This window comes from Candidatus Delongbacteria bacterium, assembly GCA_041675285.1.
In the GTDB taxonomy this organism is placed as follows: Bacteria; CAIWAD01; CAIWAD01; order CAIWAD01; family CAIWAD01; genus CAIWAD01.
The window spans coordinates 171,436-229,106 of the sequence record JBAYTZ010000005.1 but is presented as its reverse complement, the minus strand read 5'-3'; the positions used below and the strand labels follow the sequence as shown (position 1 = coordinate 229,106).

Genomic DNA, 57,671 nt, shown 5'->3' with positions numbered 1-57,671 from the left:
AGAAAGTGACTCTGGGCGGCCTGGCAGGCCGGTACCAGGGACAGCAGGGTGCCCAGCCAGACGCGGCCTTTCCAATCGCTCATAACCCCTCCTAGCGTCCCACGACCTCCGGGCCGCCGCCCTGGGCCAGGATGCCCTGGGCCAGCTGACGCAGCGCGGGAGACGGATCTTCCACCAACATTTTGATATAGGACTGCCGCACCATGGTGTTCTGTTGATCGTCCTTGAGCGCCAGGGCCGCCTCGCGGCGCACGTCGGCGACGGGATCCTGAGTCATGGCGTACACCAGGACCTGACAGACGTCCTCGCCCTGGCAGTGCGTCTCCAAGAGCTGGATGGCGGTCTGGCGCCGCTTGGGATCCCGGTCGTTGCGCACGATGTAGCTCAAGGTGTTTTGCACTTCGAGGTCCGTGGTGCGACCGTTGATCTCGTAGGAGTTGGTCTCCTTCAGGCGGATCCGCACGCTTTGGTTGCGGTCCACATCCAGATCCTGGATGTCCAACTGGCGCTGGAGGGGGGAGCCCCCATCGGTCACCGGCGCGCCGTCCACGGTGCGCAACTCGTCGTTGCGGCCGTCGATCAGGGCCGAACTGAGCGGCTCGCCCGGTGCCTGGAGCGGACCGCGCCCCAACACCACGCCGATGACCAGGGCCGCCGCCGCCGCGGGCAGCCAGGCCAGCCGGCTCAGGCGCACCAACAGGCTGGGCGCCGGGGCCACCACCGCAGCCGGGGCACGGCCCGGCAGGGCCGCCAGCACGCGCGCCCGGGCCTGATCGAGTTCGGCCTCCGAGAGCTCGGGCAGCGGTATGAGAACCAGGTCGGCATCCAGCGAGCGCAGGTCTTCCAGCTCCCGAGCGTCTTCCGGATGTTCTGCCAGCCAGGCCTCGAACGCCAGTCGCCGCGGCCCTTCCAGCCTGCCGTCGAGGTGGTCGATCCAGTCCTGCTCCGCCGGAGGCGTGGTGCGGTTCATTCCAACTGGTCCTTGAGCTTGGCTCGGATCTGGCGGATGGCCCGGAACGCGAGAATTTTCACCGTTCCATCCGGCATATCGAAGACTTCTGAAATCTCCTTCACCTGCAACCCGTGCTGGTAGCGAAGGCAGAAGATCAGTCGCTGTTTTGGGTTCAAGGTTTCAACGGCGTGCCAGATTTTTCGCAACAGCTCGGCCTTGCCCAGGGGCCAGTCTGATTCCTCGCGCACGCCCTGGAGATGGATGGTGCGCTCCAGCCAGTCCTCGTCGTCGTCCATGCTTTCCAGGGGAGTGGCGTGCAGGTTTTCCCGGCGACCGCGCTGGTCGTGCCAGGTCAGGCAGCGGTTGACCGTGATACGGTACAACCAAGTGTAGAAGCTGGATTCCAGCCGGAAGCGGGCCAGTCCCAGCCAGACCCGCAAGAACACGTCCTGGAACACGTCCTGGGCGTCATCCGCGTTGCGCACGAAGGAGCGGATCAGGCCCATGACCCGCCGCTGGTACAGGCGCATCAAACCTTCGAACGCCTGCTGGTCTCCCGCCTGGGCCCGTCGGATCAGTTCCTGTTCATCCACGCCGGCTGGTTCTCCTTCCGTTGGCCCAAGATGAGGAAATCGGGGGCCGGGGCCAACTGGGCCGGGCGGCGATGGGGGCTGGCCTTGGATTTCGCCTTGGCAGAGACCGACGCCGGTGGTTCAAGGTCGGTGGAGGGCCAGCGCGTGCAGCTGCTCGCGCCCGCCGCCGGACAGACGGACCAGGTAGAGTCCGGTTTCCAGCACCCGGCCAGCTTCGTCGCGGCCATCCCAGACCAGCCGGGTCGCCCGGACCGGGAAGCGGGCCCGCAGCCGGCCCTCCAAGGTCCAGATCTCGCAGGTCCAGGCAGCGGGAATCCGCGGGCCGGCTTCGACCACCCAACAGCCCTCCGGCCCGTCCCCCGGGCAGAGCCGGGCGCTCGAGACCCACCAGTCCGCCGGTGCCTGGGGCGGCGCGGGCCAGTCCGCCGGTGTGCAGCCGGGCTGCAGGCCCGGGGCGGCGCGCCAGTTGCCCGGGTCGTCGCCGGCGCGGGCGGGATCCAGCCGGCGCCAGGGCCAGGCCTCCGCCCCGGGTGGCGGCCAAGCCGCGCCGTCCAGCGGCTGTCCCGCCGGTCCCGTCAACTCCACTCCCGCCGCCAGCCCCAAACTGAGGGAGCGTCCGTCCACCGGCGGATCCGGACAGACGGGCGGCTGCGCGCCCAGCAACAGGCGTCCGCCGGCGGGCAGTTCGCCGCTCAGGGTCAGGGCGAAGGAGCGTCCCGTCAGGCGCAGCCCGTCCAGTCGACAAGGACACCCGCCGGAGCGCAACTGCAGCCAGTCCGTCCCGCCGGGCTGCAGGGCTTCGATGAACAGCTCGCCCGGCGCGGGCGTGCGCCAACCCAGCGTGTCCAGCAGCAGCTGGACCTCGTCCGTCCCGGGCCGGGCCTCCAGCCGCAGCGGGTTCTGTCCGGGCAGCGGCAGGTTCGGCCACGGAATGCGCCGGACGGCGCCCGCTTCCAGCTCCAGCGGCAGCTCCAGGCTGTCGAGACAGGGCGCCACCCCGGCCCGGATGTCCAGCCGGCCGTGGAAGCCCAACCGGCCGCTGGCCTCCAGGTCCAGGCCGGCGGCGTCCAGAGCGCGGATCTGCAGTTCGTCGTCGCGCCGGCGCACGCTGTTGGGCCGGCCGGGCGTGCCCCCGTCCATGCGGGATTCGTGCCAGCAGTCCGGGCAGTCCCGGCCGGACTCCCGCCGCTCCAGGCTGCGGCCCTCGGGCAGTTCGGGCCGGGTCCAGACCCGGTCCACGAGGGAGCCCGCCGCGTCCAGCAGCTGGAGTTCCTCCGGGCTGGAATTGGAGAGGCCCCCCGAGCCCAGCGCGCCGTCCGGCACGCCCAGCAGCAGCGTGCCCGGTGGCAACTCGCCCAGATAGGCGCCCTGGTGGCCGGAATCGAGGATCAAGGCCAGCGCGCCCGGCGCCAGCAGCAGGGAGCCGCCCGCCCAGGGCCGCAACTCGTCGCTGGCCGTGCCGTCCCCGACGCGCCAGCCCGTCAGGTCCACGGCCAGGCTGTCGTCCTGCCACAGCTCGATGAACTCGTCCTCGTACTCCGAACCGGCCGGATTGGCCAGCACTTCGTTCAGGCAGAGCGCCCGGGCCGGAGCGGCGGCCAGGAGCCCCAGCAGCCAAGCCAGATGTCGCATGGTTCCTCCCCGTCATGGAAGGCGCCAAACGAGCCGGGAGGCTATTGGGATGCGGGAAAGGGCGGGATTCGGCCGATTTCGTTGGCACCTGTCCGGCGTGCGGGACAACGGGCCGGCCCCGATCTTTCAGGAGGGCAAGGTGTCCAGCGGCAGACGCTCGTCAGCGGGCTGGACGGCTTCCAGGTCCAGCATGCTCAGGCCGCCGGGATACTCCGTGGTGGCGTGGCGGCGCACCGTGGCCAGCAGGCTGAGGACGCGTCCCAGCCGCCGCACCTGCTGCAGGATGATCGCCAGCTTGGCCGAGACCTGGGGATCCTGGTCCCCCAGCTGGAGGGCCAGCAACTCGGCCTGGCCCGAGATGATCGTCAGGGGGTTGTTGATCTCGTGGTTCATGGCGGCCACCAGATCCGCCACGGCCTTGATGCGCTCGCTCTCCACCAGCCGGGCTTGCATCTCGCGCAACCGGGCGTTGCGCTCGCTCAGTTCCTGGTTGCTGGCCTGCTGGCGGGCCACCAGGTCCAGGTTGTGCAGCAGGAGGGCGATCTGGTTGCCCAGGATCTGCAGCAGGTCCGCCTCCACGTCCAGGAAGGCGTCCGGTCGCGAATGGCCGAAATTCAGCACGCCCACCAACCGCTCGCCCACCACCAGCGGCAGGCCGATGAAGGAGCGCAGGTCGTGCTGCTCGTGGCCCGTGCGCCGGCGCAGGTTGGGGATCACCACGGGCTTGCGCTGTTTGGCGATCCAGGCGGAGAGGCCGAAGCCCATGTCGAAGCGCACCACGTCGATCAGGTCGATGGCGTTCTCGCCCACGCGGTCGCGGCAGACCAGCCGTCCGCCCGGCGCGTCCACCTGGTAGAGCGTGGCGCTCTCGTAGGGAACCACCCGGCGCAGCAACTGGAACAGGGGGGCCAGCGAATCGGTGCCTGAGAGCGAGTCCTGCAGCAGCGATGACATCTCGAGCAGCACCTCGAGACCCTCCCCGGCCGGGCCGGGACCGCGCCGCTCCAGGGGTTCAGGCATTGCTGATCCGTCCAGCCTGCTCGCGCAGCTCCAGGTGCAGACGCACTTCGTCCACCCCCAGGTTCAGCTCCTCGGCGATCTCCACGATGGATTTCTTCTGATCCGCCAAGTCATAGACCTGCTCCTCCAGCGAGACCCGGCCCGAAGTGCGGCCGCCCGACTCGCCGCTGGCCGGGAAGGCGAAGGGCTCCTCCTCCGGCGACTCGCCGTGGTCCTTGTGCAGCACCTGGTCCAGCTCCTCGCGGACCCGCCGGGCCACCTCGCTGTAATCGCGCTCCTCCTGAATGGCGAACCCACCACCGGCTCGGCGGGGCGAGTCCTCGCTCAGGATCCGCACGCGGTCCAGTTCCTGCTGCCGGCGCCGGCGGCGCCACTCCAGCACCAGGAAAGCCAACAGGCCGGCGCAGAGCCCCAGCGAGCCGGCCACGGCCAGCGAGAAGGCCGACCGGCCGCCCGTGCCCGGGGCGGCTTCGGCCTTGGCGTAAAGATCCTTCGTGCTGAGACCGGCCCCGTGCCGGAGCACGCCGATGAAGTAGGCCAGGTCCTCTTCGGAGATGTCGCCGCCGGGCACCACGCCCTTGGCGTCCGGCGGGTGCAGGCGCGCCTGGACGGACTCCAGCAGGGATTTCCACTCCGGCTGGCCGGCCAGCGGCTCCAACAGGCGCTCGGCCCGGTATTGGTCGCCCTTGCTCAAGTAGGCCTGGGCCAACAGGAAGCGTGTCCAGGCGTGGGACGGGGCCTGGCTGGCCACCTGCTCCAGATAGGCCATGGCGCCCGCGCTGTCCCCCAGCTGGAGCAGCAGTTCGCCCACCAGGACCCGGCGCCGCTCGTCGGCCTTCAGGCCCTCGAGCCGGCTCTCGCCCGTCCCGCCCGCCAGCGCGCCCGGCTTGACCTCCGCCGGCTTGGGCGGAGCGGCGGTCTTGCCGTGGGCGGCCGCGGGCGGCGCGGCCGGTTTCGCCGCGGGCTTGACCGCGGGCTTGGCTGCGGACTTGGCCGCCGCCTTCCCAACAGCCGGCGGGGCGGAGACGTGTTCAGCCTTGGCCGCCGGTGGCGCGGCCGGCTTGCCCACGGCGGCCTTGGGCTTGGCCGCGGCGCCCGCCGGGTAGAAGTCGAGCGCCACCTTGTAGGGCTGCTCGTCCACGGACATGTGCTTCACGCGGGCCATGTTCTGGACCTGGATGCGCCAGGTCAGCGAGGTGGAGGTCTTGCGCAGCTGGCGCGCGCTCAGCACGCCGCCTTCGTCGATGGCGATCTCCTCGGCCATGCGCCGGGTCAGGTCGCCCTGGAGGATCACATCTACGTAGCCCTCGGAGAGCCGCTCGGAGACGCGGTACTCGGCGGGCGCGGAGAGGTCGAAGACCACGCGCACGAAGGCGTCGTGGCGGAACCAGCGGATGCCCTCGAGCCAGGCCGCGTGGGCGGGCAGCAGCAGCAGGGCCACCAGCGGGATCAGGAGCTTGGTCATGCGCGCTCTTCCTCTTCTTCGGCGGCCGCTCCGGCCTCCTCCCCCTGCGCTCCGGCGCTCAGGTCCAGCATGTCCGTCTCGCCCAGGTAGCGCACGCGGCGGACTTCGCTGACCTGCTCCAGGCGGTGGGCCACCTCCTCGATCTGGCGCGCGCTGCGCTCGGCCAGGTCGATGCGCTGCAGCAGCTGGGGGTTGGCCGACTCGCCCAACTCCCGGCGCAGGAGGAACAGGTTGCCCACGATGGCCGTGAGGGGATTGTTGATCTCGTGGTTGACGGTGACCGCGGCCAGCATCACGGCCTTCAGGGTCTCCGCCTCCCGGGCCTTCTCCTCCAGGCGCCGCCGCTCGGTCAGGTCGCGCAGGATGATCAGGCAGGTGGCCTCGCTGGGGTGGGTGGGCGCCAGCGGGCTCAGCGAGAGCTGCGCCGCCGCCGGCTCCATCTCCAGCGCCGGGTTGAGCAGATCCAGCTCCAGCAGGCCGCGCTCGCGGCGCCGGATCGCTTCTTCCAGCCGTCCGCGCTGCTCGTCGTCCAGCACGAACTCCGGCAGGCAGCGGCCCACCAGGCGTTCGCGGGATTCCCCCAGCCAGTGGGTCTGGGCGTTGGCGTAGGTGATGCGGCCCTCGTCGTCCACCAGCAGGATCAGGTCCCCCGCGCTGTCGATCATGTCCTGCAGCTGGCGCCGGCTGTCCTCCAGGTGGGCCACCAGCCGCGCGTTCTCCAGCGCCATGGCCGCCTGGCCGGCGGCGAAGGAGACCAGGTCGAGCTGCTGGTTGGTCAGCTCCTCCTCCAGCTGCAGCGAGCGGATCAGCAGCACGCCGATGCCCTGGCTCATCACGATCAGGGGCACCAGCAGGTCACTCTGCTCCGTGGTGGCGTCGTCCAGGCGCGGCACGGAGATCGGGCGCTGCTCCTGCAGCACCCAGGCGGTCACGCCGTCCTCCTGCAGGGCGTAGAGCGTGTCGCGCACGCCCAAGCTGGGATCGCCCACGGGCAGCAGGTCCTCGCCCTCCAGCAGAAAGAGCCCCAGCTCCGGCCCGGGCAGCACGTGGCCCAGGATGCTCTCCAGCCCCTGGAGGATCTCCTCGGGCGCGCTGGTGCTGCGGATGATCCGCGCCAGGGCCTGGATCTCGCGCAGTTCGTCCAGGCTGGCGCGCAGCTGGCGCGCCTTCTCCTCCATCCGGCGGAAGTCCTCCGCCAGATCGCCGGCGGGCAGGCTGTCGGGAGCGGGCGTCATGGGGTGGACTCCTGCGGCTGGCGGCCCAGGACCAGGTCGCGAAAGGCCTCGGCCCGCTGCAACTCGGCCTGGAAGCGTTCCAGGTACCAGACCAGATCCGGCTCGCCGCGCGCGTTGCGGCGCAGGCCCAGCACGTCGGACACCCCGCCCTCGATGGGGCGCAGGCGGCCCTCCATGTGCGGGTTGCGGCTGCTGCGCAGGGCCATGTACTCGGCCACGTGCAGGATGCAGGTCAGCGGATCGCGCTCTTCCTGGAAGAGCGGGGCGTGGTGCCAGGTGATCGCCTCGCAGAGCGCCTCGGGCAAGTTCCAGTGCCGGCAGAGCAGGCCGCCGATCTCGGCGTGGCCCATCCCCAGCACCTCGTGCTCGATCTGCCAGATGCCCTGCTCGCCCTGCTCCACCAGCCCCTGCACCTTGATGAACTCGTCGGGCAGGTAGCGCGCCACCACCAGCCGGCCGATGTCGTGCAGCAGGCCGGCCACGAAGGCCTCGCCGGCGGAGCGGCTCGGGCTCAGGCGCTGGAGCATGCGCGCGGCCACGGCCGTGGAGACGCTGTGCTCCCAGAAGTCGCCCAGCAGGTCGTTGCCTTCGTAGTTCAGGCTGACGCGCTCCACCAGGCTGGCGGAGACGGCCAGGTCGCGGACGGTGTTGAAGCCCAGCACGACGATGGCCAGGTTGATGGTGCCGATGCGCTTGGGGAAGCCGTAGTAGGCGCTGTTGGCCATCTTGAGCATGCGGGCGGTCAGGCCGGGGTCGGAGGAGATCAAGCGGGCCAGGGTGGCGGCGTTGGTGCGCGGGTTGTCCACCAGTTCGATGATCTTGGCCACCACCGTGGGCAGAGTGGGCAGGTCGTGGATCCCCTGGGCGATCCGCCGGATGCGGGTGCTGTTGGCGTGAACCGACATCAGACTTTCACATCCAGCCTGTGCCCCGCGGGGGGCGCCTCGTCCGGCGGGGCCTGCGCCGCCAGACCATGAATCTCCACCCGGTCCTCCGGCAGCCGGGCCGGGGCCTCGTCCTCCTGCGCGTGCGGCCCGGACGCGGCCGGACCTTCCTCCACCTGGCGGGCCAGCTCGCGCGGGAAGTCCTCCCCGCCCTCGTGCTCGCCGGACTCCTCCAGCCAATCCCGGGGCTGATCCCGCCGCAGACCGGCCCGGACGCGGGTGCGGGGCCCGCTGTCGATGGGTGAGACGCGCCGCTCCGGCTCGGGTCCGCGGATCAGGTTCATCTTACATGCTGATCAGTCGTTTGATGTGCGTCTTCATGCTGAGGATGATCTTGGTGTGGATCTGCGAGACCCGGCTCTCCGAGATGTCCAGCACCTTGCCGATCTCCTTGAGCGTCAGTTCCTCGTAGTAGTAGAGCGCGATGACCAGCTTGTCCTGCTCGGGCAGGCGGTTGATCAGCTCCACCAGCAGGTTGCGGATCTCCTTGCGCTCCATCATGTCCAGCGGGTTGTCGTTGCCCGCGTCCGCCACCAGGTCGTAGAGGCTGCTGCTGGAGTCGCCGTCGTTGCCCAGCGGCCGGTCGAAGGAGAGCAGCGTGGTGGCGTTCACGTCGTCCACCAGCTTGTGATACTCGCTGAGCGTCAAGTCCAGCCGGCCGGAGATCTCCTCGTCGGTGGGGATCCGGCCCAGCTCGTTCTCCAGCGCCGTGATGGTGCTCTCCAGCAGCTTCTCCTTGGAGCGGATGGAGCGCGGCACCCAGTCGAAGTCGCGCAATCCGTCCAGGATGGCGCCGCGGATGCGCGGGATGGCGTAGGTCTCGAATTTGAAGCCCAGCTCGGGGTTGAAATTCTCCACCGAGTTGATGAGCCCCATGATCCCCGAACCCACCAGGTCGTCCAGGTGGACGGAGTGGGGCAGGGACATCTTCATGCGGCTGGCCACCTGCTTCACCACCGGCAGGTAGGCCACCAGCAGGGCCTCCTTGGCCTTGGGGCTCGGGTCCTGGCGAAACGCGTCCCACAGCTGATCGGCCTGCACGCCCATCCTGGTATTCCTTCGCAATCGGATCCGGCGGGGATCCGGCCTTCACGGGGTGAGCCCGCGCTACTTGGTCGTCTCCGAATCGCCGCGGACGCGATGATCGCCGTCCACCACTTCCAGCAGATCGTTCATCTGCTCGGCCGCCTGCTCGCGCTTGATCCGGCGCTCCTGCAGCAGGCGTTCCTCCTGCTCCTTGGCCCGGTTGAGGTTGGCGTGCAGGTCGTGCTCGCGCTGCTGATAAAGGTGGTACTTCCAGCCCACCCGGACGGCGCCGCCCAGCAGGCTGACCACCAGCCAGACGAAGAAGGCGCGGTAGACAGCCGTCCAAAGCGGCAGCTCGGCGCCCAGTCCCATCAGGAACACACCCAGGAAGACCAGCACGCTCACCTTGGTGAAGATCTGGTCTCCCGCCGTGCCTTTGGCCGACTTGCCCTGGCTCATGGGCGGACCTCCACGCGCTGCAATCCCACCTCGCGCGGCGTGTTTGGATCACGTTGCCAGTCCGGTTCGCGGACGGGAGACCGCGGCAGGCCCAGATCGGCCAGGCGCAGCAACTGGCGGGCCGTCTGGCGCAGCTGACGGGAGCCCGGGTGGTTGGGATACATCCGCGTGAAGGGCCGGCCCTCCTCGTGGGAGCGCTGGATCTCTGCGGCCTCGGGCAGGCAGCCCAGATCCCGCGCGGGCAGGCCGTGGTGGCGCTCCAGCCGGCGCAGGAAGCGCTGGGCCTGGGTCTGCCAGTTGAAGGGTCCGCCCATCCGGGTGTGCAGAACGTGCAGGGGCCGCCCGGGCCAGTGCCGCAGGACGTGGCCCGCCAGCAGCAGGCTGCGTGTGTCCAGGCCCGGCCGGCCGTCCACCAGCAGCACCACTTCGTCCGCCGCGCGGTACCAGGGATTGCCCTTGACGTGCAGGCCCGTGAAGCGGTCCACCAGGATGAAGTCCGCCTCGCGCGCCAGCAGGGGCAGCAGGCCGGGCAACTCGCGCTCGTCGCAGAGCTCCAGGGGCAGGAAGTCCGGCCCGCTCTCCTGGGGCAGCAGCCAGGCCGACCCCAGCGCCTGGGCGGGCAGCGGACTCAGGGGCGGATTGCCCAGCCCCGCCAGGCTGGCCACCAGCACGACGCTGCGCTCCAGCCCGCAGAGGGCGTCCGCCAGGGCCAGGGCCACGGTGCTGGCCCCCAGGCCCGCCGGCAGTCCCGCCAGCAACAGAATGCGCCCCATGCCCATGCCGGCTCCGCTCCTGGTTGTCCTGTCCTACGCCAGTTCCCGCGCGCCGGCGACCAGCGCCTGCAGGCGCCGCAGGCCCGCGGCCTTCTCGTCGTCCACCCGCCCCAGAGTGTCGGGTTTCAGCAGCCAACCTGCCAGCAGCCGGCCGGTGGGGCGGACCAGATCGTCGGGGATCCGCGGCCCCGTGCCCACCCAGGACAGGGGCAGGCCGGCCTGCTCGGCCAAGTCCACCACGCCGCCCAGGCCCGTGGCCTCGTCCAGCTTGGTCACCAGCAGGCGGTCGGCCCCGGCGCTCTTCCAGGGCTGGACCGAGGCCAGCTGGTCCTCCAGCCGCATGGATGCCGGCACCACCACGTGGATGTGGCGCGGCTTGAGCTCCTTCAGGAAGGCCCGCAGCCGTTCCAGGCCCAGCCGCTCGCGCGGACCCGTGCCTGGCGTGTCCACCAGGATCAGGTCGCAGCCCGCCAGGCGCTCCAGGGCCGCGCCCAGCTCGGAGGGCCGGTAGACGCTCTCCAGCGGCGCGTGCAGGATGGCCGCCAGCCGGCGGATCTGCTCCACGGCCGTGACGCGCTTGGTGTCCAGGTTGAGGATCCCGGCCCGCTGCTGGCCCATCCCGCGGTTGAGCAGAAGCTTGGCCAGCGCCGTGGTCTTGCCCACGCCCGTGGGACCCACCAGCACCTCAACCCGCCGGGGGCCGGCGCTGTCGCCCGCGGCGCAGGGCAGGCGCCGGGCCAGGGCCGCCAGCAGTGAATTCTCCAGCTCTGCGCCGTCCACGTCGGCCACCTCGTCCAGCAGCGCGCAGGCGCTGGGGCGCGAGAGTCCGCGGCCGCAGAGCGTGCGCAGGGCCTGCTCGTGCCCGGCGCTCCAGGCGCGGTGCTGGCCGTAGCGGTTGGACAGGCTGTGGTCCTTCAGGCTGCGGCGCAGCTCCAGCAGCTCCTGGCGCAGCTCGCCCAGTTCCTCGGCCTGGACCGCCCGCCCTGCCGGCGGGGCGCTCTCCGGCCGCGGCGGCGCGGCGGCGGGGGCGGCCGCCACGGGGGCCGGCAGCGCAGGCGCGCCGGCCGGTTCCAGCGGCTGGCCGTCCCGCCCGATGCGGGGCGGATTCCAGGCGCGGGGCTGGCCCGTGCGGGCGGCGGGACGGCCGCGGGTCAGGGGCGGATGGGGCAGGGCGGCCACGACTTCCACCGTGTGCCCGGCGGGCAGGCGGGAGGGATCCTCGGCCCGGCGGCTGGTGAGGATGATCGCCTCCTCCCCCAGCTCCTGTTTGACCTGGCTCAACGCTTCCACCAGGTTCGCTCCGGTGAAGGTCTGGATCTGCATCCCGCCTCCCGTCTACCCGGCCCGCTGCGCGGCCAGGGGTTCGTAGTTGATGTCGTCCATGGTGATGATGCCGCGCTGCCAGCAGTCCAGGAAGAGCTCCACCAGCGCGGGATCGAACAGTTCGCCGGAGCTTTCCTTCAGGTAGTCCAGAATGCGCTCGATGCCCATGCCCTTGCGGTAGATGCGGTCGCTGGCCATGGCGTGGAAGGTGTCGGCGATGGTGAGGATCCGCACCTTGAGTGGGATCTCGTCGCCCCGCAGGCCGTCGGGGTAGCCGCCGCCGTTCCACTGCTCGTGGTGGTGGCGCACGTAGGGCACCAACGGCTGGAGGTGCGGCGCGCGGCGCAGGATCTCCGCCCCCACCAGCGGGTGCGTCTTGATGTGGTCGTACTCTTCGGGGGTCAAGCGGCCGGGCTTGTTCAGCACGGCGTCGCGGATCCCGATCTTGCCCAGGTCGTGCATCAGCCCGCCCAGGCGGATCTCCTCGAGCTCCTCGCCCAGATGGATCCCGGCCCGCCGCCCCAGCTTGACGGCGATGCCGCCCACCTGGGCCGAGTGGCCGTGCGTGTAGTGGTCCTTCTCGTCGATGGCCTTGGAGAGCACCTGGATGGTCTCGATGTGCATGCGGCGCATGCTGGTGAACAGCAGCGAGTTCTGCAGGGCCGAGGCCACGCTGCTGGAGAGCAGCATCACGTTCTGGACCTCGCGCTCCAAGAGATCCCGCCCCGCCAGCCGGATCACGCCCAAGAGGCCCATCGCCCCCTGGTTGTCGGTCATGGGCACCCAGATCCGGTGCGCCAGCTCGCCCTCGGGCATCACGCCGGCCTCCAGCGCCCGCAGGTTGGGCGTCTCGGTCTGGTAGTGGAAGGCCGGGTCCTGGATCCGCCGCACCCGGGCGCGGATCACCTCCAGCAGGCGGGCCAGCAGTTCGGGGGAGGGCGCGCGCTGGCCGCAGATGTCCAGGTGCAACCGATCCAGGCTGCGCTCCAGCATTACGACGATGGTGTAGTCGCAGGGCAAGAGGCCCGCCACGCCGGCGTGGATCTCCTGCAGCGTGTCCTCCATGTCCAGGCTGGCGTTGAGCCGGCGGCCGATCTCCGCCAGCTTCTGGGTGGAGCGCATCTGGCGCGTGGCCACCTGGAACAGGTGGGCGTTCTCCAGCGCGATGGTCACGTGGCTGGCCATGATCCGCAGCAGTTCGAGCTGCTGCTCGTCGAAGCCCGGCTCCGTGGGCGCGCGGCCCAGCAGGATCGAGCCCCGGGACTGGGCGTCCACCAGCAGCGGCAGGCAGACCACCCAGCGGCCGTCCAGCCGGCGCTGCACGCAATCCCCGCGGGTGGCCGCCTCCAGGGCCAGCACGGCCTCCGAGTCGTCGAGCTCGTCGGGCTGGGCGCGGTTGAAACTGCGCCAGAGCAGGTCCTCGTCCTCGTCGCCGGCAGCCCGGTACTGGACCGTGATCTCCTCCACGCCGAACACGCGCGTGATCAGGTCGGCGATGCGCGAGGGCAGGTCGCTCATGTGCAGGTTGGAGGTGATGACCTGGCTCAGGTCGCGCAGGGCCACCTCGGCCCGCAGGCGGTCGCGCTCCTGGCGCAGGCGGCGGTGCTCCTCCACGCGCTGGAAGACGCCCAGCGCCGTCTGGAGGTCCAGGGGCTTCTCGATGTAGTCCGCCGCCCCCAGCCGCATGGCCTCCACGGCCGTCTTCACCGAGGACATGCCGGTCATCATCACCACGTCGATCTGCGGCCAGCGCTGACGAATCTCCCCCAGCAGGACGTGCCCGTCCAGGCAGGGCATGTTGCGGTCCGTCAGCACCACGTCCACGGTCTGCCGCCGCAGGAATTCCAGCGCCTCGGCCCCGCCGCCGGCCGTGTCGGCCCGCGCGCCCTGGTCGTGCAGGAAGGCGTCCAGCAGCCGCAGCATGGCCGGGTCGTCGTCCACCACCAGCCAGTGCGCACGCAGTGTTCCATTCCGGTCCATGGAGGAGTCCCCTTCATTCCATGGACGCTGCCCCGGCCGCTGCGCTCTCATGCCATCTGCTCCCGCAAGCCCGGCTCCGGCCCGCGCAGACGCTTGGCCAGACCCACCTGGGCCGTGGATTCCAGTTCCACGTCCATGCTGAGCTCGCTGTAGGCCACCACCAGCAGGTCCGGCAGCGGACCCTCGAGCAGGCGGCGCAGATAGGAGCGGATTTCCGGCCGGGTCACCACCACGGGCGTGCGCCCCTCGCCCTGCAGGCGGTCGCGGGCCTGGCGCAGCTGAGTGATGACCTGGGCGAATTCCTCTGGAGACAGACTGCCGGCGCGCGTCCCGTCCCGTTCCCGCGCCAAAGCTGTCTCTAAATCGGGTTCCAGAGTGACCGCCTTTATCCGGCTGTACTCTCCTTTGAGAATGGTGCTGATGGTCGAAGAGAGCGCGAAGCGGGCGTATTCCGCCAGAATCTCGGGATCCTTGCTTTGCTCCGCCGTGTCGCTCAGGCTCTCCAGGATGGTGGCCAGGTCGCGGATGGGCACGCTCTCGCGCAACAATTTCTGCAGGACCTTGTGGATCTGGCCCAGGTTGAGCTGGGCGGGGACCAGCTCCTCCACCAGCGCGGCGTGCTCGGGCTTCAGGTTCTCCAGCAGCTTCTTCACGTCCTGGCGGCTGAGGATCCGCCCGGCGTGGCGCTTGACCAGCACGTCCAGGTGGGTGGCCAGCACGGCGGCGGGTTCCACCAGGGCGCAGCCCAGCCGCTCGGCCTCGCGCAGGTTGGATTCCCGCACCCAGAGCGCGGGCATGCCGAAGGTGGGATCCGTGGTGGGCACGCCGGGCAGCGCCTGGGTGGCGTCCTTGACCTGGGCCCCGATGGCCAGGCGCCAGCCGGGCCGCAGCTCGGACTGCCCCACCACGATGCCGCGAATCCGGATGCGGTACTGCTCGGGCAGCAGGCTGATGTCGTCGCGGATGCGCACCGGGGGCAGGACCAGGCCCAGGTCGGCGGCCACCTGCTTGCGCAGGCGCTTGATCCGGGCCAGCAGGTCGCCGCCGGCGGTGGTGTCCACCAGCGGGATCAGTCCGTAGCCCAGCTCGATCTCCAGCGTGTCCAGGGCCAGGTAGTCCTCGATGCGCTCCTCCACCGGGCGGGCCAGCTCCACCTCCTTGACCTCCACCTCGGCCAGCCGGGTCTTTTTCAGTTTCCAGGCCAGACCCGCGCTGCCCGCGGCGAGCAGCAGGAAGGGCACGGCGGGCAGGCCGGGCACGATGGCGAACACCGCCAGCAGCACGGAGGCCACCTTGAGTGGGCGCTCCTGCAGCACCAGCTGGGTGGCCACGTCCTGGCTGAACTGGGTGCGCGCTCCGGCCCGGGTGACGATGATGCCCGCCGAGGCCGAGACGATCAGCGCCGGGATCTGGTTGACCAGGCCGTCGCCGATGGTCAGCAGGCTGAAGGTCGTGGCGCTCTCGGCCAGCCCCATCTTCAATTGCAGGGTGCCCACGGCGATCCCGCCCACGAGGTTGATGGCCGTGATCAGCAGGCCGGCCACGGCGTCCCCGCGCACGAACTTGCTGGCGCCGTCCATGGCCCCGTAGAAGTCCGCCTCGCGGCTGATGGTCTCCCGGCGGCGGCGGGCCTCCTTCTCGTCGATCAGCCCGTTGTTGAGTTCGGCGTCGATGGCCATCTGCTTGCCCGGCATGGCGTCCAGCGTGAAGCGGGCCGCCACCTCGGCCACGCGGCCGGCGCCCTTGGTGATGACGATGAAGTTGATCAGCACCAGGATCAGGAAGACGATGAAGCCCACCACCAGGTTGTTGCCGGTGACGAAGTGCCCAAAGGCCTCGATCACACGGCCGCCGTAGCCCTGGCCCAGGATCAGGCGCGTGGAGGCCACGTTCATGGAGAGGCGGAACAGGGTGAGGATCAGCAGCAGGCCGGGGAAAATGCTGAACTCCAGCGGCTCCATCGTGTAGAGCGAGACCAGCAGGATCATCAGCGAGAGCATGATGTTCAAGGCCAGCAAAAGGTCCAGGAACATGGCCGGCAGCGGCAGGACCATCATCACCACGATGCCCACCACGCCGAAAGCCAGCAGCAGGTCGCTGCGCCGCATGAGCAGGCTCTGGCCGCCCGGGGTCGCGCTCATGCGCTCCTCCGCTTCAGCCGGTAGACGAAGGCCAGCAGCTCGGCCACGGCGCGGTAGAGCTCACCCGGCACTTCGGCGCCCACGGCGCAGGCCTTGAAGAGCGAGCGCGCCAGCGGCTTGTCCTCGATCACCGGGATGCCGTGCTCGCGGGCGATGTCCTTGATGCGCTGGGCCACCAACCGGCGGCCCTTGGCGATCACGCGCGGGGCGCGCATCTGCGCCGGGTCGTACTGCAGGGCCACGGCCAGGTGGATCGGGTTGGCCACCACCACGTCCGCCCGGGGCAGGTCGCGGATCATCCGGTTGTAGGCCGATTCCAGCTGGATGCCGCGCTGGCGGCGCTTGAGCAGCGGATCGCCCTCGGACTGCTTCATCTCTTCGCGCACGTCCTGGACGCTCATCTTCAGCCGGCGGGAGAGGTCCCAGCGCTGAAAGGTCACGTCGGCGGCGGCCAGCACCAGCAGCAGGGCCAGCACCCAGCCGGTCATGCGCACCACGGCGCCCCCCAGCGCGGGCAGGAACTCGCTGGGATCGGCGAACACCAGGCCCCGCAGGGCGGGCAGTTCGCGCTGGATCACCAGCCAGGCCACGAAACCCACCAGGCCCACCTTGAGCAGGCTCTTGATCAGCTCGGTCAGGCTGCGCAGGGCGAACATCTGCTTGAGGCCGCTTAGCGGGCTGATCCGGCTCCAGTCCGGCGCCAGCGGCTTGCCCGTGAACACCAGCCCCACCTGGCCCACGTGCGCCAAGAGGGCCGCGCCGGCCAGGACCAGCAGCAGCGGCGCCAGCACCAGGATTGCCTGGCCGCCGGCCTCCTGCAGCAGGGCCGGCGTGTTCTCGAGGTTCAGGTCCAGCCGGGCGGGCAGGGTCAGGCGCGCGCCCAGGTACTGGCCCAGCTGCTCGCGCATCCAGCCCCCGAACAGCAGGAAGGAGCCCAGGGCGGCGCCCAGCACGGCGCTGGAAGCCAGCTCCAGTGAGCGGGCCACCTGGCCCTCACGCCGGGCGTCGTCCCGCCGTTTCGGCGTGGCGTCCTGGGTTTTTTCCTGGAGGGACTGCTCGTCGGCCATGACTGCCCTTCTCTCGCCATCCTTGCCCAGCCCACGCGCCGCAAAGGCAGAAAATGCCCGCGGAAAACGGCGTGGAACGGCTTGGCAGGGAGTGGGGCAAATCCTGGGCCGGAACTTGGAAGTCCGGGACTTCCGGAGCGCCCGGTGCGGGAGTCCGGCCCCGGCTCAGAGGGCGAGGACCAGCTCCACCGGGCAATGGTCGCTGCCCGTGACCTGGTCCAGGATCTCGGCCCGGCGCAGGGCCGGCAGGAGATCGGGCGTAAGGAAGAAGTAGTCCAGGCGCCAGCCCACGTTGCGCGCACGGGCGCCGCCGCGCTGGCTCCACCAGGAATAGCGCCCGGCGGCCGCGGGCTGCAGCTGGCGGAAACTGTCCACCAGCCCGGGCTGGCGGCGGCCGCCGGTGAAGGCGTCCAGCCAGGCGCACTCCACGGGCAGAAAGCCGCTGGTGCCGCGGTTTTCTTTGGGCCGGGCCAGGTCGATCTCGCGGTGCGCCGTGTTGACGTCGCCGCAGACCACCAGCCGCTCGCCCAGGGCCTGGCGCGCCTCGCACAGCCCCTGGAACATCTCGTAGAAGGCCAGCTTGTACTCCAGCCGCTCCGGGCCCGCGGTGCCGTTGGGAAAGTAGACGCCCAAGAGCAGCAGGTCGTCCCGGCGCCAGCCGCAGACCCGGCCCTCGCCGTCCCACTCCGCCAGGGCGGGATCCAGCGTCGCCAGGCCGGCGAAGAGCTCGCCCTCCACGCGGCTGAACAGCGCCGTGCCCGAATAGCCCGGCCGCTGGGCCGGATGCCAGACCTGGCGATAGCCCAGCTCCTCCAGCGCTTGGGGCAGGTGGCCGGGCAGCTGCTCCGGGCGGGCCCGGACTTCCTGCAGGGCCAGCAGGTCCGGGCGCTCGGCGCCCAGCCAGTCCAGGAAACCCTTGCCCAGGGCCGCGCGCAGCCCGTTGACGTTCCACGAGATCAGCCGCAGGGGGGCGGGATGGGCCATGTTCAAATCCTTTCCGGTGTAGGAATGCCCAGCAGGTCCAGGCCGCGGCGCAAGGCCGCGCCCACGGCGGCCACCAGCGCGATGCGCTGGGCGGCCAGGCGCGGGTCGTCCACCCGGTCGAAGACGCTGTGTGCGTTGAAGAAGCGCGAGAAGCAGCGCGCCAGCTCGTAGGTGCGCTGGGCCACCCGGGCCGGGTTGAGCTGGGCGGCGGCCAGCCGGACTTCCCGCGGCCAGAGGGCCAGGGTCTTGAGCAGCTCGATCTCTTCGGGCTCCACCAGCAGCTCGAAACTCTGCTGCGGGTCCGGCTCCAGGCCGCTCTTGCGCACCAGGCTGCGGATGCGGGCGTGGGCGTACTGCAGATAGGGACCGGTGTTGCCCGCCAGGTCGATGCTCTCCTCCGGGTCGTAGAGCATGTCCAAGCGGGGATTCACTTTGAGTACGAAGTATTTGACCGCGGCCAGGGCCAGCTGGCGCACGATTTCGTCCTTCTCCGCCTCCGGCAGGTCCGAGCGCTTCTGGCTCTCCTCCAGCACCCGGCGGCAGGCCAGCTCCAGTTCGTCCAGCAGGTCGTCGGCGTCCACCACCGTGCCTTCACGGCTCTTCATCTTGCCGCTGGGCAGGTTGACCATCCCGTAGCTGAAGTGGGTCAGGCGCTCGGCCCAATCGTAGCCCAGCTTGCCCAGGATGTGGAACAACACGCGGAAGTGATGCTCCTGCTCGCTGCCCACCACGTAGATCATCGCGTCGAAGCCCAACTGGCGGTGGCGCATCACGGCGTTGCCCAGGTCCTGGGTCATGTAGATCGCCGTGCCGTCGGAGCGCAGCAGGACCTTGGGCTCCAGGCCCAGCTCCTCCAGCGGGCAGACCACGGCACCGCCGGGCTCGCGCCGGAAGACGCCCCGGGCCAGGCCCTCCTCCACCTCGGAGCGGCCCAGCTTCCAGATCTCGCTTTCGTAAAACACGCGGTCGAAGTCGATGCCCTGCCGCGCGTAGGTTTCGCGGTAGCCGGCCAGCACCCAGTCGTTCATCCGCCGCCAGAGCGCGTGGACATCGGCGTCGCCGGCCTCCCAGGCCTGCAGCAGGACGCGCGCGGCCCCCAGCAGCTCGGACTGGGCCTCGAACTCCGCGTGCTCGGCCTCCGTCGCCGGACCCGTCAGACCCCGTCCCTGGCGCCAGGCGGCCTCCTCCGCCGCCAGCCGGCTGGCGAACTCCACGTAGGAATCGCCCACCAGGTGGTCGCCCTTGCGGCCCGTGTTCTCCGGCGTGCGACCCTCGCCCCAGCGCTGCCAGGCCAGCATGCTCTTGCAGATGTGAATGCCGCGGTCGTTGATCAGGTTGACGCGCGTGACCTCGTGGCCCACCGCCCCCAGCAAGCGCGAGAGCGCGTCGCCCAGGAAGTTGTTGCGCACGTGGCCCAGGTGCTGGGGCTTGTTGGTGTTGGGGCAGCTGAACTCCACCAGGTAGCGCCGGCATTGCTCCGGCGGCAGGGCCAGTTCCGGGCCTGCGGCCAGCCAGCCGCCCAGCACCTCGGCGAACCAGGCGGACTTCTCCAGGCTGAGGTTGAGGTAGGGCCCGTCGGCGCGCACGGCGCAGAGCCCCGGGTGGCCCTCCAGCCGGCGGGCCAGTTCCAGCGCGATCTGCTGGGGCGCGCGTCGGCAGGCCTTGGCCAGCGGAAAACAGCCGAAGGCCAGGTCGCCCAGGGCGGCGTCCGGCGGCAGGTCCAGCTGGATCTCCTCCGGCGGCAGGGTCACGGAAAAACCGGCCTCGACGGCCGAGGAAATCCACTGGGCCAACTGGTCAAGCACGCTCATGCGACTCCCGTCGGGTTGGGGCCGGGCCAGGACTCCAGCTGGCGCAGGCCTTCGTACAAGGCGATGGACACACTGTTGCCCAGGTTCAGGCTGCGTGTGCGGCCCGGCATGGGAATGGTCAGGGTCTGCTCCGGGAACTCGGCCAAGAGGCGCTCGTCCAACCCGCGGGACTCGCGCCCGAAGACCAGGAAGTCCCCGGCCTGGTAAGGGTGGGACGTGTAGCAACGCGCGGCCTTGGTGCTGAAAAAGAAGAAGCGGCGGGAATCGAAGCGCTCCAGCAGCTCGTCCAGGCTGGGCACCACGCGGAAGACCGCGCGTTCCCAGTAGTCCAGGCCCGCGCGCTTCAGCCGGGCGTCGTCCAGGCTGTAGCCCAGCGGCTCCACCAGGAAGAGCCGGCTGTTGGTGCAGGCGCAGAGCCGGACCACGTTGCCCGAGTTCTGCGGGATCTCCGGTTCCACCAGTACGATGTTGAACATGCAGCCTTTCTGTCGCCGTCCGCGCGCGCCCGTTCGCGTCCGCCGAAGGTGCCAAACCCGGCGGCCGGGTACAATTCCCGCGGGCGCGGGCAGCTCCCGAATGGGTCGCTGGGCCAGAGAATTCCCTTGCGGGGGGAAACCCATCGTACATTCCACAGTTGAAGGGCCTGCGCAACGGGCCGCCTGCCGCGGCCGATTTCCCGCCTGCCCGACGCAGGCCTTCGCATCGACCTCAGAAAGGAGGCGCACATGTCCCAACTCTGGAACCGCCCCAGCGCGCGCGCGCTGGTCCTCTTGCTCCTCGTGCTCATCAGCCTGCCCGCCGCCGCCAGCCGGCGCGGCTCCGAGCCGCGACTCTCCCTGGAACTGGAACGCAGCGAAGCCTTCACGGGCGAACCCTACGGGGCCCGCATCGCCGTGCGGTCGGACGGCTTCGTCTATTTCTACTCGCTGGATTCCCAGGGCTACGTCAGCCTGCTCTACCCGGTCCTGGCCGAGGATGGCCGCGGCCAGGTCCGCGCCGGCGACACTCTCTGGCTGCATCCCCTTTACGCGGGCAGCCAGGCCGGGCTGGAACAGCTGGTGGCCGTGCACACGCGCGAGTACCGCCCCATCCGCGCCTCGCGTCAACACTTCCTTGCCCCGGATCCCCAGGATCTGCCCGACGTCAACGCCCGCCTGACCCGGGTGGAGAAGGAACTGGACAACTACGCCACCGGCCTGCTCTCGGTGATGGAGACGGGGGTGACCCAGCTGGCCCAGGTGGACGAGGAAGTGGAAGAGGACGAGGACGTCTCCGTGGGGATCGTCATGCACCACCACGTCTACGACTACTGGTGCCCCTACTGCGACTGCTGGCATCCGGCCTGCACGCACGACCACTGCTGGTGCAGCTGGGAGGTCGTGCACCACTACCATGGCTACTACCGCTACCACCACTGCTTTTTGTGGGACGGCTGGCACCCCTGGTGGCGTCCGCCCGTGGTCTACATCTACCTGCAGGGCGGCAGTCCCTGGGACTACGACACGCGGCCCTGGCGCAGCCGCCGGGTCTGGGCCGAGCGCCGGCACTACTCGGACCGCTGGCGCAGCCTGGAGACCCCGCGCATCCAGGACCGGGACGCCTGGCGCGAGCCGCCCCGGCGCCAGTCCACGGACAAGCCCGAGTTCATCAACCTGAAGAAGCGCCTGGACGTGGACACGCCCAGCCTGGCACCGCGCGCCCCGAGCGTGATCAGCACCGAACCCGACCTGCCGGGCCTGCCGGACAAGCCGCGCGACGGTTCGCGACCCTCCACGCTGAGCACGGGACCGGGCTCGGTCCAGCGGCCCACGCCCCAGGTGGACGCGCCGCCGGCCTCCAAACCCAAGCCCAAGCCCGCGACCACCAGCGGGAAGGGCAAGAAGAAAAAGGCCCCCGCGGTGACACCGGACAGCCGCAAGGACAAGGACGACTCCAAACCGGAGAGCAAGCCCGAGGCGAAGCCCGAGCCCAGGCCGGAACCGGCCAAGCCGAGCAAGCCCTCCAAACCGCGTCCCGGTCACACATCCTGAGCGATTGAAACAGAAAAACGCGCAAGGGGCTTCCGAGGAAGCCCCTTTCTCTGACCGCCGGTTCGAGTCGGCCGCCTCACAAGTAGGCCACCCAGGGGACTTGAACCCCCAACCTGCGGTTTACAAAACCGCTGCTCTACCAATTGAGCTAGAGTGGCGTGCGCGGAGCGCAAGATAGAAAACCCGGCAACCCGCGTGTGACACCGGGCCTCGCCCCGGTTTTCTACCTTGGAGCCATGAAAGGACTGATCGGCATCGCCGGCAACATCGGAGCCGGCAAAACCACCCTGACCGACTGGCTGGCCCGCCGCCTGAGCTGGGATCCGCACTACGAGAGCGTGGCGGACAACCCCTTCCTGCAGGACTTCTACGGCGACATGGGCCGCTGGGCCTTCCACCTGCAGATCTACTTCCTGCAGTCGCGCTACGCGGATCACCTGCGGTTGTGCGAGGGGGAGCGCGGGGCCGTCCAGGACCGCACCATCTGGGAAGACGTGGAGATCTTCGCGCGTAATCTCTACCAGATGGGACACATCAGCGAGCGCGAGTGGCTCACCTATTACCGGCTCTTCCACAACATGTGCCAGTTCCTGCGCAAGCCCGACCTGCTGATCTACTTGCGCGCCTCGGTGGACACGCTGCAGGCCCGGATCCGCACCCGCGGCCGCAGCTACGAGCAGAACATCAGCCCCGAGTACCTGCAGCGCCTCAACCTGCTCTACGAGGACTGGATCGGCCGGATCCGCGACATCCCGGTGATCATGGTGGACGCCGACCACCTGGACATCTACTCCGACCGGGCCAAGATGCGCCAACTGCTGGATTCCGTCGAGGCCGAACTGGCCCGCCGCCAGCTGAGCCTGGCTCTGGGTCACCTGGCGCCGCCCCAGGACGCCTTGCGCTGACGGCAGCCCGCCCCCTTCCCGACCCCGAGCATCCCGCTGTATTCGTCCCGCGTTACGGCAGTTCGGCGCGCACCCGGTACAGGCCCGCACTCTGGGGCAGGTGCGGCGGGCTGAGCCAGCTGGGCTCCGTCACCGTCACCAGCCGCAGCCAGGCGGCCTGCTCCGCATCCCACTGCTCCAACTGGTAGGCCAGGGCGGCGGGCAGCTCGTCCCAGCTGAAGAGCAGGCGCTGGTCGGACTGATGCACGATGGTCAGCCGGATGAGCGGCGGCGGCGGCCAGGCCGCAGCAACGGCCGCCGCGCGTCCCAGGTTGAGCCGCCCGCCCGTGACCGTCAGGCCCGCCAGCGTGGGCAGGGGATCCACCGCCTCCAGCAGCAGCTCCTTGAGCGCCAGCGCGCCGGCCGGCGGATCGTCCCGCAGCACGTGGGCCAGGCTGTCCGAGGCCACCGCGTGCAGGAGGGCCACGGCCCCGCTGACGTGGGGGGCCGACATGGACGTGCCGCTCAAGTAGGTCGTCGCGCTGTTGAGGTAGGTGGAGAGCACCTGGGTGCCCGGCGCCCCCAGGTCGATGGAGAGCGCGCCGTACGCGCTGCTGGGGTTGCGCAGGTCCTGGTTGGTCGTGTTGGTGCAGGTGATCAGGAAGTCCGACGGGCAGCTGGTGGGCACGTCGCCCTGCAGGTCCACGTTGGCGTTGATGTTCATCGTGGCTGCCACGGAGAGCACGCCCACCGCGCCCAGTGCGTCGTACATGTCGTTCCAGGCGGGGTACTCGCCCGCCGCGCAGTTGGCGTAGTTGACCCCGAAACTGGAGTTGGCCGCCACCACGTTAGCCCCCTGCAGACCCGCGCTCTCCAGCCAGCGGCTCTTCTGCTCCAGCACGTAGTTGTAGGCCGCGACGGCCACGCTGGTGGTCGTGCTGCTGCCGCAGACGGTCATCAACTCCACGTCCCAGTTGACGCCGCAGACCATGTTGAGGTTGTTGCCGCGCGCGCCCACGATCCCCGAGACGTGCGTGCCGTGGCCGTTGAACACCAGGCTGCCGCTGCCGCTGTAGGCGTTCCAACCGTGCAGGTCGTCCACGTAGCCGTTGCCGTCGTCGTCCAGTCCGTTCTGCGATTCGCCCGGATTGGTCCAGACGTTGGGGGCCAGGTCGGGGTGCGCCAGATCCATCCCACCGTCCACCACGGCCACGACGATCCGTCGTCCCAGGGGGTCCGTGCCCCCCGTGGCGAGATCCCAAGCCTCCGGCGCGTCGATGTCCGCGTCGCTGGCCTGCTGCAGGGCCCACTGCTGGGCGAAGGCCGAATCGTCGGGCAGCAGGCGTTCTTCCACGAAGTGGTCGGCCTGGGCCCAGCGCAGGGCGGGATGCTCGCGCAGGGCGGCCAGCCCCTCCGCCAGCGGCAGGCCGTCCAGGCGCACCAGGGCGATGCCCAGCCGCGGGCTGAGCAGGCGCTCCACGTGCCAGCCCGGCGCGTCGAGCCGCGTGCCGGCCTCGGCCAGGCTCAGCGGGGACTGGAAGCGCACGAGGGCCTGGTCCGCGACGACGCCGGGGGCCGCGGCTGCGGGCCGCGGGCCGAGAGCCCACACACAGGCTGGAATCAACAGACCGATTCTCACGGGAACTCCTTTGCTTCCATCCGCCGCCAGCGACTTGCCGAACTCAAGCTAGCCTTGCCCGGCGCTGCCGCGCAAGCCCGAAAAGCCGCGGGCAAGGTTGGCAAGCCCTTGCGGGCTTTCCTACGTTTCCACTGTCAAGGTTTTGACGACTTCGCTCGCCATTCCCAAGAGAGTCCCTCGCATAACAAGGAGCAGCGTATGTCCACGTTGAAAGACCGGCTCGCGGCCGCCATTCCTCCCATGCAGGCGGAAATCAAGCAGTTGCGCGCCGAGCACGGCAACAAGGTTCTGGGTGAGTGCACCATCGACCAGGCTTACGGCGGCGTCCGGGACGTGACCTGCATGGTCACCGAGACCTCCCTCTTGGACAAGTTCGAGGGCATCCGCTTCCGCGGGCTCTCCATTCCCGAGTGCCAACAGCAGCTGCCGCACCATCCCGAGGGCGAGGAGCCCCAGCCCGAAGGCATCTTCTGGCTGATGCTCACCGGCCAGGTGCCCACCAAGGCCGAAGTGGACGGCCTCACCCAGGAGTGGCGCGAGCGCTCCACGGTCCCCGCCCACGTCTTCAAGACCCTGGACGCCCTGCCCGTGGACGCCCATCCCATGACCCAGTTCTCCGCGGCCATCCTGGCCCTGCAGACCGAGAGCCAGTACGCGGCGGCCTACCGGCGCGGCATGAACAAGAAGGACTACTGGTCCTGGGCCTATGAAGACACCATGGACCTGCTGGCCCGCCTGCCCCAGGTGGCGGCCTACATCTATCGCCGCACCTACAAGAACGGCGTGCACATCGCCCCGGACCCCACCCAGGACTGGAGCGGCAACCTGGCGCACATGCTGGGCTACGACAGCCGCGAGTTCCGCGAGCTCATGCGCCTCTACCTGACCATCCACTGCGACCACGAGGGCGGCAACGTCAGCGCGCACACCACGCACCTGGTGGGCAGCGCCCTGAGCGATCCCTACCTGTCGCTCTCCGCCGGCATGAACGGCCTGGCCGGCCCTCTGCACGGCCTGGCCAACCAGGAAGTACTGCGCTGGGTCTTCGAGTTCCGCGAGAAGCTGGGCGTGGACGTCCCCTCCAAGGAGCAGCTCGAGGCGGCGCTCTGGGACACGCTGAACAGCGGCCAGGTCATCCCGGGCTACGGCCACGCCGTGCTGCGCAAGACCGACCCGCGCTACATGGCCCAGCGCGAGTTCGCCCAGAAGCACCTGCCCAACGACCCGCTCTTCAAGTTGGTGGGCATGATCTTCGAGTCCGCGCCGGACATCCTGCTCAAGCACGGCAAGGCCAAGAATCCTTGGCCGAACGTGGACGCCCACTCGGGCTGCCTGCTGGTGCACTACGGCATGGACGAGTACGACTACTACACCGTGCTCTTCGGCGTCAGCCGCGCCCTGGGCGTGCTGGCCAGCCTGATCTGGGACCGCGCCCTGGGTCTGCCCATCGAGCGGCCCAAGACGGTCACCACGGAGTGGATCAAGGAATTCGTCAAGAAGGCCTGATCGACCCGCGTCTTCACCCAGGGGCGGCCCTTCCGCGGAGGGGCCGCCCCTTTTTGTGGCGCGTTCCCGACCTTGTGTCCGGCGACGCCCCGCAGCGGCGCGCCGCCCTCACTCTTGCGGTACCGGCGCGCACGCGGCCGGAGCGCCGCGCTCACCGGCTGGAAGGACAGGCTTTCGATGCACATCATCTCCGCCTCGCGGCGCATGGACCTGCCCGCCTTTCAGCTGCCGGCCTTTCTGGCGGCCCTGCGGCGGGGCTGGCTGGACGTGCCCCACCCCTTCATGGGCCAGCGCCAGCGCGTGGACCTGCAGGGGCCGGAGGTGGCGGGCATCGTCTTCTGGACCCGACGCCCGGCGGCCCTGCTGCCCCACCTGGACGAACTCCGCGCCGTCTATCAGGACCGCCTGCGAATCCAGGTGACTCTGACGGGCCTGCCCCCGGAGCTGGAGCCGCGCGCGCCGCGGGAAGAAGAGGTGGTGGAGGCCTTGCGCCGGCTCTCGCTGGTGCTGGGGCCCGAGCACCTCACGTGGCGCTTCGATCCCCTGCTGCTGAGCACGCTCACGCCGCCCGACTGGTGGGTGGAGACCTTCGCCCGGCTCTCCGCCCGGCTGGAGGGCCGGGTGCGCGAGGTCACGCTCTCGTGGCTGGACCTGTACTCCCGGGCCCGGCGCAACCTGCTGGTGCTGGAACGCTCGGGCGTGCGGCTGCAGAATCCCGACGCGGCCACGCGCCGCGAGCTGCTGGACCGGCTGGCCGGACTGGCCCAGCGCCACGGCCTGCCGCTCACCGCCTGCTGCGAACCCGAGATGCTCGAGCACGGCGCGCTGCGGCCGGGCGCCTGTCTGGACGCCGCCTGGTTCGAACAGCGCAACGGCCTCTTGCCCGGCGCCCTGGGCAGCCAACCCAGCCGGCCCGGTTGCGGCTGCGGGCAGTCGCGGGACGTGGGCATCTACAATTCCTGCGCCTTCGGCTGCCGCTACTGCTACGCCAACGCCAAGCCCTGGGAGCAGGCGCCGGCGGATCCCTGGCAGCCCGCGGCCGACAGCGTCTGATGTAGAATGAATCCCCTGCCGGGGTGGTGAAATGGCAGACACGGCAGACTTAAAATCTGCTGCCCGCAAGGGCGTACGGGTTCAAGTCCCGTTCCCGGCATCTCGAACTCACCGTAAAACTCACCACAGAGACACAGAGGCACAGAGGCACAGAGGCACAGCCAAGGTATAGAGCAAGACTCCACTAGAGTCCACTCCCCACTTTTCTATTGACTGGGACTCTGTGTCTCTGTGACTCTGTGTTGAAGATTCTCTGGCGGTGAGCTACTTGGAGAGGACCAGCTTGTGCGTGGAGACGCGGCTCTCGCTCTCCAGGCAGGCGAAGTAGACGCCCGAGGCCTGCCGGCCGCCGTCGAAGGCCACGCTCTGGGTCTGGCCGCCCGTCACGCCCTCGAAGAGCAGGGCCACTTCCTGGCCGGTCAGGTTGTAGACGCGCAGGCTGACCGACTCGCCGGCGGGCGCCTGGAAACTGAGCAGCGTGTTGGGGTTGAAGGGATTGGGCTGGGCGCCCAGAATGGCGAAGTCATCGGGCCGCGCCGCCACCGGCACTTCCGGCGCCAGGACCTCGCCCGCGACCCAGAACAGCAGTTCGTGACCCTGCGGCCCACGCGAGAAGTCCAAATCGCTGCTCTCCTCCCGGCGCAGCGCGTAGTGGCCGGGCTTCCAGAGCAGCGGCGCGCCCAGTACGTGGGGATAGTCGTCCCGGCGCTCGGCCCAGACCCAGAAGGCGCCGGAGAGCCTGAGTTCCTCCTCCACCTCGAACTCCCAGAGGAATTCCCCGCCCGGACTGAGCAGGCGGTAGTCGGCGCTCCACAGCTCGCGACCCGGCCGGCCGCCCTCGTCTTCCAGGATGTGCAGGCGGATGGTCTTGCCGTCGGCGCGGTTCTCCGGATCGCAGAAGCCAATGCTCACGCGGCGCGGGGCGAAGTCGCCCAGCTCCAGCCCGGGCAGGTCGTCCACGAACAGCAACGGATCGCCACCCGTGAAGTAGGCCTCCGCTTCCTGGAAGCTGTAGCCGAACTCCAGCTGACCCGCGGGCAGAACCTCCACGGGACCCAGCCAGAGGGAGTCGTTGCCCGGGCGGTCGTCGCGCGCGTCCTCCAGCCAGGCCAGCAGGTCGTGGGGACCGGCGCTCGGGGGCACCCAGCAGGTGCCTGCCGCGTGGGTCTCGCCGGCGGCCAGCGGCCGGGCGCTGGGCACGGTCAGGGCCGTCTCGCCGTCCAGACTGAGACGCAGCTGCAGCGGCGGACAGGCGTCCCGGCCCTGGTTGCGCACCTGCAGCAGCACGTCGCAGGGCAGGCCGGCCGTGCGCGGGTAGGCCGGCACCAGATTGCGCAGATTGACATCGCGGCCGGGCAGCGGCCGCCCGCTGATCCGCACCTGCTCCAGCCAGACCAGGCCCAGCGGATCGTCCTCCACTCGGCGCGGCGCGCTCAGGGCAAGGCTCCAGCGCAGCCGCACGGCCTGGCCGGCCCAGTCGCTGAGTGAGACACGCGGGGCATCGGCCCCGGCTTCCAAGCGGCCGTGCCAGAGCGGCTGCCAGTCCGGCGTGCCGTCCACGGCCAACTCGAGCTTCCACTCGCCTCGCAGCTCGCCCCCGCAGGAATCTGCCAGACCCGGCCGGAACTCCAGCCAAAGCTCGTGCTCCGGGGGAAGTTCCCAGCGCGGCGAGGTCAAACTCGAGCCCGGCCCCGGCCGGGGCACCCACGTCAGGGCGGGCTCGCCGCTCAGCGGGGAGCGCCCTATCTGCCAGGGCGCGCGCGTCCGGCCTGACAGCGCCTTGAGGGTGGCGGGCTGGGAGGGATTGTCGGCGTCGCTCTTCAACTGGACCGTCGAGCCCGCCTGCACCAGGATGTCGTCCACCTGCATGCCGCTTAAGCGCGCGCCGTCCGGCGTGCGGGCGTCGCTGCAGAAGGCGAAGCGGAAGGCCAGCTTGTGACCCGCCCAGGCGCCCAGGTCGCGCTGGACCCGGCGCCAGTCGGAGCGCCCGCTCCAGCCCGGCACCTCGTCCCCCAGCCCGAACTCGTGGCTGAAGGCGTAGAGGTTGTCGCACGTGTAGTCGTGGGAGAGGCCGGTCAGCACGCGCCAGGGGCCGCCGTCCACGGAGATCCAGAGGTTGCCGCCGTCCCAGCCGTCCGAGCCGGGCGGGGTGTCCTGCGGGGCCTCGGTCTGGTAGCGCAGGCGGAAACTCAGGCGGGAATTGCGCTTGATGGAGATGGCGGGAGTCTCCAGCCAGTCCAGGCTCAGGTCGGCGTAGCCGCCCTCGTCGCGGCCCAGCCGCCAGCTGCGCCCGCGGTGGGCCTTTTGGCTTGAAGGCCGCCACTGCTCCACGGCCGGCTCCGGCAGGCCCAGGTCCCAGCCGGCGCCGTCGCCGATCCGCGCGGCGCCGCCTATCAACACACCCGTCCCCGCCTCCACCGCCCGGGGCAGCGGCACGCGGCCCCACTCGTCCGTGGACGGGGCGGGCAGCGCCGGCAGCAGGCGTGCGGCCAGCAAAAACAGGCCAAGCAGCCACCATCCCGGTCGGGCCGGTGAGCTGTTGATTCTGGAACATGTGGTGCGCCGCGAGCGATTCACAGCGCGATCAGGCTTGTGATCATGGTTTTCCAAGGTAGGGTTTGCCACACTGCGGAGCAACGGGACGCCCCGGACGCCCCGATCACCCCCAACGCGAGCCGTGCATGAGCCCCTCTTCCGCCTGTCGCACCGCCCTGGCCCTCTGGCTCGGCCTGGGTCTGCCGTCCCTGCTGCCGGCGGGCGACGAGCTGCTGCTGGACAGTCCGCGCGGCCCGGCCTTTGCCGCGGCCAGCCGCGCCTGGCTGCTGGAGCGCGACTCGAGCGCGCCGCCCGCCGCCTGGCCCCTGCCGCGTCGGGACTGGCGCGCGGCCCCGGCCACGCCCGTCCTCCACTGGCTGGACCAGACCCGCCCGCTGGGCACGGAGCCGGGTCCCTGGCTGGGCGTTCAGTTGGACAGCCTGCGCGTGGCGCTGGGACTGCGGCTGGAGAGCCGGGGCTGGAGCCTGCGTCAGGACAGCACGGGCCGGCTGGCGGAGAGCGCCAACGGGCTGGACCTGGAGCTGAGCTGGGGCACGGGTGGCGGGGCCTGGCTGCACGTGCGGGACGCTGGGGTGAGCGGCGCCACGGACTGGACGACCCATCCCCTGTTCCAGGACCGCGAGATCTGGCGCTGGAGCGAGATCCAGACGGACGGCAGCCTGACCCACGACGAGCAGCGGGCGGGGGCCGTGCTGGAATGGCCGCTGGGTTCGGGCCGCGCCCGGCTGGCCCTGCTGCGCGACCACCTGCGCTGGGGCTCGGGCCTGCTGCGCACGACGATCCTTCAGGGGGACCGCGCGCCCGCTTGGTCCCAGTTCCTCTTCCAGGCGGATTGGGGACCCCTGCGCTACACCCAGACCGTGGGCGAGCTGTTCAGCGGCGAAGCGGACAGCTTGCTGGCCCGGCGGGACGCCTCGGGTCTTGTCAAGCTGCCCTGGCGGGAGAAGTGGCTGGCCGCCCACCGGTTGGACTGGACGGGCCGCTGGGGCGGGCTGGGGATCAGCGAGCTACTGGTGCTGGGCGACCGCCGGCCGGGCCCCGGGGCCTTGCTGCCCACGGGCCTGTTCTGGAGCGAACAGCACGCCGCGGGCGACCGCGACAACGTTCTGCTGGCCCTGGACGGCCGGTTGCGACTGCCGCGGCAACTGCCCGGCGCCTGGGACCTGCACGGCGAACTCTGCGTCGACGACTATTCGTTGTCAGACCTGGGTGGCGCGGCCGAGGGCCAGCGCACGGCCTGGCTGGCGGGCCTGAGTGGCTGTCCCCTGCCCGTGACGGAGGGCCGGGCCATGCGGCTGGGTCCGCTGACCCTGCCGGGCATCAGCTGGCTCACCGCGGAATGGACCCAGGTGCGTCCCTATACGTACGGGCATTTCTATTCCGTCAACCGCTTCGACCACGGCGGCCAGTCCCTGGGCGCCACGGCCCAGCCCAACTCGCGCGTACTGGACTGGGAATGGCGCCACGAAGCGCCGGGACCGCGCCTGCGGGCAGGCCGGCTGGAACTGGCGGGGGTTTGGATTCTGGCTCTGCGCGGCAGCCGGCTGGAACACGGCGCCAATCCGCTGGGCGAGAACGTGGGCGGCGACCGGCTGCTACCGCACCGCGAGGGTCTGGATGCGCCGGAAGCCCCCTTCCTGGCCGGGCTGCGCGAGGAGGACAGCTGGCTGCGGCTGGGGCTGGAGGGCGCCTGGCGCGTGGAGTGGCGCCGGCGGACTCTGGGCAGTCTGGTGCTGGGGATGGGAGTCGCGACGCTGGAACAACGCCGGGCGGGCGTGTCCGAGCCGAAAGCGCGGGCGCTGGACTGGAGCCTGGCCTGGCGCAGCCCCTTATGACGCGCGGCCCCTGCTGGAGCGGGCGCGTTGCACGGGGAGGCCCGGTTTGCCACCTTGCGGCCAGTACCCCGTGGTGTAATGGTAACACCTCAGTTTTTGGTACTGATGTTCCTGGTTCGAATCCGGGCGGGGTAGTAGGGACACGGCATGCCGTGTCCCTACGCGTTTCCAGACTGTCCGGCCGGTCTCACTCGCAGCGGGCCCGCACCTGATAGAAGCCAAGCCCCGGGCCCTCCACCGGCAGCTCCCACTGCGTTGAAACCGTGCTGCCCACCGGTGTCGCCACACCCCAGGCCCCGTCCAGTTGCAGGATTTCGTAGTCCCAGGCCCCCGGCACCTCTCCCCAGGCCAGCCTCACCCGCGGCGCCTCCGGCGTCCCCGCCGTCTCGGCCAAGACCAGCGGCACGTCCACAGGCTGGCAGGCCGGCCGCAGCCGTACCTCGTCCAGGCCCGTCGTCTCCTGCACGGCCGCGCCGTACTCGGCCATGATGAACAGGGCCTCCACTTGACCCAGCACGGACTGGAAGGTCGCGGCATCGGGCTGGGCGCCGTTCATCAGGATGAAGTTCTGGGGTTCCAGCGCCAGGTCGTAGCTGGACCAAGCCGGGCTGGGCAACGGGATAGGCGCTCGTAGAACCGTGCCGTTGCCCCCCACCACGATCACGAAGGACTCGCTGGTCCAGTTGCTGTGCGTGCTGCGCAGGCAGAAGGTCAGCCGACCGCCGCTCCAGTCCTGATTCTCCGGCAATTGCTCCACCGGCAGGCTGAAAGCGTAGCTGTTGCTGCTGGGGTCCGCCCGCTGCACGTGGCCGCCCACGCAGCCGCCCGCCGTGCTGTGGCTCAGGCTGTACTGGGCCAGGGGCGGATAATAGGGTCCGGCCGTGTCCAGGTCCGCCACCACCCAACCCTGGGGATCCGTATCGAAGCTCCAGTGCCAGGCCGCGCGCGGGGCGGAAACCAGTAGCAGGCCAAGGCCCAGGCCCGCCAGCCCGCTCCGGCCCCAGCCGGCGATGCTGTGTCGAGTGTTCATGCCTTCTCCCAGATGCTTGGTGGATCCGCAAGCCAGGGAGGGAAGCAACTCGCACGCCAATGAAGAAAAGCTCATGCCCAAAGCGGGCAAATGCTCTTTGTTCCGCATTTGATCAAAGAGCACCGGCTCATGCCGTCGGAAATTGAACAGTCCGGTGCCACGTGGCCCGCGCCTAGCGGCCCGCGCGTAGCAGTCCGCGCTCAGCAGTCCGCGGGTTTGATGATCACGCCCGCCCGGCTGCGCGCGTTCATCAGCACCGAGATGGGCTGCTCCAGCCGCAGGTGGCGCACGAAGTCCCCGCGCTGAAAGGCCGGCTGGCCCAGCAACCAGCTCCAATCCAGTTCGCCCTGACCCTGCTCCGGGTTCACGGTGAAATAGCCGATGCCCAACGCAGTCAAATTCTGGAAAAAGTGCGAGCCCTGGGAGGGCGTGACGATCAGGTCGCGGAACCCCGCCTCCACGATGACGCGCACGGCGCTGATCTGGTCCCAGCTGACGGGGATGCCCAGCCAGGGGTCCGAACTGCCCCAGCGCCCCACGCCCACCAGCAGGTAGCCGCGCTCCTCCTGCACCAGTTGGCGATTGAAGGCGCCCACTTCCGCGGCCACCTGGCGCGTGTGGCGGCGCTCGAAGCTCTCCACGTCCACCACCAGGATGTCGCGCAGATCGTCCAGCCGGCCGGCGCCCAGGACGGACTCGCTGCGGCAGATCACCTGCTCCGGCTCCGCCTCCAGGCTCAGCTCGTCCAGTTCCATCGAGAGCACCATCGGCCGCATCTGCAGGATGGAAAACTCGCGCCGTTCGCCGCTGGCGGGAAAGAGGTTCACCGCGAACTCCAGCTCCACCGGGCGGCTCATGCCCCGGGCGCCAACCCGCAGCAGGCGCGAGAGAATTTCAGCCAGGGGAAAGAGCTCGTGCTTGAGCACCGGGGCGAAGGAGACGAAGCGCTGGCCCGCCCGGGAGAGGCCGTCGAAGACGGCGTCGTTCTCGTGCGAGTAGACCGAGCCCACCCAGGCCAGGCTGCCGTCCTGCTCCGCCTGTTCCAGCCCCAGCAGCTCGAGTTCGGCGCCTTCGGCCGCGCCCACGTGGCTGTCCTGGCTGACCCGCAACGCGTAGAACTGCTTCTGCGAGTACTGCAGGGCCTCGCCCGCGTTCATGTAGAGGCCCAGGTGACGCGGATACTTGGGGCAGAAGCGGATGGTCTCGCTGCCCTCGGAGACCAGGTGCCCCAGGCCCAGCGCCACGGAGGCCACGCCGTCCTTGTCCTCTGCCGGCGCCGTGGGATAGAAGTTCGTCGAACGCGCCGTGCCGCTGATCGCCGGATAGTAGACGTCCCCGTGCAGCGCGCCCTGCAGCTTCTGCACGATCACGGCCATCTTCTCCTCCTCCATCCGGTAGGGCGTGGAGCGCATGTAACTCTTGGCCGCGCGCGAATAGGTGGAGGCGTAGACCAGCTTGATGGCGTCGAGCAGCTCGTGCAGGCGCCGGTCCAGCTCCGGCGCGTGGTTGGGCAGCATGATGGTGCGGTAGATGCCGGCGAAGGGCTGGTACTGGCTGTCCTCCAAGAGCGAGGACGAGCGCACGGCCAGCGGATGGTCCATCAGCTCCACCAGGTGGCGCAAATCCAGCTGGAAGAGCGGCGGGAAGATCGCCTGGCGGAAGCGCTGGCGGATCAGCGCGTCGTCGTCGCACTCCAGCGCGAACTCCTGCAGGTCGTTGAGCTCCATGAACTGGTCGAAGACCTCGGTGCAAAGCACCACGGCGGGCGGGATGGAGACGCGCACGCCGGGCCAGCGGTGGCCCAGGTCGCCCAGCGCCAGCAGGTGGCGCACGAAGGACAGACCGCGGGCCTTGCCGCCCATGGAGCCCTTGCCGATCTGCGCCAGGCTGTTGCGCGGATCGAAGGTCTCGGGGTTGAATTCGCTCACCATGCCCCGGGTGCGGGCCTGGCGGTAGGCGCCCAGCAGGTCGATCAGGTAGTGGCGCATGGCCTCCATGCTGGCAAACTCGCTGACCCGGCGCGGCTCCAGCAGGCTGGAGAGCGCGAACTCGGTGCGCGCCTTGAGCCACTTGGAAAAGTGGCCGCGCTCGGCGTGGAAGCGCAGGCTGATCTCGGGGATGCCGGCCAGCTGCTTCTCCAGGCCCTGCAGGTCGCGGGCCCGCGCGATGGGCGTGCCGTCGGGCAGGCGGAAGGTGAAATCGCCGAAGCCGAAGTTGTCGCGCATGAAGTGCCGCACTTCCTTCAAGAGGTTGCGGCTGTTCTTGTGCACAGCGCCCACGCCCAGCCGGTCGCCCAGCTCGTGGACGTGGGGCTGGTTGGACTGCAGCAGGATGGGCAGCTCGGGGCTGACGGCGCGCACGGCCTGGATCAGGTGCATGCCCGCGTCGGGGTCCACCCGGCCCGCGCGGGGAAACTCCAGATCCGTGATGATCCCCAGCAGGTGGTCCTTCTGGGCCTCGAAGGCCTCCCAGGCTTCTTCATAGGTGCGGGCCAGCAGGATCTTGGGCCGCGCGCGCATGCGGATCATCTTGTGGGCGAGGTTCAGGCCCTCGTCCATCAGCCGGTGGGCCTGCTGGACGATCTCGGTGTAGATGCTGGGCAGGTAGGAGCTGTAGAAGCGGACGTTGTCCTCGACGAGGATGATGGACTGCACGCCCATCACGCGGCTGTCGTGCTCAACGTTGAGCTTGTCCTCCACCAGCTTGACGATGGCCAGGAGGATGCGGAAGTCCCCCTGCCAGACGAAGACGTGGTCGATCAGCCCTTCGTCCTGGCTGTTCAGCAGCGGCGCCAGGTGCCGGCTGTCATAGGCCAGCAGGATCACCGGGGCCGTCACGCCCGAGGCGCGCAGCTGGCGCACCAGTTGCAGCACGTGCATGTCGCCCACGTTGGCCGTGAGCAAGATCAGGTCGAAGTGAGCGCCTTGCTGCAGCACGTCCAGGGCCTTGCCCGCCCGGCTGACCCGTGTGATCTTGGGCGCGTGAACGAGGTTGAGGTTGGCGAACTCGCTGGTGATCAGGTCCTGCAGCTGCCCGTCCTGGGCCAGCAGGAAGGCGTCGTACATGCTGGCCACCAGCAGGATGTCGTTCACGCGGTTCTGGATCAGCTCCTGGAAGCCGGCGATGTGGTCGAAGCGGTAGCGGCTCATCAATTTCCTCGCGGGGCGGTGTTGCTGCGCTGGCTCGGGTCTCCTCGGCAAGGTAACACGGCAAGGCCCTCCTTCCCCCTGCAAGGGAGAAGGCACGGCCGGTTAGGCTGGGATGGGGGTTCTCCGCGTCCCTTTCATCTGCCGGAACCCTTGTTTTCCACCTTTCTGCTGGCGCCAGAAAGGTGGAGCCAAAGAGGCGCTTTTTCTCAACGGCTAGAGTCAGGCCACCTCACGGTGGCCTTCCGCTAGCCGCAGTTTGTCCTTCCTGAAGCCGTGTAGTTGGTTCGCGCTTCGCGCTTCACCCAGGTTCTGGTTCAGCCCTGACGGGCTTCACCTCGCGTATCTAACTCATCTTTGAGACTTCGAGCCCTCGTGTTCAAGCGGACTCTCGGATGTGTCACGCCCAACTCAAGCAAAGACCAATCGCCTCTGTGAGCTCTGTGCCCCTGTGTCTCCGTGGTGAAATACCGGACCAGCCTCAGCGCAGCAGCGTCACGGTCCTCGACTGGACCGTGTCCAGGTTGATCCCGAGCGAAATCACGTAGACGCCCGAGGCCAGGCCCGCCGCATCCCAGGTGAAGGCGTAATCGCCTGCCGGCAAGACACCGTTCTGCAGCACGGCCACTTCCTGGCCCAGCATGTTGTGCACGCTGAGCTTCACAAGAGAATGCCGGATCAGGTTGAGCGGAATCCGCGTCACGGGGTTGAAGGGGTTCGGATACGGCTGGCCCAAGCTGGCGCGCTGGGGCCGCGTGGCCGGGTACTCCGGCAAATGCGAGACATCCACCCAATCCAGCAGGGCCGGTACTCCGGGTCCGCCCAGCCAGCCCACGTCCGCCCGCACAGTGCCTTGTGCCGGCCAGGCTGCCCAACCGGGATTTTGGGGATCTTCCGGATCATTCCAACTGGGATCGGGATCCCCGGCGTCCACGCAGGGGGAATCCTCCGCCAGGAGGTACGGGATCTGCGCCCCCTGGGCGAAGCCGGGCTCCGCCACGAAGTTGCCGGTGCCCGCCCAGGGCTCCTGCAGACAGGAATATTCCAGACGCGTCTGCGGCTGCCAACGCGTGGACATGAGCTGAGTGTAAGTATTGTTGGCGCAGAGGATGTTGAGGAAACGAGTGGCAGGAATGTCGAGATATCCAAAACCTTCGATTAAAGAAGGCACGTCGCAGTTAACGATGGTCGCATTACTGACAAGGCCATCGCCATTCGAACCTGCCCATAACGCGTGGGTATAGGAAAAATCTGGGTCCGGCCACGACAACTGCTGGCGTACACTGTCGATCAGCACATTGTGAATGCGCAATTGCGGACCTGCGGCCACCAAGCCTGAACGTCCACCATGGATGATCACATTCCGGATCTCTACCTGCTGGAAGACCCCATTGATGCCGACGTGTAGGTTGCCATCGTCATTGTCTTCCAGTAGGCAGTCCTCCAGCACTAGGGAAGGCATCGGGCCGCTGTAGTACCCCACGGCCACTGTGGACCCCACCTCCGGGTCAAACCAGTCCGTCTTCCATTCCGGGGCGATGTTCGGCTGCTTGTTGTTTCGAAACACGCAACGGCGAAGTGTCAAGGTTCCCATAAATCCAGGGATGTAGGAAAAGACCCGGCCCCGATTCGGCGCAGGCCAAACATCCTCACCAGGAAGTGCCAAAATTGCCGGATAGTCATCCCCATCCAGCACCCAATTGTCCTGGAAGAGGCAGTCCTCGATCACTTGGTTGGGAGAATCCACCGGGTTATACGGCGGCGAAAAACGGAAGATGTCATGGCATGACATGCCATTATCACTCAGTAAACCGGCCCAAGCGCTGGTGTTCCGCTCAAAGCGACAATTGCGCATAGTCACGGCTCCGATACCTAATTGAGCGTACGATTGATCAGAATCGACGGAAAGTGTATCTCCAACAAAATTGTCGGTGTATGTCAGATTCTCCAATTGGCCCAAATGGTAATACTCGACCACAGGATCTATATATGACCCCAGACCAAGGATAGGACCATATGCGGCGATATTCTCCGTCACCAACAGATTCCGCGCATCAAACCAGGTGCCATACGCGGAGAACACGTCATTGCTATTTTCTGTGGGCAGAAGGCGGTTCCCGCGAACGGTCACATCGTCCAGGATCATCGAGTCGACGCATGTGAAGGAGAACATGGAGTTCCCACGAATGGTACAATTCTCTAACCGAAAATGCCTCGCTTCCGTATGGCTGTATCCACCCAGGGCAAGAATATTGGGCGCAACCCCATGCTGATCCACCATGGTGTTTCGAAGCCCTGAGACTTTCACTCGACTCGCGTAGGTATAAGAATTGGCTGTCATGACAAATGAATTTCCGCCATCCACTGCATTGTTTAGAAATGTCAAATCCTCAAGATACACGCTGTCCGCACCGGCCATCACATTAATTCCACCAAATACTGGAGCAGTCGCATTGATGTTTTGGGAAAAACAACAGTGATCCAATCTTACACTTTGTGGTAAAACAAACTGACCCGCTTCTTCAACCATTCGGGACCAAATACAGTATCCGTTGACATTGTATTCTCCATTGTTGCCCGTGAAGAGGCAATCCTTCAGTTCCACACGAGCGCGGGGTTCCAAGTGTACGGCCCCGCCCGTCCACTCACTCTCAATACCGCTACCATTGCGGCTAGCCCAGCCTCCGGTCAAGGTGAACCCATGGACCACTAGCCGGTTGTGACCATGCGAATGGACCTTGATCAGCGTGCCGGTATTGGTGCCGTCAAGGATGGTCTCTAGAATGTCTTGACTGTCCGCGGTTTGAGCGAAGCGCGAGAGGAGGGTCAGGTTGCGGTCCGGGATGTCCAGGTGCTCTTCGTAGCGCCCTGGATCCACCCAAATGGTGTCACAAGGGGGGAGCGCGGCCAGCGCGCCAAGAATTGTAGGCACATCGCCGGGAACGCGCAGCGACGTGGCCTGGGCGGGAACCCAGCAACCCAAAATCAGCATGAGCAGGACGCCGCGCATGGCGCTCTCCTAATGGGTTCGATCCCTCGCCTCGGACACACCGAACACAGGTCTGTGACTCCGTGGTGAAAGCCGTGCCGGGACAGCCGGCGGGCTTTACTTCACATAACCAGCCCGTCTTCGAGTCTTCAAGACTTCGTGTTCAAGCGGACTCTCGGATGCGTCACGCCCAACCCAAGCCAAGACCTATCCAGCCACTGTGCCCCTGTGGTGAAAAGAGCGACAGCCGCAGCCGCGTCATGGTTCTTGCCGGGGACCCTCGCCCAGGCGGCGGAACAGGCGCGACGGGGCCGTCTCGCGGCGGGCGGGGTCCGGGTCCTCCAGCTCGAGCACCAACTGTCTCACGTCGGCGGCAAAGCGGGTTCGATCTTCCGATTGACCGTCTGCCGGGCCTGACTCCACCACCGTCAGGGGAAGCCAGTCTTGGAAGGTCTCCAGTTCCGCCAGTGGGCCGGGCATTGGTCGCAGGTCGCCGGCGGGCCACGCCCAGCCGTCGGATAGGCAGTGCATGGCGGGATCCACCCAGCGCGGAACCTGTCCCACTGGACGACAGCCTAGCCCCGGCCCCACGCAGTGGGACCAATAGTTGCCGCTCCAATCCACCTGGCCGGACGGACGTAGACCGCGGGACTGGACGTAAGGCGCGTACGGGAACTGAACAAATTGGTTGCCGCCTTCGCAGAGGGCCAGGCGGGAATCCTGGAGCTGGATCAGGCCCCGGGAGCACAGGCCGTCCTGGCGCAGCAGATTGCCGGCGTCCGATTCCAGGTGCAGGTCCGAAGCCAGGGCCAGGATCTGGGTAGGAAAATCCGACAGACGCGAGCGCGTCAGCCGAACCTGGCTGTCCAGGGTCAGCAAGCCCAGGCCGGCCCCGCCGGTCGTGGCACGCCAATCGCAGCTGTCCAATCCAGGCTGCAGGGCCCGAACCCCCGCCAGGATCACCGGCGCAAAACTGCGCGTCTGGCTGCCATCAAAGCGGCAATTCCGCAGGGCCAGCTCGCCGCCCTGGACCAGCAGGGCACCCATCCGGGCCGGCATCTTGTCGCCGGCCCGGCTCAAGAACTCGTAATCGGCCAGGCGCGCACGACACTCCAACAGACAGAGCGGTCCCTGCAAGGCGGGGGACAGCCGCGTCGAATCCGCCTGCAGGCTGAGGCTCAGATGGCGGAAGCCCACGCCCTCCGCAAAGCCCTCGTGAATCAGCAACCCGTGGGCCTGCAGCGGAATGGCGCGCCGCGCCGCCGCTGGGCCGATCCAGCAGTCCCGCGCCGCGCCCAGCTCCGGTTGCTGGCTGCCCACCAGGGCCAGCCGGGCGCCGCCGGGCCGACCCAGCCGCAGGCTCCCGTGGGCGACCCGGGAGCCCAAGAACAACCGGGCCTCGGGCGCCAGGCGCAGCACCACGCCGTCGTCCACACGCAGCCGGGGCGAGCGGAAGTCCACCTCCCCCTGCCCTTCATACCAGCCGCGGGCCAGGCGCCGCCGATTCTGCGGGCCGCTCAGCTGCTGGACGGGATAGCGCGGCGTCCAGCCCACGTCCGCCTGGGTCAAGTCGAAATCCAGCGGCGCGCCGGGCGCGCCTGAATCCAGACAAGGAGAATCCCAGCGAAGTCGAAGGTCGCCGTGCGCAGGGTCCACCAGCCGGGCCGCGGGAATGGCGCGCAGGCCGCGCAACTGCGGTAGGCCGCCCAGTTGCGGCAGTTTGTAGGTGGAATCCGCCCCGCACGCGTCGCTCAAACACCACGCAGCCTCGAGTTGTGAGCGGGGAGCCAGCTGGAACCAGGTGACATCGCCGGGGGTCGCGGCGCTGAACAGGCAGGAATTCAACCGGGCCTGCGCGCCGGACTCCAGGCTCAGGAACGAACGGGCCGTGCGGGTCCAGAGCGTGCTGAACTGCAGAGTCAGTTCACCGCCGCTGAGCTCGATCAAGGCCCGCTCGTCGGCCCGTCCAGCGGAGCGCGCATCCTCCAGGCGGCAGTTCTTCAGCCACAAGCGGCCACCCGCCTCCACGCGCACCAGCGGCTCCTGCGAGCCCCGGCGCGCGCGCAGCCGGGCGTTCTCCAGCACCAGGCTGCCGCGGCAGACCAGGGCGGGTGCGGCGCCCGCCCACAGCTCCAGCCCGTCAAGGCACAAGCTGTCGCCGGCGGCCACCACCAGCGAGCGGCGCGCCTCCGCCGAGTGGGTCAGGATTGTCAGCAGGATGAGCAGGAAGGGAGTGGCTTTCACACAACCAAAAACGCAAGCTTTATCCATGCAGACAAGCCGTGATTGCCACCTTTCTGCTGGCGCCAGAAAGGTGGAGCCAAAGAGGCGCTTTTTCTCACCCGCCAGAGTCAGCCCGCCTCCCGGCGGGCTTCCGCTGGCGGCAGTTCGTCCTTCCTGCCACCGAGTAGTTGGTTCGCCTGACGGCTTCACCCAGGTTCTGGTTCAGCCCTGACGGGCTTCACCTCGCGTGACACAAATCGTCTTCGAGCCTTTGTGCCTTCGTGGGTAATGGGTCATAAGGGTGGTGCTGCCACAACCGAGGTCAAGTCCAAGACCTATTCAACCGCTGTGCCTCTGTGCCTCTGTGGTGAGGATCTGCTCCCCTCAGCCCCGGCTCAGGGCCGCCCGGCGAACTCGATCCGGTTGCCGTCGGGATCGGCCACGGCGAACATGGCGAAGACCGGACTGTACTCGGTGTAGGGCAGCAGGATGGTCAGGCCCGCGGCGGCCAGTGAATCGAAACTGGCCCGGATGCTCTCCGTGCCGAAGCAGGGCGCGATCTCGGCGACGGGTTCGTCCATCGGTCGGCTCAGCCGCCCCTCCTCCAGGTAGAGCGTCGCCCCGCCGCCCTGCAGCAGCAGGCCGGGCGGCATTTCTCCCGCCTCCTCGAAACCGAACTGCGTCTTGTAGAACTCGCGTGCGCCCTCCAAGTCGCTGACATAGACGGCCAGCACGTGGAGTTGGCGGACCTGGGTGGTGGGCATGGGCTCTCCTGTCGGCTGGGGCCAAGGGTTCAGCGGATCGGCTCCGGCGGCCCATCCAGCGCCTGGCGCACGCGCAGCGCCAAGTCGCGGATGGAAAAGGGCTTCTGCAGAAAGACCACGTGCGGATCCAGCACGCCGTGGTGGGCGATGACGTTGGCCGTGTAGCCGCTCATGTAGACGCAGCGCAGGCCCGGGGCCAGCTCCGCCAGGGCGGCGGCCAGATCGCGCCCGTTCATCTCGGGCATGATCACGTCCGTCAGCAGCAAGTCCACGCCCGCGGACTGGCGGGCCAACTCCAGAGCGGCGCGCGGATTGCCGCAGGCCAGCACCTGGTAGCCCAGCCCCTCCAACATGCTGCGGCAGAGGTTCAGGATGGCCGCCTCGTCCTCCACCAGCAGCACCGTCTCACCCCGTCCGCGCGGCGCTTCGCCGGCATCGCCGGCCGTCGGTTCCGCTTCGCCGCCCAGGGCCGGCAGATAGATCCGGAACGTCGTGCCCTGGCCGGGTTCGCTGTAGACATTGACGAAGCCCTGGTTCTGCCGCACGATGCCGTACACGGTGGCCAGGCCCAGGCCCGTGCCCTGGCCCAGCGCTTTGGTGGTGAAGAAAGGCTCGAAGAGGTGAGACAGCACCTCCTTGTCCATCCCGCAGCCGTCGTCGCTGACGGCCAGCAGAACGTAGTTGCCCGGCTGGCTGTCGGCGTGCTGATCGCAATAGGCCTGGTCGAAGTGGGCGGAGCGGGTCTCGATGGTGACCTTGCCCACGCCCCGAATGGCGTCCCGGGCGTTGACGCAGAGGTTGGCCAGGAGCTGGTCGAGCTGCGAGGGATCCATGTGCACGGTCAGGGGCGGCGCGCCGGGCCGCCAGCTCAAATCGATATCCTCGCCGATCAGGCGTTTGAGCATCTTCAACATGCCGGCGACGGTCTCGCTTAAGTCCAGTTTGCGCGGCGCCACGGCCTGCTTGCGCGCGAAGGCCAGCAGCTGGCGCGTCAAGTCCGCCGAGCGGCGGGCCGCCTTGTGGATTTCTTCCAGGTCCGCACGCACGGACTGCTCCGCCGGGACCTCCGCCAGCGCCAGCTCGGCGTGCCCGAGGATCACGCCCAGCATGTTGTTGAAGTCGTGGGCCACGCCCCCCGCCAGCCGGCCGATGGACTCCATCTTCTGCGCCTGCTGCAGTTGGTCGCGCAGCCGCGCCTGCTCCTGTTCGGCCTTGAGCCGCTCGCTGATGTCGATTCCGATGCCCGTGAAGTAGCTGCGCCCGCCGATGGTCACCGGCACGCCCGTCAGGTAGAAGGGGGCGCGACTGCCGTCCTTGCGGGTCAGCTCGGCCTCCACCTCGCCGTGGCCCTGGGTGCCCATCCGTTCCAGGGCGGCCACCACGCGCGTCCGGGTCTCCTCGTCGGGATACCAGTCCAGCACGCTGCGGCCCAGCAGCTCCTCGTCCGAAAAGCCGGTCCACTCGGAGTGCTTGCGGTTCCAGCGCACCAGCCGGCCGGATTCGTCGTAGAGGTAGATCATGCCCGGCACGCTGTCCAGCAGGGCCTGGGTGAACTCGCGCTCGCGTTGCAGGTCCTCCTCGGCGCGTTTCTGCTCCGTCACGTCCCGGGCGATCAGCAGCAGCAGCTCCTCGTCGCCCACCCGCAGGGTTTCGGCGGACAGGCGCATGTCGATCAAGGTCCCGTCCCGCCGCCGCACCCGGGCCTCCACGTCGCGCAAGTGGCCCTCGGCGCGCAGGCGGACCAGGAAGCGGTCGCGTTCCGCCGGGTCGGCCCAGAGCTTCAACTCCCGCGAGGGGCGCCCCACGGCCTCGGCCCGCGTCCAGCCCAGCTGGCGCGTGAAGCCTTCGTTGACCTCCACCAGCCGGCCCGTGGCCGGATCCGACAGGCTGATGGCGTCCGGCGAGGCACGGAAAGCACCGGCGAATTTCTCCTCCGATAGGCGCAGGGCGGCCTCCGCGGCCTTGCGCTCGCTGATGTCCACGTCCATGCAGACGAAGCCCGGCTCGCCCTCGCCCATGGGGATGGCGAAGGTGGTGGAGAGCAGCCAGCCCGCGTGCCCGTCCCGGTGGTGAAAGGGCGATTCAAAGGGCCCACAGGGCTGGCCCGTGGCCTCGATTCGGGCCAGCATCTCCCGGAAGGCCGCGCCCTCCGCGGGCGAGTAGAGCAGGTCCTCCAGGGTGCGCCCCAGGGCCTCGCCGGCACTCCAGCCGAACAGGGTCTCGGAGGCCCGGTTCCAGAAGCGCACGCGGCCCTGGCGATCGAACCACTGGGTGGCCACGTGGGGCGTGTTCTCCAGCGTGGCCAGGAGCTGGGCCTGGCTGAGCCGCAGGGCGTCCTCCGCCCGGCGGCGCGGGGTCAGGTCGCTCAGCGTGAGGTGCAGCAGGCGACGCTTCCCGGCGCATAGGGGCATCAGCTGGACCTCGGCCATCCAGCGGCCGCCGTCCGGCCGCTGGTGGAGCCACTCGAAAACGGCCAGTCCCCCGGCTTCGGCCTCCTGGACGCGCCGCGCCAGTGCCGTTCGCGAGTCCTCGCCGCCGGGCTGGTCGGGCGCCAGCAGCTCCAGCAGCGGGCGGCCCCGCAGCGCCGCCCCGTCAGGCCAGCCGTAGAGGCGGGCCGCCGCCGGATTGGCCGCCAGCAATTCCAGGTTGAGCGGATCGAGGATCACCAGCGGCAGGGCGGATTGCGTGAACAGGTCGTCCAGCAGTCCGGCGGGCAGGGCGGGGGCAGGCTGGGCAGCGGACATGCGCGGGTTCCTTCCCTGTCACGGTCTCGGGAGTGCTGGTCTTGTTATCGGTCGCCGAAGCGTTGATGGTTCCATTCTTGTTATCGGTCGCCGGAGGCCGGGACAACAGGAGCAAAAAGCGGCGCCCCCAACCGGGAGCGCCGCCGCACAATCAGGATCGACCCGGGCTTAGACGATGCCCTGGTCCAGCATGGCGCCGGCGACCTTGAGGAAGCCCGCGATATTGGCACCCACCACGTAGTTGCCCGGGTGGCCGTAGGTCTCGGCGGCCGTGTAGCAAGCTTCGTGGATGCTCTTCATGATGCGATGCAGGTGGGCGTCCACCTCTTCGCGACTCCAGGACATGCGCAGGCTGTTCTGGCTCATTTCCAGGCCGCTGGTGGCCACGCCGCCGGCGTTGGCCGCCTTGCCCGGGGCAAACAAGACCTTGTTGGCGTGGAAAATTTCCACCGCTTCCGGCGTGCAGGGCATGTTGGCGGCTTCCACCACCGCGATGCAGCCGTTGGCCACCAGGGTCTTGGCGCTGGCGGCGTCCAGCTCGTTCTCGCAGGCGCTGGGCATGGCCACGTCGACCTTGACTTCCCACGGACGCTTGCCGGGCACCCAGGTCACGCCGAACTTGTCCGCGTACTCCTTGGCGCTCTTGCGGTAGACGGCCCAGAGCGTGCTCATGAACTCGAGCTTCTCGCCCTTGATGCCGTCGGGATCATGCACGTAGCCGTACTCGTCGCCCAGGGTGACGACCTTGCCGCCCAGCTCGTTGATCTTTTCGACGATGAAGGTGCCCACGTTGCCGTAGCCGGAGATGGAAACGGTCTTGCCCTTGAGGTCCTGGCCCTTCTTCTTCAGCATCTCCTCCAGGAAGTACACGGCGCCGTAGCCCGTGGCTTCCGGGCGGATGAGGCTGCCGCCCCAACCGATGCCCTTGCCCGTCAGGACGCCCGTGAACTCGTTGCGCAGGCGCTTGTATTGGCCGAACATGAAGCCGATCTCGCGGCCGCCCACGCCGATGTCGCCCGCCGGCACGTCGGTGTTGGGGCCGATGTGGCGGGACAGCTCGGTCATGAAGCTCTGGCAGAAGCGCATCACTTCGTTGTCGCTCTTGCCCTTGGGCTGGAAGTCGGAGCCGCCCTTGCCGCCGCCCATGGGCAGCGTGGTCAGGCTGTTCTTGAAGACCTGCTCGAAGGCCAGGAACTTGAGGATGCTCAGGTTGACAGTGGGATGGAAGCGCAGGCCGCCCTTGTAGGGGCCGATGGCGCTGTTCATCTCGATGCGGTAGCCGCGGTTGACCTGGACCTTGCCCTGATCGTCCACCCAGGGCACCCGGAACATGACCACGCGCTCGGGCTCCACCATGCGCTCCAGAATGGCATTCTGCTCAAATTCCGGATGGCGAGCCAGCACGGGCTCCAAGGAGGTCAGAACTTCCTCGACCGCCTGATGGAATTCAGGCTGTCCCGGATGATGAGTCTTCACACCATCCAGTATTTTGCTGATATACGCACTGCTCACGGGTCTCTCCTCTTCGTTAACCCGTTGTCAACCGGGCCGCTGTTGGCCCACCTGATGTCAAGCTCCCCGTGGGGAGCCAGGAGTCTGCCTGTTAAGCAAGGAACAGGACCGGTTTTCAGACCCGCGTCCTGGATGCGGGGCAAAGGTAGTTCCGTCCTCTCCTTTGCGCAAGGCGGCCGCCCGCTCACGGCACTCGGAAATGAACCAATTTCCCGGCCCCGAGCCGGGGCAGACACCCGGGCGCCGCCCCGGAATCATGAAAAAGGGAAGCCGACAGAGCCGGCTTCCCTTGTTAGACCCTCAGCAGGAGTCCCGCTGTGAACTCCGTCTTTGTTCAGGAAATCAAACCGTCGCGGCGCAGCAGGGCCTCGGGATCCGGCTGGCGGCCCCGGAAGGCCACGTACAGATCCATCGGATGCGCGCTGTTGCCCCGGCTCAAGATGTGGGCGCGGAAGCGCTCGGCCGTGGCCGGGTTGAACAGCCCCTCCTCCAGGAAGGCCTCGAAGGCGTCGGCATCCAGCACCTCGGCCCACTTGTAGCTGTAATAGCCGCTGGAATAACCGCCGGCGAAAATGTGGCTGAAGGCCGTGGACGTGGACGTGCCCGGCACGGGGGCCAGCACGCGCGTTCGCTCGAGTTCGCGCAGCTCGAAGGCCTCCAGGTCCTCCTGCAGATCCTGTTCCTTGCCGTGCCAGGCCATGTCCAGCAGACCGAAATTCAGTTGCCGCAGGCACGTGTAGCCCGCCTGGAAAGTCCGCAGCGCCCGCACTTTCTCGATCAGCTCCGCCGGGACGGGCTCGCCGGTCTGGTAGTGGCCGGCGAACAGCGCCAGGGCCTCGTGCTCGGTGGTCCAGTTCTCCATGATCTGGCTGGGCAGCTCCACGAAATCCCAGTAGACCGAGGTGCCGCCCATGGACTGGTACGTGCACTCCGAGAGCAGGCCGTGCAGGGCATGGCCGAATTCGTGGAATAGCGTGCGCACCTCATCCAGCCGCAGCAAACTGGGGCGCTCGGGGGAGGAGGGCGTGAAGTTGCAGACGATGCCCGCGTGGGGCCGGGTGGGCGAGCCGCGCCAGAGGCCCTGGTCGCGCAGGCCGGTCATCCAGGCGCCGCCCTGCTTGGTGTCCCGCGGGAAGAGGTCGACGTAGAACAGGCCCACCAGCGCGCCAGCGCGACTCACCTTGAAGACGCGCACGTCCTCGTGCCAGGTGGAGATCTCCTTGCGCTCCTCGAAGTCCAGCTGGTAGAGGCGGGTCGCCACCTGGAACATGCCCTCGAGCACGCGCTCCAGCGGGAAGTAGGCGCGCAACACCTCCTCGTCGAAGTCGAACAGGTGCTTCTTGAGCTGCTCGCTGTAGTAGGCGAAATCCCAGGGCCGCAGCTCCTGCAGGTCGTCCTGCTTCAGGGCGAACTCGCGCACCTGGGCCACGTCGCGTTCCGCCGCCGGGCGCGAGGCCGCCAGCATGCGGTCCAGGAAGCCCAGCACCTCGCCCGGGTGGCGGGCCATCCGCTCCTCGAGCACGTAGTGCGAATGCGTGGCGTAGCCCAGCAGCTTGGCGCGCTCCTGGCGCAGGGCGACGATGCTGCGGATCAGCGGCCGGTTGTCCAGCTCGCCGCCCAGGGCCCGGCTGTTGTAGGCACGCCACATCTGCTCGCGCAGCGGCCGGCGCGCGCTGTAGGTCATGAACGGGATCATCGACGGGGCGTGCAGCGTGGCCACCCAGCCCTCCTTGCCGCGCTTGGAGGCCTCGTGGGCCATGGCCGCGCGGGCGGATTCGGGCAGGCCGGCCAAGTCGGACTCAGCCGTCAGATGCAGCTCCCAGGCGTTGGTGGCCTTGAGCACGTTCTTGGAGAACTGCGGGCTCAGGGTGGACAGCTCCTGGTCGATGGCCCGCAGGCGGGCCTTCTTCTCCTCGGGCAGCAGGGCGCCGTTGCGCGTGAAGCCCAGCCAGGTCTTCTCCAGCAGGCGCAGGGACTCCGGGTCCAGGCCCAGCCCGGCACGCTGGCTGTGGACGGCCTCGATCCGCGCGAACAGCACGGGATCCAGGCTCAGATCGGACTCCAGCTCGGCCAGGAGCGGGCTGATCTGGTCGGAGAGGGCGTGCAACTCGGGCGTGCCGTGGGCGCCGAAGAGCAGGAAGTAGACGCCGGCCACCAGTTCCAGATCCTCGTTGGCGCGCTCCAGCGCGACGATGGTGTTCTGGAAATCCGGTGGGGCGGGGTTGGACTTGATGGCCTCCACCCGGGCGCGCGTGCGCTGCAGGCCTTCCCGCACGGCGGGCAGGTAGTGCTCCACGGCGATGCCGTCGAAGACCAGGCTCTTGAACTCGTCGTCCGCCACCTGGAAAGGGGCGAAGGGATCGGTGGATTGACTCATGAGGGGTCCCGTCTATCTAATGGTGGATTTCAAACGAACCATCCAAAGCAGACACGAAGCTCACGAAGAGAACGAAGAACACGGAGCATTGGGAGGCAGGTTGCCCGGGGTGTTCATGGAGCGGATCTCAATCCAATTGCACCTTCGTGCTCTTCCCGTGGCATCGTGGACTTCGTGTCCCTTCCTGTCCGCGCTCGCTACAAGTGCAGGGCGCGGTCGCCCGTGGCGGCCAGGGCCGCCTCCTTGATGGCCTCGGCATAGGTGGGGTGGGCGTGGCAGATCCGCGCCACGTCCTCCGCCGAGGCCTTGTACTCCAGTGCCGTCACGGCCTCGGCGATCAGGTCCGCCGCCCGCGGGCCGATCATCTGCACGCCCAGGATCTCGTCGGTCTGCGCATCGGCCAGGATCTTCACGAAGCCCTCTTTCTCCCCGGCGGCCCGGGCCCGGCCCAGCGCCATGAAGGGGAAGACGCCCTTCTTGAAGGCCCGGCCCTGGGCCTGCAGATCGTTCTCCGAGAAGCCCACCGCCGCCACTTCGGGCCAGGTGTAGACCACGCCGGGAATCAGGTGGTGGTTGAGCGCGGGCTTCTGACCGGCCAGGATCTCGGCCACGAAGACGCCCTCCTCCTCGGCCTTGTGGGCCAGCATGGCGCCGCCGATCACGTCGCCGATGGCGTAGATGCCGGGGACCTTTGTTTGCAGCTGCCCGTCCACGGGCAAGAAGCCCCGGGCATCCGTGGCCAGGCCGGCGGCCTCGAGGTTCAGGCCCTGGGTGTTGGGCTTGCGCCCGATGGCCACCAGGCAGTAGTCGGCCTTGAGGGCCAGCTCCTTGCCCTTGGCCGAGACGGCCTCCACCAGCACCTCGTCGCCCTGGCGCTCCACCTTGCCCACCCGCGCGCCCAGGTGGAACACGAAGCCCAGCTTCTTCAGGCTGCGCTCCAGCTCCTTGCCCAGCTCGCTGTCCATCCCGGGAATGCAGCGTTCCAGCGCCTCCACCACCTCCACGCGCGTGCCCAGCCGGGCGAACACGCTGCCCAGCTCCAGCCCGATCACGCCCGCGCCGATGATCAGCAGCCGCTTGGGAATCTCGGGCAGATTGAGGGCCTCGGTGGACGAGATGATCCGCTCCTTGTCGATGCGGCAGAAGGGCAGGTCCAGCGGCTTGGAGCCCGTGGCGACGATCACGTGCCGGCTCTCCAGCTCGGTGGTGCCCGCGGGCCCGTCCACGGCCACGCGCTTCGGCGCAAGGAAGCGGCCGACGCCCTGCAGGCGCGTGATCTTGTTCTTCTCCATCAGCTTGTCGATGCCCAGCGCGGTGAGCTGCACGACCTTGTCCTTGCGCGCCCGCATGGCCGCCCAGTCCACGCGCAGGTTGTCCAGCAGGATGCCGTGGTTGCCATAGCTCTTGGCCGCCTCGTGGAAGCGCTCGCTGGAATCCAGCAGCGCCTTGGAGGGAATGCAGCCCACGTTGGTGCAGGTGCCGCCCAGCCGTTCGTACTGTTCCACCAACGCCACGCTCATGCCCAGCTGGGCGCAGCGGATGGCCGCCACATAGCCGCCCGGCCCGCCGCCGATCACCGTCACATCTACCTTCATCCGATCCACCTCGTACGTTTGCGGCTTTTGGGCCGCCCTTCTTGCAGAACCAACCACAGAGACACGGGGACACAGCCAGCAGGAGCTTGTGAGGCCGAACCGTCCACCGGAGAGTGACTGCGGCTGCACTCCAGTCTCAATCCCGGTCTCTTGCTGTGCCTCCGTGCCTCTGTGGTTCTTTGCCGGAGCATGGCCCTCAGACCTTGAGCAGGAGCCGCACCGGCTCCTCCACCAGCTCCTTGATCCGTTTGAGGAAGCCCACGGACTCGCGGCCGTCGATCAGCCGGTGGTCGTAGGAGAGGGCCAGGTACATCATGGGCCGGATCACCACCTGGCCATTCACGGCCACGGGCCGGTCCTGGATGGCGTGCAGGCCGAGGATCGCACACTGGGGCGGGTTGAGGATCGGCGTGGAGAGCAGGCTGCCGAACACGCCGCCGTTGGAGATGGTGAAGGTCCCGCCCGTCATCTCCTTGATGGTGATGCGGTTCTCCCGGGCGCGGCCCGCCAGGCGGGCGATCTCCGCCTCCAGTCCGTCCAGGCCCAGTCCCTGGGCGTCGCGGATCACGGGCACCACCAGGCCCTTGGGCGCGCTCACGGCGATGCCCAGATCGACGTAGCCCGGCTCCACCAGCTCCTCACCCTCCAGCCGGCTGTTCACCGTCGGAAACTCCTGCAGCGCGCGCACGGCGGCGGCGGCGAAGAAGCTCATGAAGCCCAGATCCACCGAATGCAGCTCGCGGAAGCGCTCGCGCCAGCTCGCTCGCAGGGCCTTCACCGCGCTCAGGTCCGCCTCGTTGAAGGTGGTGAGCATGGCGGTCTGGGTGCGCACGGCCACCAGACGCTGGGCCAGTTTCTGGCGCAGCGGGCTGACGGGGCTGCGGGTCTCGCTGCGCGCGGACGGGGCGGCCGGTGCCGCAGCGACCGGGGCCGGAGCCGCCACGGGCTGGGCGGGCTCGGCGGACTCTGCGTGAGACGCAGCCAGCACGTCGGCCTTGGTGATCCGGCCGGCCTTGCCGCTGCCGGTCACCTGGGCGGGATCCAGGCCCCGCTCGTCCAGCAGCTTGCGCGCCGCCGGGGAGGTCCCGGAGACGACGGCGGAGGCGGGAATCGCCGGCTGCGGGGCGGGGGCTGCCTTCGGCGCAGGCGCCACAGCCGGTGCCGGGTCGCCCGCGGCGGCGGTCTCGATTCGCCCGGCCACCTGCCCCACTCGGGCCGTGCTGCCGGCGGGCAGCTCCACGCGCAGGATGCCCGGCGCAGGGGCCGCCACCACCAGCGTGGCCTTTTCGGACTCCAGCTCGAGAATCTCCTCGTCGGCCTCCACGGCCGCGCCATCGGGCTTTAGCCAAGCGGCCACCACCACTTCGGTGATGGACTCACCCGGACTGGGAATGAGAATGTCCATGCTCGGCATCCTTTCGCACCCGCCTCGCCGCCGGAACTTGCGTCAGGCGAAGGCCTTGTCCACCAGCAATTTTTGTTCGGTTCGATGGCGCACGCTGACCCCCGTCGCCGGGGCCGCGGCTGCGCGCCGGGAGACCAGTTCCAGCGGCCGCAGGCGGAAGCTGCGCTGCAGCCAGCTCCAGGCGCCCATGTTTTCCGGCTCCTCCTGCACCCAGAGCCAGCGCGTGGCCTTGGGCCAGCACTCCAGGGCCGCGGCCAGCCGGGCTTCGGGCAGGGGCGCCAGCTGTTCCAGCCGCAGGATGGCCACGTCCTGCCGCCCCTCCTCCGTCCGGCGGGCCTCCAGCTCGTAGGACAGCTTGCCGCTCACCAGCAGGACGCGGGTCACCCGGTCCGGATCCGCCGTGCGGTCGTCCAGCACCTCCTCGAAGCGCGTTCCCGGACCGAAGTCCGCCAGCGGGCTGACGCAGGCCGGCAGGCGCAGCAGGCTCTTGGGCGCGAAGACGATCAGTGGCACGCGGAAGGGCCGCTTGAGCTGCCGGCGCAGCAGGTGGAAGAAGTTGGCCGGCGTGCTGACGTTGGCGCACTGCAGGTTGGCCCCGGCGCAGAGCTGGAGGAAGCGCTCCATCCGGGCGCTGCTGTGCTCGTGACCCTGGCCCTCGTACCCGTGGGGCAGCAGGCAGACCAGCCCGCTGTGCTGGTGCCACTTGGTCTCGCCGCAGCTGAGGAACTGGTCGAAGATGATCTGCGCGCCGTTGGCGAAGTCGCCGAACTGGGCCTCCCAGAGGGTCAGGCCCGCCGGCGTGGCCGTGCTGTAGCCGTAATCGAAGCCCAGCACGCCGTACTCGTTCAAGGGCGAATTCAGCACCGTGAAGGGCGCCTGGCCGGGCTCCAGCCGGGCCAGCGGCACCAGCCGCTCGGCGGAATCCTCCAGCGTCAGCGCGGCGTGGCGGTGGCTGAAGGTGCCGCGCACGCTGTCCTGGCCGGAGAGGCGGACGGGATGGCCCTCGCGCAGCAGCGTGGCGTAGGCCAGGCTCTCCCCCAGCGCCCAGTCCAGCGCCCGGCCCTCCTCCAGCAGCGCGCGCCGCTGTTCGAAGAGCCGGCGTGCCTTGGGAATGACCTTCAGTTCCGCGGGCACGTCCAGCAGCCGGCGGCCGGTCTCGCGCAGGACGTCCAACTCCACGCCGGTCTCCGGGGAGGGCTGCTGAAAATCCTCGGGCCGCGCACTGCGCAGGCCGTGCCAGACCCCGCCCAAGTGTTCGCGCCGCGGGACCACTTTCAGGCCGGCGGCGGCGGCCAGCTCGGTCTCCATCTCCTCGCGGAAGGCGCGCTCGATCTCGCGGGCCTCCAGTTCGCTCATGGCGCCGGATTCCACCAGCTGCCGCCGGTAGATCTCCAGCGCGTCGGGGTGCCGGCTGATGGCCTCGTAGAGCAGGGGCTGGGTGAAGCGCGGCTCGTCGCCCTCGTTGTGTCCGTGTTTGCGATAGCCCAGGATGTCGATGAACACGTCGCGCCCGAACTCCTGGCGGAACTCCAGCGCCACTTCCACGGCGTGGATCACGGCCTCCACGTCGTCGCCGTTCACGTGGAAGACGGGCGAGAGGGTGACCTTGGCCACGTCCGTGCAGTAGGTGCTGCTGCGCCCCTCCAGATAGCCCGTTGTGAAGCCCACCTGGTTGTTCAACACCAGGTGAATGGTCCCGCCCGTGTGGTAGCCGGGCAACTGGGACATCTGCAGCACTTCGGCCACCACGCCCTGCCCGGCCACGGCGGCGTCGCCGTGGAGCAGGATCGGCGCGATGCGGCGGGCGTCGCCCTCGTGGCGGAACTCGAGCTTGGCGCGCACGATCCCCTCCACCACGGGATCCACGGCCTCGAGATGCGAGGGGTTGGGCGCCAGGCTCAGGTGCACGCTGCGGCCGCCGGGCAGCTGGCGGTCGTTGGAGTAGCCCAGGTGATACTTCACGTCGTTGGTGAAGTCCACGTCCTCGTAGTCCAGGTCCTGGAACTCGGCGAAGAGCTGGCGCAGGGGCTTGCCCAGCACGTTGGCCAGCACGTTCAGGCGCCCGCGGTGCGGCATGCCGATCACGAACTCGCGGATGCCCAGCCCGGCGCCCAGCCCCAGCACGGCGTCCAGGGCGGGAATCACCGCGTCCACGCCCTCGATGGAGAAGCGCTTCTGCCCCACGAAGCGCGTGTGCATCAGCTTCTCCAGCAGGACCGTGCGCGTCAGCATCCGGTAGACCTGGCGCCGCTCCTCGGGCGTCCAGGCGCGCTGGTTGCGCGTGCGCTCCATCCGCTCCTGCAGCCAGGCCACCACCCGCGGGCTGCGGATGAAGCGGTACTCCACGCCCACGCTGCGGCAGTAGGTCTCCTCCAGGTGGGCGACGATCTCGCGCAGGGGGGCGGTGCCCAGGCCCAGGCTCTGGCCGGCGTGGAAGGGCCGCTCCAGATCCTCCGGCCCGAGGCCGAAGGTGGCCAGGCCCAGGTCCGGCGCGTAGCGGCGCCGGCTGCGGACGGGGTTGGTGCGCGTGAACAGATGGCCGCGCTGGCGGTAGCCCTCGATCAGGGCCAGCACGCGGCTCTCGCGCTCGAAGTCCTCGCGCACCCGGCGGACGGGTTCGCTGCAGGCGGTCTCTGAGTCCGGCCCGGCGGCGGCCAGGGCCTCCGGCGCCCGGCGGGCGAACTCGAAGCCCTCGAAAAAGCGCTGCCAGTCGGCGGGCAGCGCGGCGGGGTCCTGGAGATACTGCTGGTAAAAAGCGTCCAGGACGCGCGGTTCGGCCTGGTGAAGCCAGGGAGCTGGGCTCATGAGGGGCGCTTGCCTTTCCATTCCTAGGTTGCCGACGCGGAAAAAACCTAGCGAAGGGGGGGCTGAATTTCCTGCTGGACAGGGGCTTGCGGCTGGATTTAACAGGTGCCGCGGGGGACTCGCACCACAGAGACACAGAGGCACAGAGCAAAAGTGGAAGAGACAGAATGGCTGCCGCCTTCCTCAGCTGATCCCGCCGCATGTTGGTGAGAACCCGCACCGGTAACGCCAAGTCCACCCAATCGAGCGGCACGCCCGTCCGTTCCCTCGGCCGTTCCACCTTGTTCGGCGCTGAAGATCCTACCCAATCAAAATCTTCCTTTCCTTTATCCGTCTCTGAGCCTCTGTGTCTCTGTGTTGAGTCTGGCTTCTGATGTTGAGTTTGGCTTCCGTGGTCACCAAGGAGACTCCATGCCCGTCCGCATCCACTCCGAGATCGACCCGCTGCGTACGGTGCTGCTGCACCAGCCGGGTTTCGAGCACCGCAAGACCGTGCCCTGGAACAAGGACGCCCTGCTCTTCGACGACATCCTGGACCTGGACGCCGCGCGCCAGGAGCACAAGGACTTCTCCCTGCTGCTGGCCCAGCACGGCGTGGAGGTGCTGTTCCTGATGGACCTGCTCAAGGAGATCTGCGCCGACCCGGCCCAGCGTCGGGGCGTCTACGAGGCGCTGATCCCCGCCGCCGTGCTGGCCAAGGTGGACCTGCGCCAGCTGCAGCCCTGGCACCTGGTGCACGGCTTCCCCGACGAGGCCTGGCTCAGCTCGCGCTCCCTGGTCCAGCCCCTGCCCAACCTCTACTTCCAGCGCGACCCGGCCTTCGTGGTGCCCGGCGCGCTGGTGATCGGCCACCCCTGCTGGCCGGCCCGGCGGGCGGAGAGCCTGCTGGTGCGCGAAGTCTTCCGCCGCCACCCGCGCTTCCAGGAACTGACGATCTGGGACGGCCTGCTGGATCTGCCCGGCGCCCACGTGGAGGGCGGCGACGTGCTGGTGCCCGACGAGCGGACCGTGCTGGTGGGGATCAGCGAGCGCACCACCGAGTCCGGCGCCGAGGCGCTGGCGGCCTGGCTCTTCGCGCACACGCCCGTGCGCCGGCTGCTCAAGATCTGGCTGCCCGCCAAGCGCGACTTCATGCACCTGGACACGGTGCTGACCTTCCTGGACCGCGGCCGCATCCTGACCATGCCCTACCTGTGGGAGCGGGCCGACCTCTACGCACGGATCGCCGAGGAGGCCCAGCGGCTCTGCGAACGGCTGGGCCATCCCTACACGGGGCCGCTGCCCGAGGAGCTCTTGGCCGGCACGCGGCTGGAGGTCGTGCACGACGACGGCCGCCGGGAGCGCCACCCGCGCGTGCTGGACGGCCTGGCGGAGTGCGGGCTGATCGAGCCGGACTGGACCGTGACCGTGGGCGGATCGGCCGGGCAGTTCGCCCGGGCGGAGGCGCACATCGTGGCCGCCCTGCGCGAGCAGTGGAACGACGCGGCCAATACCTTCGCCTTGAAGCCGGGCCAGGTGCTCTGCTACGACCGCAACATCGGCACGCTGCGGGCGCTGGAAGAGGCGCACGTGGAGGTGGTGAGGTTCGCGGGCAGCGATCTGGTGCGCGGGCGGGGCGGAGCCCGCTGCATGACCTGCCCGCTCTGGCGCGAATAACCGGGCGGGTCTCAGTCCTGCGCCAGCGCCTGGCGGATGAGTCCGGGGCGGTTGCTGGTCAGCCAGTCCAGGCCCCAGTCGCGCAATTGCCGCGCCCGGGCGGGCTCGTCCACGGTCCAGGCCCCCAGCTCAAGCCCGGCGCCCCGCACGGCGCGGCACAGCTCGTCCGTCAGCCCGGCCTGCTCCAGATCCAGCCCGTGAAACCCGGCGGCTTGCGCGCCGCGCAGCCAGCCTGCCAGGGTGCGCGGCGCGGGCGGCCGGGACGCCGCGCGCAGCCAGAGCAGCGGCAGGGCGGGCGCCTGACAGCGCGCCTCCAGCAGGGTCTCCCGGCGGAAAGCGAGCACGCGCACGCGCTCAGAGCGCCCGGCCAGGGCCTCCAGCAGCGGCCCCACCTGTTCCGGCCCCTCCTTCAGCTCCAGCAGCAGCCAGCGGTCCGGCGGGCGCAGGGCAAGCAATTCGTCCAGCAGCAGGGGAGCTTCCGCAGGCAGCTCCGGCCGTCGGGCGCACGCGTTGAGGGATCGGCGCGAGTTCTGGTCCAGCCGGGCCACCCGGCGCCGGTCCCCGCAGCAGCGCCACAGATCCGCGTCGTGCTGCAGCAACAGGCGGTCGTCGGCCATCCGCCGCAGGTCCACCTCCACGCCGTCCGCCCCCTGGCGCCACGCTTCGCGCAGGGCCGCGGCTGTCTGTTCGGGGAAGTCGGCCGAAGCGCCCCGATGGGCGATGACGCGCATTTAAGGCTCCGCCAGCCAGGCCCGGATGGCCCGGGCCGCCCCGCCCGCGGCGCAGTCCGCCACCACCGGGAAGCGCTCGCGCAGCTCCGCCGGGGCGTTGGCCACCACGGCGGCGGCGCCGGCCCACTCCAGCAGGTCCAGGTCGTTGTGGTCGTTGCCCAGGGCGCGACAGGCGGCGGCCGGGATGCCCAGCTGGTCCACCAGCAGGCGGGCGGCGCCCCCGGATTTGCAGATCTCGCGCGGCTGCAGCTCGATCCAGAGCGTGCGGCCGTCCAGCGGGCTGGTGGAATGCAAGACGCGCAGGTCGGGCAGCGCCGCGCTCAGGCGCGCCGGCCAGTCCGACTCCGCCGGGGCGAACACCAGGAACTGGCTGGCCCCGTCCGCGAAGCCCGCCGCCGGATCCGCCGTGCAGAGCGGTCGACCGTGCGTTCGGTTGCGCTCCAGCCGCTGGTCGAAGTCCGTCCCGTCCGCCGCGCGCCGCCGGTAGGCGAACTCGTGGCTGTGGGGCGCGGGGGCGTGGATGCTGTAGGAGAGCGGCAGCTCGTCCAGCCGGGCGGCCAGTTCGCGCACCCGCGCGCCGCTCAGGCCGACCTGGGTGGTACAGGCCCCGTCCGGCCAGCGCAGGTGTCCGGCGCCGCTGGCGAAGATCAGCCAGTCCAGGGGCGCCTCCGGCGGCAGGACCTTGCGGGCGTGGTGCAGCGAGCGGCCCGTCACCACCACGCGTGTGACGCCGCGCCGCCCCAGCTCCTCCAGGGCCGCCAGATTCTCCGGGTGGATGCCCCGCACGGGGTCCCGCAGAGTGCCGTCCAGATCCGTGCAAAAGGCCCGCATGCGCTCCCCCTGGTTGACGATTGGGCGGTCGTATCCCGAGGATCCGCCCGCGGACATCAGGCCAGCCGGCGTGGCACGCGCTCGCTGATCCCGGTGAGGATCTCGTAGGGAATGGTGCCCTGCCAGCGGGCCAGGTCCTCCACGCGGATCTGCTCGTCCGCCTGGCTCCCCACCAGCACCACCTCGTCGCCGTTGTAGGCCGTCCCCGCCGGCCCCAGGTCCACCATCAGCTGGTCCATGCAGATGGCCCCCACCACGGGGCAGCGCCGGCCGCGGATCAGCACCTCGGCCCGCCCCGTCATACCGCGCGGATAGCCGTCGCCGTAGCCCACGGGCACGGTGGCCAGGCGCGTGCGGCAGGGCGCGCGCCAGAGGTGGCCGTAGGACACGCCGGCCCCGGCCTCCACCACCTTGAAGTAAACGACGGCGCTGGTCCAGCGCAGGGCCGGCCGCGCCTCGGGCAGCCAGGCCTGCTCCGCCGAGTGCTGCACGCCGTAAAGCAGCAGGCCCGGGCGCACCAGGTCCAGGGCCGTGTCCGGCCGGCGCGCGGCGGCGGCGGAGTTGGCGATGTGCCAGCGGCACTCCGCCGGCAGCAGGTGGCCGGCCTGGCGGCGCAGCTCGCACAGGCGCGCCAGCGGCGCGTCCATCCGGGCCGGATCCGCGTGGTCGGCGTTGGCGAAGTGCGAGTAGACGCCGGCGATCTCCAGCCGGTCCAGCCCGGCGCAGACCTCCAGAAAGGCCGCGCCCCCCGCGGCGTGGACGCCAATGCGCTCCATGTCCGTGTCGATCTTCAGGTGGACACGGGCCCGGCGCGCCCGGCCGTCGGCGGCCTCCAGCGCCCGTAAGCGCTCCTGCACCAGCCGGGCCTTGTGCGGACTGGAGACGGTCATCTCCAGCCGGTAGTCGAGATAGGCCGGGATCTGGTTCTCCACCAGGCCGCCCAGCACCAGGATCG

General features: G+C 69.1%; 41 protein-coding genes and 3 tRNA genes (2 of these 44 only partly in view). 8 read left to right on the top strand and 36 right to left on the bottom strand.

From position 1 onward, the window contains the following. The 19 genes from WC326_07045 to WC326_06955 all read right to left on the bottom strand — a co-directional run. Positions 1-83, bottom strand: partial view of a hypothetical protein gene (locus tag WC326_07045; GenBank protein ID MFA7330813.1) — the 5' end (the start) only. The gene continues 1,501 nt to the left of window position 1, outside the view; the window shows 83 of its 1,584 coding nt (coding positions 1-83); it begins with the start codon at positions 81-83; its stop codon lies off the left edge, out of view. Between the two features lie 8 nt (positions 84-91). Continuing rightward, positions 92-970, bottom strand: a complete 879-nt coding sequence (locus WC326_07040; protein MFA7330812.1) for a HEAT repeat domain-containing protein — start codon at positions 968-970, stop codon at positions 92-94. Further along, a complete protein-coding gene (locus WC326_07035) occupies positions 967-1,545 on the bottom strand; it encodes a sigma-70 family RNA polymerase sigma factor (GenBank protein ID MFA7330811.1) in 579 nt (192 codons plus the stop codon). Before WC326_07035 ends, WC326_07040 begins: the two co-directional genes overlap by 4 nt. Positions 1,546-1,665: 120 nt before the next feature. Next, a complete protein-coding gene (locus WC326_07030) occupies positions 1,666-3,177 on the bottom strand; it encodes a lamin tail domain-containing protein (protein MFA7330810.1) in 1,512 nt (503 codons plus the stop codon). 126 nt (positions 3,178-3,303) lie between these two features. Then, positions 3,304-4,197 (bottom strand): GAF domain-containing protein, encoded by an 894-nt coding sequence (locus WC326_07025; GenBank protein ID MFA7330809.1) that lies wholly within the window; start codon positions 4,195-4,197, stop codon positions 3,304-3,306. Continuing rightward, positions 4,190-5,662 (bottom strand): tetratricopeptide repeat protein, encoded by a 1,473-nt coding sequence (locus WC326_07020; protein MFA7330808.1) that lies wholly within the window; start codon positions 5,660-5,662, stop codon positions 4,190-4,192. The genes WC326_07025 and WC326_07020 overlap by 8 nt, the downstream gene beginning before the upstream one ends. Next, on the bottom strand, positions 5,659-6,897 hold the full coding sequence (locus WC326_07015) for a PAS domain-containing protein (GenBank protein ID MFA7330807.1): 1,239 nt from the start codon (positions 6,895-6,897) through the stop codon (positions 5,659-5,661). The genes WC326_07020 and WC326_07015 overlap by 4 nt, the downstream gene beginning before the upstream one ends. Further along, positions 6,894-7,802, bottom strand: coding sequence for an HDOD domain-containing protein (locus WC326_07010; protein ID MFA7330806.1), 909 nt, complete (start codon positions 7,800-7,802; stop codon positions 6,894-6,896). The genes WC326_07015 and WC326_07010 overlap by 4 nt, the downstream gene beginning before the upstream one ends. Then, positions 7,802-8,125, bottom strand: a complete 324-nt coding sequence (locus WC326_07005; protein ID MFA7330805.1) for a hypothetical protein — start codon at positions 8,123-8,125, stop codon at positions 7,802-7,804. The genes WC326_07010 and WC326_07005 overlap by 1 nt, the downstream gene beginning before the upstream one ends. Position 8,126: 1 nt before the next feature. Beyond that, on the bottom strand, positions 8,127-8,888 hold the full coding sequence (locus tag WC326_07000) for a FliA/WhiG family RNA polymerase sigma factor (GenBank protein ID MFA7330804.1): 762 nt from the start codon (positions 8,886-8,888) through the stop codon (positions 8,127-8,129). 60 nt (positions 8,889-8,948) lie between these two features. Continuing rightward, positions 8,949-9,326 (bottom strand): hypothetical protein, encoded by a 378-nt coding sequence (locus WC326_06995; protein MFA7330803.1) that lies wholly within the window; start codon positions 9,324-9,326, stop codon positions 8,949-8,951. Next, entirely contained in the window at positions 9,323-10,105 is a 783-nt protein-coding gene (locus WC326_06990) for a hypothetical protein (GenBank protein ID MFA7330802.1), read from the bottom strand. The genes WC326_06995 and WC326_06990 overlap by 4 nt, the downstream gene beginning before the upstream one ends. A 27-nt stretch (positions 10,106-10,132) precedes the next feature. Continuing rightward, complete coding sequence (locus WC326_06985; GenBank protein MFA7330801.1) at positions 10,133-11,422, bottom strand: hypothetical protein; 1,290 nt, start codon at positions 11,420-11,422, stop codon at positions 10,133-10,135. Positions 11,423-11,434: 12 nt separating this feature from the next. Then, positions 11,435-13,402 (bottom strand): HD domain-containing phosphohydrolase, encoded by a 1,968-nt coding sequence (locus WC326_06980; protein MFA7330800.1) that lies wholly within the window; start codon positions 13,400-13,402, stop codon positions 11,435-11,437. 47 nt (positions 13,403-13,449) lie between these two features. Continuing rightward, on the bottom strand, positions 13,450-15,543 hold the full coding sequence (gene flhA / locus WC326_06975; GenBank protein MFA7330799.1) for a flagellar biosynthesis protein FlhA: 2,094 nt from the start codon (positions 15,541-15,543) through the stop codon (positions 13,450-13,452). Beyond that, positions 15,540-16,610, bottom strand: a complete 1,071-nt coding sequence (gene flhB, locus WC326_06970; protein ID MFA7330798.1) for a flagellar biosynthesis protein FlhB — start codon at positions 16,608-16,610, stop codon at positions 15,540-15,542. Before flhB ends, flhA begins: the two co-directional genes overlap by 4 nt. Positions 16,611-16,775: 165 nt before the next feature. Continuing rightward, on the bottom strand, positions 16,776-17,594 hold the full coding sequence (locus WC326_06965; GenBank protein ID MFA7330797.1) for an exodeoxyribonuclease III: 819 nt from the start codon (positions 17,592-17,594) through the stop codon (positions 16,776-16,778). A gap of 2 nt (positions 17,595-17,596) precedes the next feature. Next, positions 17,597-19,405: an arginine--tRNA ligase gene (gene argS, locus WC326_06960; GenBank protein ID MFA7330796.1), complete on the bottom strand. Its 1,809-nt coding sequence runs from the start codon at positions 19,403-19,405 to the stop codon at positions 17,597-17,599. Next, on the bottom strand, positions 19,402-19,881 hold the full coding sequence (locus WC326_06955) for a tRNA (cytidine(34)-2'-O)-methyltransferase (protein ID MFA7330795.1): 480 nt from the start codon (positions 19,879-19,881) through the stop codon (positions 19,402-19,404). Before WC326_06955 ends, argS begins: the two co-directional genes overlap by 4 nt. A gap of 249 nt (positions 19,882-20,130) precedes the next feature. Here WC326_06955 and WC326_06950 point away from each other — a divergent pair, with 249 nt between their 5' ends. Further along, complete coding sequence (locus tag WC326_06950) at positions 20,131-21,435, top strand: hypothetical protein (GenBank protein MFA7330794.1); 1,305 nt, start codon at positions 20,131-20,133, stop codon at positions 21,433-21,435. Between the two features lie 85 nt (positions 21,436-21,520). On the opposite strand, the gene WC326_06945 is transcribed toward WC326_06950, so the two are convergent. Beyond that, a tRNA-Thr gene (locus WC326_06945) sits at positions 21,521-21,593 on the bottom strand. 78 nt (positions 21,594-21,671) lie between these two features. On the opposite strand from WC326_06945, the gene WC326_06940 reads away from it, so the two are divergent. Next, entirely contained in the window at positions 21,672-22,340 is a 669-nt protein-coding gene (locus WC326_06940) for a deoxynucleoside kinase (protein ID MFA7330793.1), read from the top strand. Between the two features lie 52 nt (positions 22,341-22,392). Here the strand turns inward: WC326_06940 and WC326_06935 are convergent, their stop codons facing one another. Beyond that, on the bottom strand, positions 22,393-23,958 hold the full coding sequence (locus WC326_06935; GenBank protein MFA7330792.1) for a S8 family serine peptidase: 1,566 nt from the start codon (positions 23,956-23,958) through the stop codon (positions 22,393-22,395). A 198-nt stretch (positions 23,959-24,156) separates the two neighbouring features. Between WC326_06935 and WC326_06930 the strand changes: the two genes are divergently transcribed. The 3 genes from WC326_06930 to WC326_06920 all read left to right on the top strand — a co-directional run bounded on the left by WC326_06930 (position 24,157) and on the right by WC326_06920 (position 26,617). Next, positions 24,157-25,464 (top strand): citrate (Si)-synthase, eukaryotic, encoded by a 1,308-nt coding sequence (locus WC326_06930; protein MFA7330791.1) that lies wholly within the window; start codon positions 24,157-24,159, stop codon positions 25,462-25,464. A gap of 177 nt (positions 25,465-25,641) precedes the next feature. Next, entirely contained in the window at positions 25,642-26,517 is an 876-nt protein-coding gene (locus WC326_06925) for a DUF1848 family protein (protein ID MFA7330790.1), read from the top strand. Positions 26,518-26,534: 17 nt separating this feature from the next. Beyond that, a tRNA-Leu gene (locus WC326_06920) sits at positions 26,535-26,617 on the top strand. Positions 26,618-26,781: 164 nt separating this feature from the next. Here WC326_06920 and WC326_06915 read toward each other — a convergent pair. After that, positions 26,782-29,013 (bottom strand): T9SS type A sorting domain-containing protein, encoded by a 2,232-nt coding sequence (locus WC326_06915; GenBank protein MFA7330789.1) that lies wholly within the window; start codon positions 29,011-29,013, stop codon positions 26,782-26,784. 185 nt (positions 29,014-29,198) lie between these two features. Here WC326_06915 and WC326_06910 point away from each other — a divergent pair, with 185 nt between their 5' ends. Further along, the gene (locus tag WC326_06910) at positions 29,199-30,908 is read left to right on the top strand and encodes a hypothetical protein (protein ID MFA7330788.1); all 1,710 of its coding nucleotides are present in this window, start codon (positions 29,199-29,201) and stop codon (positions 30,906-30,908) included. Between the two features lie 64 nt (positions 30,909-30,972). Then, positions 30,973-31,043: transfer RNA gene (locus WC326_06905), tRNA-Gln, on the top strand. 52 nt (positions 31,044-31,095) lie between these two features. Here the strand turns inward: WC326_06905 and WC326_06900 are convergent. The 11 genes from WC326_06900 to WC326_06850 all read right to left on the bottom strand — a co-directional run bounded on the left by WC326_06900 (position 31,096) and on the right by WC326_06850 (position 53,498). Next, entirely contained in the window at positions 31,096-31,938 is an 843-nt protein-coding gene (locus WC326_06900; protein ID MFA7330787.1) for a laminin B domain-containing protein, read from the bottom strand. A 200-nt stretch (positions 31,939-32,138) separates the two neighbouring features. Further along, the gene (locus WC326_06895) at positions 32,139-35,087 is read right to left on the bottom strand and encodes a PEP/pyruvate-binding domain-containing protein (GenBank protein ID MFA7330786.1); all 2,949 of its coding nucleotides are present in this window, start codon (positions 35,085-35,087) and stop codon (positions 32,139-32,141) included. A 478-nt stretch (positions 35,088-35,565) separates the two neighbouring features. Continuing rightward, positions 35,566-38,094, bottom strand: coding sequence for a T9SS type A sorting domain-containing protein (locus WC326_06890; protein MFA7330785.1), 2,529 nt, complete (start codon positions 38,092-38,094; stop codon positions 35,566-35,568). Positions 38,095-38,331: 237 nt separating this feature from the next. Beyond that, complete coding sequence (locus WC326_06885) at positions 38,332-40,317, bottom strand: hypothetical protein (protein MFA7330784.1); 1,986 nt, start codon at positions 40,315-40,317, stop codon at positions 38,332-38,334. 374 nt (positions 40,318-40,691) lie between these two features. Next, positions 40,692-41,060, bottom strand: coding sequence for a VOC family protein (locus tag WC326_06880; protein ID MFA7330783.1), 369 nt, complete (start codon positions 41,058-41,060; stop codon positions 40,692-40,694). 29 nt (positions 41,061-41,089) lie between these two features. After that, positions 41,090-43,804 carry a PAS domain S-box protein gene (locus tag WC326_06875; protein MFA7330782.1) on the bottom strand — a complete coding sequence of 905 codons (2,715 nt, stop codon included), beginning with the start codon at positions 43,802-43,804 and terminating at the stop codon, positions 41,090-41,092. A 168-nt stretch (positions 43,805-43,972) separates the two neighbouring features. Beyond that, on the bottom strand, positions 43,973-45,316 hold the full coding sequence (gene gdhA / locus WC326_06870; GenBank protein ID MFA7330781.1) for an NADP-specific glutamate dehydrogenase: 1,344 nt from the start codon (positions 45,314-45,316) through the stop codon (positions 43,973-43,975). Between the two features lie 334 nt (positions 45,317-45,650). Continuing rightward, positions 45,651-47,693 (bottom strand): M3 family metallopeptidase, encoded by a 2,043-nt coding sequence (locus tag WC326_06865; protein ID MFA7330780.1) that lies wholly within the window; start codon positions 47,691-47,693, stop codon positions 45,651-45,653. A 197-nt stretch (positions 47,694-47,890) separates the two neighbouring features. Next, the gene (lpdA, locus tag WC326_06860) at positions 47,891-49,288 is read right to left on the bottom strand and encodes a dihydrolipoyl dehydrogenase (protein MFA7330779.1); all 1,398 of its coding nucleotides are present in this window, start codon (positions 49,286-49,288) and stop codon (positions 47,891-47,893) included. Between the two features lie 196 nt (positions 49,289-49,484). Beyond that, a complete protein-coding gene (gene odhB, locus WC326_06855) occupies positions 49,485-50,693 on the bottom strand; it encodes a 2-oxoglutarate dehydrogenase complex dihydrolipoyllysine-residue succinyltransferase (protein MFA7330778.1) in 1,209 nt (402 codons plus the stop codon). A 42-nt stretch (positions 50,694-50,735) separates the two neighbouring features. Continuing rightward, on the bottom strand, positions 50,736-53,498 hold the full coding sequence (locus WC326_06850) for a 2-oxoglutarate dehydrogenase E1 component (protein MFA7330777.1): 2,763 nt from the start codon (positions 53,496-53,498) through the stop codon (positions 50,736-50,738). A 411-nt stretch (positions 53,499-53,909) separates the two neighbouring features. Between WC326_06850 and WC326_06845 the strand changes: the two genes are divergently transcribed. Further along, complete coding sequence (locus WC326_06845) at positions 53,910-55,154, top strand: arginine deiminase family protein (protein MFA7330776.1); 1,245 nt, start codon at positions 53,910-53,912, stop codon at positions 55,152-55,154. Between the two features lie 11 nt (positions 55,155-55,165). Here the strand turns inward: WC326_06845 and WC326_06840 are convergent, their stop codons facing one another. The 3 genes in view from WC326_06840 to alr are tightly spaced (at most 56 nt apart) and all read right to left on the bottom strand, a layout consistent with a single transcriptional unit that may run on beyond the window. Continuing rightward, complete coding sequence (locus WC326_06840; GenBank protein MFA7330775.1) at positions 55,166-55,885, bottom strand: glycerophosphodiester phosphodiesterase family protein; 720 nt, start codon at positions 55,883-55,885, stop codon at positions 55,166-55,168. Next, positions 55,886-56,716 carry an HAD hydrolase family protein gene (locus tag WC326_06835; GenBank protein MFA7330774.1) on the bottom strand — a complete coding sequence of 277 codons (831 nt, stop codon included), beginning with the start codon at positions 56,714-56,716 and terminating at the stop codon, positions 55,886-55,888. Positions 56,717-56,772: 56 nt separating this feature from the next. Continuing rightward, positions 56,773-57,671, bottom strand: partial view of an alanine racemase gene (alr, locus tag WC326_06830; GenBank protein MFA7330773.1) — the 3' portion only. 283 nt of this gene lie beyond the right edge of the window; the window shows 899 of its 1,182 coding nt (coding positions 284-1,182); its start codon lies off the right edge, out of view — the gene reads right to left on this strand; it ends in the stop codon at positions 56,773-56,775.

Bases quoted from the DNA above. Each gene is read 5' to 3' on its own strand.
- WC326_07040 (MFA7330812.1), bottom strand. From the start codon at position 970: ATGAACCGCACCACGCCTCCGGCGGAGCAGGACTGGATCGACCACCTC.
- WC326_07030 (MFA7330810.1), bottom strand. From the start codon at position 3,177: ATGCGACATCTGGCTTGGCTGCTGGGGCTCCTGGCCGCCGCTCCGGCC.
- WC326_07025 (MFA7330809.1), bottom strand. From the start codon at position 4,197: ATGCCTGAACCCCTGGAGCGGCGCGGTCCCGGCCCGGCCGGGGAGGGT.
- WC326_07020 (MFA7330808.1), bottom strand. From the start codon at position 5,662: ATGACCAAGCTCCTGATCCCGCTGGTGGCCCTGCTGCTGCTGCCCGCC.
- WC326_07015 (MFA7330807.1), bottom strand. From the start codon at position 6,897: ATGACGCCCGCTCCCGACAGCCTGCCCGCCGGCGATCTGGCGGAGGAC.
- WC326_07010 (MFA7330806.1), bottom strand. From the start codon at position 7,802: ATGTCGGTTCACGCCAACAGCACCCGCATCCGGCGGATCGCCCAGGGG.
- WC326_07005 (MFA7330805.1), bottom strand. From the start codon at position 8,125: ATGAACCTGATCCGCGGACCCGAGCCGGAGCGGCGCGTCTCACCCATC.
- WC326_07000 (MFA7330804.1), bottom strand. From the start codon at position 8,888: ATGGGCGTGCAGGCCGATCAGCTGTGGGACGCGTTTCGCCAGGACCCG.
- WC326_06995 (MFA7330803.1), bottom strand. From the start codon at position 9,326: ATGAGCCAGGGCAAGTCGGCCAAAGGCACGGCGGGAGACCAGATCTTC.
- WC326_06990 (MFA7330802.1), bottom strand. From the start codon at position 10,105: ATGGGCATGGGGCGCATTCTGTTGCTGGCGGGACTGCCGGCGGGCCTG.
- WC326_06985 (MFA7330801.1), bottom strand. From the start codon at position 11,422: ATGCAGATCCAGACCTTCACCGGAGCGAACCTGGTGGAAGCGTTGAGC.
- WC326_06980 (MFA7330800.1), bottom strand. From the start codon at position 13,402: ATGGACCGGAATGGAACACTGCGTGCGCACTGGCTGGTGGTGGACGAC.
- flhA (MFA7330799.1), bottom strand. From the start codon at position 15,543: ATGAGCGCGACCCCGGGCGGCCAGAGCCTGCTCATGCGGCGCAGCGAC.
- flhB (MFA7330798.1), bottom strand. From the start codon at position 16,610: ATGGCCGACGAGCAGTCCCTCCAGGAAAAAACCCAGGACGCCACGCCG.
- WC326_06965 (MFA7330797.1), bottom strand. From the start codon at position 17,594: ATGGCCCATCCCGCCCCCCTGCGGCTGATCTCGTGGAACGTCAACGGG.
- argS (MFA7330796.1), bottom strand. From the start codon at position 19,405: ATGAGCGTGCTTGACCAGTTGGCCCAGTGGATTTCCTCGGCCGTCGAG.
- WC326_06955 (MFA7330795.1), bottom strand. From the start codon at position 19,881: ATGTTCAACATCGTACTGGTGGAACCGGAGATCCCGCAGAACTCGGGC.
- WC326_06950 (MFA7330794.1), top strand. From the start codon at position 20,131: ATGTCCCAACTCTGGAACCGCCCCAGCGCGCGCGCGCTGGTCCTCTTG.
- WC326_06940 (MFA7330793.1), top strand. From the start codon at position 21,672: ATGAAAGGACTGATCGGCATCGCCGGCAACATCGGAGCCGGCAAAACC.
- WC326_06930 (MFA7330791.1), top strand. From the start codon at position 24,157: ATGTCCACGTTGAAAGACCGGCTCGCGGCCGCCATTCCTCCCATGCAG.
- WC326_06925 (MFA7330790.1), top strand. From the start codon at position 25,642: ATGCACATCATCTCCGCCTCGCGGCGCATGGACCTGCCCGCCTTTCAG.
- WC326_06910 (MFA7330788.1), top strand. From the start codon at position 29,199: ATGAGCCCCTCTTCCGCCTGTCGCACCGCCCTGGCCCTCTGGCTCGGC.
- WC326_06900 (MFA7330787.1), bottom strand. From the start codon at position 31,938: ATGAACACTCGACACAGCATCGCCGGCTGGGGCCGGAGCGGGCTGGCG.
- WC326_06895 (MFA7330786.1), bottom strand. From the start codon at position 35,087: ATGAGCCGCTACCGCTTCGACCACATCGCCGGCTTCCAGGAGCTGATC.
- WC326_06890 (MFA7330785.1), bottom strand. From the start codon at position 38,094: ATGCGCGGCGTCCTGCTCATGCTGATTTTGGGTTGCTGGGTTCCCGCC.
- WC326_06880 (MFA7330783.1), bottom strand. From the start codon at position 41,060: ATGCCCACCACCCAGGTCCGCCAACTCCACGTGCTGGCCGTCTATGTC.
- WC326_06875 (MFA7330782.1), bottom strand. From the start codon at position 43,804: ATGTCCGCTGCCCAGCCTGCCCCCGCCCTGCCCGCCGGACTGCTGGAC.
- WC326_06865 (MFA7330780.1), bottom strand. From the start codon at position 47,693: ATGAGTCAATCCACCGATCCCTTCGCCCCTTTCCAGGTGGCGGACGAC.
- lpdA (MFA7330779.1), bottom strand. From the start codon at position 49,288: ATGAAGGTAGATGTGACGGTGATCGGCGGCGGGCCGGGCGGCTATGTG.
- odhB (MFA7330778.1), bottom strand. From the start codon at position 50,693: ATGGACATTCTCATTCCCAGTCCGGGTGAGTCCATCACCGAAGTGGTG.
- WC326_06850 (MFA7330777.1), bottom strand. From the start codon at position 53,498: ATGAGCCCAGCTCCCTGGCTTCACCAGGCCGAACCGCGCGTCCTGGAC.
- WC326_06845 (MFA7330776.1), top strand. From the start codon at position 53,910: ATGCCCGTCCGCATCCACTCCGAGATCGACCCGCTGCGTACGGTGCTG.
- WC326_06840 (MFA7330775.1), bottom strand. From the start codon at position 55,885: ATGCGCGTCATCGCCCATCGGGGCGCTTCGGCCGACTTCCCCGAACAG.
- WC326_06835 (MFA7330774.1), bottom strand. From the start codon at position 56,716: ATGCGGGCCTTTTGCACGGATCTGGACGGCACTCTGCGGGACCCCGTG.